Annotated in this window: 48 protein-coding genes and 1 tRNA gene (2 of these 49 running past the window's edge); 29 read left to right on the forward strand and 20 right to left on the reverse strand. The window is 68.4% G+C overall.

The window, feature by feature from the left end; translation table 11 throughout:
- From P2T65_RS06180 to gyrB, 7 genes are all read left to right on the forward strand, one after another.
- Positions 1–172, forward strand: partial view of a TSUP family transporter gene (locus P2T65_RS06180; protein ID WP_055460771.1) — the 3' portion only. 623 nt of this gene lie to the left of the window's left edge; only the last 172 of its 795 coding nucleotides appear in the window; the start codon falls outside the window, past its left edge; its stop codon occupies positions 170–172.
- Positions 173–356: 184 nt separating this feature from the next.
- The gene (gene rpsT, locus P2T65_RS06185) at positions 357–623 is read left to right on the forward strand and encodes a 30S ribosomal protein S20 (RefSeq protein ID WP_055460772.1); all 267 of its coding nucleotides are present in this window, start codon (positions 357–359) and stop codon (positions 621–623) included.
- A 945-nt stretch (positions 624–1,568) separates the two neighbouring features.
- Positions 1,569–3,110, forward strand: coding sequence for a chromosomal replication initiator protein DnaA (gene dnaA, locus P2T65_RS06190; RefSeq protein ID WP_245282655.1), 1,542 nt, complete (start codon positions 1,569–1,571; stop codon positions 3,108–3,110).
- A gap of 162 nt (positions 3,111–3,272) precedes the next feature.
- Positions 3,273–4,391 (forward strand): DNA polymerase III subunit beta, encoded by a 1,119-nt coding sequence (dnaN, locus tag P2T65_RS06195; RefSeq protein ID WP_055460773.1) that lies wholly within the window; start codon positions 3,273–3,275, stop codon positions 4,389–4,391.
- An 84-nt stretch (positions 4,392–4,475) separates the two neighbouring features.
- Positions 4,476–5,666: a DNA replication/repair protein RecF gene (gene recF, locus P2T65_RS06200; protein WP_276199419.1), complete on the forward strand. Its 1,191-nt coding sequence runs from the start codon at positions 4,476–4,478 to the stop codon at positions 5,664–5,666.
- Between the two features lie 429 nt (positions 5,667–6,095).
- A complete protein-coding gene (locus tag P2T65_RS06205) occupies positions 6,096–6,719 on the forward strand; it encodes a LysE family translocator (protein WP_071924340.1) in 624 nt (207 codons plus the stop codon).
- Positions 6,720–6,875: 156 nt separating this feature from the next.
- Positions 6,876–9,302: a DNA topoisomerase (ATP-hydrolyzing) subunit B gene (gene gyrB, locus P2T65_RS06210; protein WP_055460775.1), complete on the forward strand. Its 2,427-nt coding sequence runs from the start codon at positions 6,876–6,878 to the stop codon at positions 9,300–9,302.
- Positions 9,303–9,358: 56 nt separating this feature from the next.
- Here gyrB and P2T65_RS06215 read toward each other — a convergent pair whose 3' ends face one another.
- Complete coding sequence (locus tag P2T65_RS06215; protein WP_055460776.1) at positions 9,359–10,333, reverse strand: OmpA family protein; 975 nt, start codon at positions 10,331–10,333, stop codon at positions 9,359–9,361.
- A gap of 447 nt (positions 10,334–10,780) precedes the next feature.
- Here P2T65_RS06215 and P2T65_RS06220 point away from each other — a divergent pair, with 447 nt between their 5' ends.
- Complete coding sequence (locus tag P2T65_RS06220) at positions 10,781–12,586, forward strand: ABC transporter ATP-binding protein (RefSeq protein WP_063189673.1); 1,806 nt, start codon at positions 10,781–10,783, stop codon at positions 12,584–12,586.
- 241 nt (positions 12,587–12,827) lie between these two features.
- Complete coding sequence (locus P2T65_RS06225; protein ID WP_055460778.1) at positions 12,828–14,687, forward strand: ABC transporter ATP-binding protein; 1,860 nt, start codon at positions 12,828–12,830, stop codon at positions 14,685–14,687.
- A 20-nt stretch (positions 14,688–14,707) separates the two neighbouring features.
- Here the strand turns inward: P2T65_RS06225 and P2T65_RS06230 are convergent, their stop codons facing one another.
- Positions 14,708–15,277, reverse strand: coding sequence for an NUDIX hydrolase (locus P2T65_RS06230; protein WP_055460779.1), 570 nt, complete (start codon positions 15,275–15,277; stop codon positions 14,708–14,710).
- Positions 15,278–15,535: 258 nt separating this feature from the next.
- On the opposite strand from P2T65_RS06230, the gene P2T65_RS06235 reads away from it, so the two are divergent.
- On the forward strand, positions 15,536–17,089 hold the full coding sequence (locus tag P2T65_RS06235; protein ID WP_276199420.1) for an ATP-binding protein: 1,554 nt from the start codon (positions 15,536–15,538) through the stop codon (positions 17,087–17,089).
- Between the two features lie 117 nt (positions 17,090–17,206).
- Positions 17,207–18,556 carry an AmpG family muropeptide MFS transporter gene (locus tag P2T65_RS06240; protein ID WP_055460781.1) on the forward strand — a complete coding sequence of 450 codons (1,350 nt, stop codon included), beginning with the start codon at positions 17,207–17,209 and terminating at the stop codon, positions 18,554–18,556.
- Positions 18,557–18,562: 6 nt separating this feature from the next.
- On the opposite strand, the gene P2T65_RS06245 is transcribed toward P2T65_RS06240, so the two are convergent.
- The gene (locus tag P2T65_RS06245; protein ID WP_245282654.1) at positions 18,563–19,651 is read right to left on the reverse strand and encodes a putative sulfate exporter family transporter; all 1,089 of its coding nucleotides are present in this window, start codon (positions 19,649–19,651) and stop codon (positions 18,563–18,565) included.
- A 119-nt stretch (positions 19,652–19,770) separates the two neighbouring features.
- Positions 19,771–20,667 carry an SMP-30/gluconolactonase/LRE family protein gene (locus P2T65_RS06250; RefSeq protein WP_055460782.1) on the reverse strand — a complete coding sequence of 299 codons (897 nt, stop codon included), beginning with the start codon at positions 20,665–20,667 and terminating at the stop codon, positions 19,771–19,773.
- Positions 20,668–20,987: 320 nt separating this feature from the next.
- Here P2T65_RS06250 and exbB point away from each other — a divergent pair, with 320 nt between their 5' ends.
- From exbB to P2T65_RS06265, 3 genes are read left to right on the forward strand one after another with little or no spacing between them, the layout of a single operon-like run.
- A complete protein-coding gene (gene exbB / locus P2T65_RS06255; RefSeq protein WP_276199421.1) occupies positions 20,988–22,049 on the forward strand; it encodes a tonB-system energizer ExbB in 1,062 nt (353 codons plus the stop codon).
- A 12-nt stretch (positions 22,050–22,061) separates the two neighbouring features.
- Positions 22,062–22,508: a TonB system transport protein ExbD gene (gene exbD, locus P2T65_RS06260; protein ID WP_276199422.1), complete on the forward strand. Its 447-nt coding sequence runs from the start codon at positions 22,062–22,064 to the stop codon at positions 22,506–22,508.
- A 3-nt stretch (positions 22,509–22,511) separates the two neighbouring features.
- On the forward strand, positions 22,512–23,477 hold the full coding sequence (locus P2T65_RS06265) for a TonB family protein (RefSeq protein WP_276199423.1): 966 nt from the start codon (positions 22,512–22,514) through the stop codon (positions 23,475–23,477).
- Between the two features lie 12 nt (positions 23,478–23,489).
- Here the strand turns inward: P2T65_RS06265 and P2T65_RS06270 are convergent, their stop codons facing one another.
- The 3 genes from P2T65_RS06270 to P2T65_RS06280 all read right to left on the reverse strand — a co-directional run bounded on the left by P2T65_RS06270 (position 23,490) and on the right by P2T65_RS06280 (position 25,998).
- Positions 23,490–24,617, reverse strand: a complete 1,128-nt coding sequence (locus tag P2T65_RS06270) for an iron-containing alcohol dehydrogenase (RefSeq protein WP_071923008.1) — start codon at positions 24,615–24,617, stop codon at positions 23,490–23,492.
- A 47-nt stretch (positions 24,618–24,664) separates the two neighbouring features.
- Positions 24,665–25,021, reverse strand: coding sequence for a hypothetical protein (locus P2T65_RS06275; protein ID WP_055460786.1), 357 nt, complete (start codon positions 25,019–25,021; stop codon positions 24,665–24,667).
- A gap of 149 nt (positions 25,022–25,170) precedes the next feature.
- Positions 25,171–25,998 carry a GGDEF domain-containing protein gene (locus P2T65_RS06280; protein ID WP_063189658.1) on the reverse strand — a complete coding sequence of 276 codons (828 nt, stop codon included), beginning with the start codon at positions 25,996–25,998 and terminating at the stop codon, positions 25,171–25,173.
- 222 nt (positions 25,999–26,220) lie between these two features.
- Between P2T65_RS06280 and puuE the strand changes: the two genes are divergently transcribed.
- Complete coding sequence (gene puuE, locus P2T65_RS06285; protein WP_276199424.1) at positions 26,221–27,633, forward strand: allantoinase PuuE; 1,413 nt, start codon at positions 26,221–26,223, stop codon at positions 27,631–27,633.
- Positions 27,634–27,919: 286 nt separating this feature from the next.
- Complete coding sequence (locus P2T65_RS06290; RefSeq protein WP_055460788.1) at positions 27,920–28,567, forward strand: hypothetical protein; 648 nt, start codon at positions 27,920–27,922, stop codon at positions 28,565–28,567.
- 459 nt (positions 28,568–29,026) lie between these two features.
- Here P2T65_RS06290 and P2T65_RS06295 read toward each other — a convergent pair.
- Positions 29,027–29,111: transfer RNA gene (locus P2T65_RS06295), tRNA-Leu, on the reverse strand.
- 202 nt (positions 29,112–29,313) lie between these two features.
- On the opposite strand from P2T65_RS06295, the gene hrcA reads away from it, so the two are divergent.
- Complete coding sequence (gene hrcA, locus P2T65_RS06300) at positions 29,314–30,483, forward strand: heat-inducible transcriptional repressor HrcA (RefSeq protein WP_245280532.1); 1,170 nt, start codon at positions 29,314–29,316, stop codon at positions 30,481–30,483.
- 168 nt (positions 30,484–30,651) lie between these two features.
- Here the strand turns inward: hrcA and P2T65_RS06305 are convergent, their stop codons facing one another.
- Positions 30,652–31,662 (reverse strand): 1-aminocyclopropane-1-carboxylate deaminase, encoded by a 1,011-nt coding sequence (locus P2T65_RS06305; protein WP_276199425.1) that lies wholly within the window; start codon positions 31,660–31,662, stop codon positions 30,652–30,654.
- A gap of 145 nt (positions 31,663–31,807) precedes the next feature.
- Between P2T65_RS06305 and P2T65_RS06310 the strand changes: the two genes are divergently transcribed.
- The 3 genes from P2T65_RS06310 (at position 31,808) to P2T65_RS06320 (ending at position 35,394) form a co-directional block, all read left to right on the forward strand.
- Positions 31,808–32,284 carry an Lrp/AsnC ligand binding domain-containing protein gene (locus P2T65_RS06310; RefSeq protein ID WP_276199426.1) on the forward strand — a complete coding sequence of 159 codons (477 nt, stop codon included), beginning with the start codon at positions 31,808–31,810 and terminating at the stop codon, positions 32,282–32,284.
- Positions 32,285–32,459: 175 nt separating this feature from the next.
- Entirely contained in the window at positions 32,460–34,265 is a 1,806-nt protein-coding gene (gene lepA, locus P2T65_RS06315) for a translation elongation factor 4 (RefSeq protein ID WP_276199427.1), read from the forward strand.
- A gap of 124 nt (positions 34,266–34,389) precedes the next feature.
- Positions 34,390–35,394: a complex I NDUFA9 subunit family protein gene (locus P2T65_RS06320; protein WP_055459397.1), complete on the forward strand. Its 1,005-nt coding sequence runs from the start codon at positions 34,390–34,392 to the stop codon at positions 35,392–35,394.
- On the opposite strand, the gene P2T65_RS06325 is transcribed toward P2T65_RS06320, so the two are convergent.
- Both P2T65_RS06325 and P2T65_RS06330 read right to left on the reverse strand, forming a co-directional pair.
- A complete protein-coding gene (locus tag P2T65_RS06325; RefSeq protein WP_276199428.1) occupies positions 35,395–36,111 on the reverse strand; it encodes a sulfate transporter family protein in 717 nt (238 codons plus the stop codon). It lies immediately after the preceding gene.
- 26 nt (positions 36,112–36,137) lie between these two features.
- A complete protein-coding gene (locus P2T65_RS06330; protein ID WP_055459399.1) occupies positions 36,138–37,250 on the reverse strand; it encodes a TRAP transporter substrate-binding protein in 1,113 nt (370 codons plus the stop codon).
- Positions 37,251–37,478: 228 nt separating this feature from the next.
- Here P2T65_RS06330 and P2T65_RS06335 point away from each other — a divergent pair, with 228 nt between their 5' ends.
- Entirely contained in the window at positions 37,479–38,585 is a 1,107-nt protein-coding gene (locus P2T65_RS06335; RefSeq protein WP_072249489.1) for an OpgC domain-containing protein, read from the forward strand.
- Here P2T65_RS06335 and P2T65_RS06340 read toward each other — a convergent pair.
- On the reverse strand, positions 38,576–39,385 hold the full coding sequence (locus P2T65_RS06340; RefSeq protein ID WP_055459400.1) for a YiiX/YebB-like N1pC/P60 family cysteine hydrolase: 810 nt from the start codon (positions 39,383–39,385) through the stop codon (positions 38,576–38,578). The two genes, P2T65_RS06335 and P2T65_RS06340, sit on opposite strands and share 10 nt — an antisense overlap.
- Before the next feature lie 36 nt (positions 39,386–39,421).
- The gene (locus tag P2T65_RS06345; protein WP_055459401.1) at positions 39,422–40,414 is read right to left on the reverse strand and encodes a D-glycerate dehydrogenase; all 993 of its coding nucleotides are present in this window, start codon (positions 40,412–40,414) and stop codon (positions 39,422–39,424) included.
- A gap of 243 nt (positions 40,415–40,657) precedes the next feature.
- Here P2T65_RS06345 and P2T65_RS06350 point away from each other — a divergent pair, with 243 nt between their 5' ends.
- On the forward strand, positions 40,658–41,191 hold the full coding sequence (locus P2T65_RS06350) for an SH3 domain-containing protein (protein ID WP_055459402.1): 534 nt from the start codon (positions 40,658–40,660) through the stop codon (positions 41,189–41,191).
- 15 nt (positions 41,192–41,206) lie between these two features.
- Here P2T65_RS06350 and otsA read toward each other — a convergent pair whose 3' ends face one another.
- The 4 genes from otsA to irrA are packed head-to-tail and all read right to left on the reverse strand — an operon-like array spanning position 41,207 to position 45,714.
- Complete coding sequence (gene otsA, locus P2T65_RS06355; RefSeq protein ID WP_055459403.1) at positions 41,207–42,631, reverse strand: alpha,alpha-trehalose-phosphate synthase (UDP-forming); 1,425 nt, start codon at positions 42,629–42,631, stop codon at positions 41,207–41,209.
- Positions 42,628–44,412, reverse strand: coding sequence for a glycoside hydrolase family 15 protein (locus P2T65_RS06360; protein ID WP_276199429.1), 1,785 nt, complete (start codon positions 44,410–44,412; stop codon positions 42,628–42,630). Before P2T65_RS06360 ends, otsA begins: the two co-directional genes overlap by 4 nt.
- On the reverse strand, positions 44,409–45,176 hold the full coding sequence (gene otsB, locus P2T65_RS06365; RefSeq protein WP_063189643.1) for a trehalose-phosphatase: 768 nt from the start codon (positions 45,174–45,176) through the stop codon (positions 44,409–44,411). Before otsB ends, P2T65_RS06360 begins: the two co-directional genes overlap by 4 nt.
- A gap of 19 nt (positions 45,177–45,195) precedes the next feature.
- The gene (gene irrA, locus P2T65_RS06370) at positions 45,196–45,714 is read right to left on the reverse strand and encodes an iron response transcriptional regulator IrrA (protein WP_096335286.1); all 519 of its coding nucleotides are present in this window, start codon (positions 45,712–45,714) and stop codon (positions 45,196–45,198) included.
- A 226-nt stretch (positions 45,715–45,940) separates the two neighbouring features.
- Here irrA and fabA point away from each other — a divergent pair, with 226 nt between their 5' ends.
- The 4 genes from fabA (at position 45,941) to P2T65_RS06390 (ending at position 49,373) form a co-directional block, all read left to right on the forward strand.
- Positions 45,941–46,462, forward strand: coding sequence for a 3-hydroxyacyl-[acyl-carrier-protein] dehydratase FabA (gene fabA, locus P2T65_RS06375; RefSeq protein WP_276199430.1), 522 nt, complete (start codon positions 45,941–45,943; stop codon positions 46,460–46,462).
- Between the two features lie 87 nt (positions 46,463–46,549).
- Positions 46,550–47,767, forward strand: coding sequence for a beta-ketoacyl-ACP synthase I (fabB, locus tag P2T65_RS06380; protein WP_055459407.1), 1,218 nt, complete (start codon positions 46,550–46,552; stop codon positions 47,765–47,767).
- Positions 47,768–47,794: 27 nt separating this feature from the next.
- Entirely contained in the window at positions 47,795–48,640 is an 846-nt protein-coding gene (gene fabI / locus P2T65_RS06385; RefSeq protein ID WP_276199431.1) for an enoyl-ACP reductase FabI, read from the forward strand.
- A 73-nt stretch (positions 48,641–48,713) separates the two neighbouring features.
- Positions 48,714–49,373 (forward strand): DsbA family protein, encoded by a 660-nt coding sequence (locus tag P2T65_RS06390; protein WP_071923016.1) that lies wholly within the window; start codon positions 48,714–48,716, stop codon positions 49,371–49,373.
- A 6-nt stretch (positions 49,374–49,379) separates the two neighbouring features.
- Here P2T65_RS06390 and P2T65_RS06395 read toward each other — a convergent pair whose 3' ends face one another.
- From P2T65_RS06395 to P2T65_RS06405, 3 genes are all read right to left on the reverse strand, one after another.
- On the reverse strand, positions 49,380–50,018 hold the full coding sequence (locus tag P2T65_RS06395; RefSeq protein ID WP_055459410.1) for an outer membrane beta-barrel protein: 639 nt from the start codon (positions 50,016–50,018) through the stop codon (positions 49,380–49,382).
- A 202-nt stretch (positions 50,019–50,220) separates the two neighbouring features.
- Positions 50,221–51,567 (reverse strand): HAMP domain-containing sensor histidine kinase, encoded by a 1,347-nt coding sequence (locus P2T65_RS06400; RefSeq protein ID WP_141659681.1) that lies wholly within the window; start codon positions 51,565–51,567, stop codon positions 50,221–50,223.
- A complete protein-coding gene (locus tag P2T65_RS06405) occupies positions 51,564–52,235 on the reverse strand; it encodes a response regulator transcription factor (RefSeq protein ID WP_055459631.1) in 672 nt (223 codons plus the stop codon). Before P2T65_RS06405 ends, P2T65_RS06400 begins: the two co-directional genes overlap by 4 nt.
- 194 nt (positions 52,236–52,429) lie before the next feature.
- Here P2T65_RS06405 and P2T65_RS06410 point away from each other — a divergent pair, with 194 nt between their 5' ends.
- The 3 genes from P2T65_RS06410 to P2T65_RS06420 all read left to right on the forward strand — a co-directional run.
- Positions 52,430–53,668 carry an MFS transporter gene (locus tag P2T65_RS06410; RefSeq protein ID WP_276199432.1) on the forward strand — a complete coding sequence of 413 codons (1,239 nt, stop codon included), beginning with the start codon at positions 52,430–52,432 and terminating at the stop codon, positions 53,666–53,668.
- A 93-nt stretch (positions 53,669–53,761) separates the two neighbouring features.
- Complete coding sequence (gene ahcY / locus P2T65_RS06415) at positions 53,762–55,162, forward strand: adenosylhomocysteinase (RefSeq protein WP_055459412.1); 1,401 nt, start codon at positions 53,762–53,764, stop codon at positions 55,160–55,162.
- A 164-nt stretch (positions 55,163–55,326) separates the two neighbouring features.
- Positions 55,327–57,130: the 5' portion of a PAS domain-containing sensor histidine kinase gene (locus P2T65_RS06420; RefSeq protein ID WP_276199433.1), read on the forward strand. The gene runs 689 nt beyond the window's last position; only the first 1,804 of its 2,493 coding nucleotides appear in the window; its start codon is at positions 55,327–55,329; the stop codon falls past the right edge of the window.

A 57,130-nucleotide genomic window follows, 5' to 3' on the forward strand; every position in this document is an offset into this window, starting at 1 on the left:
CATGGCCGCGGGCCAGCTCGTCGGTGCCCGTCTCGGCGCCGGCATGGCCCTGCGCCACGGCGCGCGCCTCATCCGCCCGCTCATCGTCGCCGTCTGCTGCCTGATGGCGCTGCGCCTCCTGCTCGACGGCGCCAATCCGCTCGGTCAGTGGCTGCGGGGCCTGCTCCTCTGACAGCCCGCCGACGATTCCCGGCCGCCGAATGCGACAGGCCGTTGACGCTCGGGCTGCGAGAGACTATAAGCCCGCCCTCATGGACAGCGGCTTGATCGCTGTCATTTCCGTTCAACCGCCACCACCGATCCCGATCGCCCGGCCCTTTGCCGCGCGGCCAGATCGGGACGATACGAGGATCACCATGGCGAACACCCCGTCGGCCAAGAAGGCGACGCGCAAGATCGCCCGCCGCACCGCCGTGAACAAGGCGCGCCGCAGCCGCATGCGCACCTTCATCCGCAAGGTCGAGGAAGCGATCGCGACGGGCAACCAGCAGGCCGCGCTCGACGCCCTGAAGAACGCTCAGCCGGAGCTGATGCGCGCCGCCCAGAAGGGTGTGCTGCACAAGAACACCGCTTCGCGCAAGGTCGCGCGCCTGACGCATCGCATCAAGGCACTGCAGGCCTGAGGCCACAGAGGCGGCACCCACCATGCCGCCGAGCGGGCCTGCGAACGGGTCCAAAGGAGCCTGGCCTTGGCCGGGCTCTTTCCTTTTGGGGCGGCGACACGGACCGTTCTGGCGGCCTGACCGGGGCACCGGCCCGGCGACTCGGCACGGCGCAGAAACGGCGCCATCGCCGGCAGGTTTTCCGGCGTCGGACGGCTTGACAAAACGGCGTCTTGCCGGGGTGGTGCGACCGCAGCCTGGTCGCCGTGACCGCGCAGACAAAATGCCGTGCTGACAAAACTTTAGGGGGCAAAGGGCTGCACCCGGCCCGAATCCCTCCCGCCCGAGGCGGCCCGGACGCGTCCGTCGGCCGATCGAAACAATGCCTTCCAGGCGCCTCCGCGCTTTCGGTCGCGCCTTTAAACTCGCTGGATCCACAAGGAGTTGCACGCAATTGCCCCCGCCTCGCGAGAGCCCGCCGATCGATTTGCGCGCCCCGGTATGACAACACAACCGATAGTCGTGTTGCGTCGGATCGGCCCTTGGCGTAGGGTCATCTCACCTCGCCGCCACGGCTGAGGCTCTCAATAGCAAGTCAGAAGCATTAAGCCTCATTTCGGGGGAGGGGTTCGTGTTGTCTCGAAGACAAAGCGTCGTGCCACGCAGTTGCTTCAGCTCGAACCCATTGACTCATCCCCGTGGATTGCGGAAAAGCCTGTCGATACAGGCAAGGGATCGGACAAGCGGCATAAGAACGAACGAATAAGAACTTTTCCTACATAGCTGGTCCGGATTCGATTGCAGCGAGAGCACCGGGGTGTCGTTGCCGCGAGATGGCGACGGCAGACGGGGTTCTTTTTGCGGAACTCAATCGTCGGTAGCGAAAAGCGTCCAGCGGCGCTGCGGGGTGACCTGCATCGCACGGGTGCTTTCTGCACCAAACAAGAAGAACGAGGAGCTGGGGCGATGTACAAAGGCGAAGAGAGCGTGATCGAAACCAAGGGTGTGGCCGCTCCGCACGGACACGTGCCCTATATCGATGACGCTCGCGGCGCCGCCGGCGGCAGCGAGGACCTGTCAGACGCCTGGGGACGCGTGCGCCGCCGGCTGCGGGCCGAACTCGGCGAGGACGTGTTCTCGAGCTGGTTCGGCCGGCTGGAGTGCGACGGTCTTGCGGCCGGGACCGCCCGCCTGTCCGTGCCGACCCGCTTCCTCAAAAGCTGGATCGAGTCGCACTACGCCGATCGCGTTCTGGCGGTCTTCAAGGCCGAGCATGCAGCGGTCAGCCGCGTCGCCTTCTTCGTCCGCGGCGCGGTGACGCGCGAAATGCCCGTGGCCGCCCGCCCGAGCGAGCCGGCCACGGCCCCCGCGCGCGCGGCCGCCCCTGTCGTGGCGCGTCCTCGCGTCGCAGACGAGGCGCGCGAGAGCACGAGCGAGAAGGCCGCGGCCCCGGATCTTGCCGACGACAGCGCCGCCAATGCGCTCGACCCGCGCCTCACCTTCTCCACCTTCATCGTCGGCCGCTCGAACGCCCTCGCCCATGCCGCCGCCGACCGCATCGCCCGCCATGACGGCGGCGCGCCGCTCTACAATCCGCTCTATCTCCATGCCGGCGTCGGCCTCGGCAAGACGCATCTCATGCAGGCCATCGCCCATGAGGCGCAGGGCCGCGGCAAGCGCGTCATCTACCTGACGGCCGACCGTTTCATGTACGGTTTCGTGGCCTCGCTGAAGGCCCAGACGGCCCTTGCCTTCAAGGAGCGCCTGCGCGGCATCGACATGCTCGTCATTGACGACGTGCAATTCCTTCAGGGCAAGTCGATCCAGCAGGAATTCGGCCACACCATCAACGCCCTGCTCGATGCCGGGCGGCAGATCGTCGTGGCGGCGGACCGTCCGCCATCGGACCTCGAGGCCCTCGACGAGCGCGTGCGCTCGCGCCTCGCCGGTGGTCTCGTCGTCGAGATGTGCCCGCTCGACGAGGAACTGCGCTCCCGCATCCTGTCGATGCGCATCGCCGCGGTGCAGGCGCTGCATCCCGCCTTCGAGGTGCCCGAGGCCGTCGTCGCCTATGTGGCCCGGGTCATCGCCACCAACGGGCGAGACCTCGACGGCGCGGTCAACCGCCTGCTCGCCCACGCGACGCTGACCGGCTCGCCCCTCACCGTCGAGACCGCCGAGGCAGCCGTGCGCGACCTGGTGCGCACCCGCGACCCCAAGCGCGTCAAGATCGAGGACATCCAGAAGCTCGTTGCCGGCCGTTACAACGTGTCGCGCGCCGACCTCCTCTCCGAGCGCCGTACGGCGGCCGTCGTCAAGCCGCGACAGATCGCCATGTACCTCTCCAAGGTGCTGACCCTGCGTTCGCTGCCCGAGATCGGCCGGCGCTTCGGCGGGCGCGACCACACCACCGTGCTGCATGCCGTGCGCAAGATCGAGAAGGCGGTGGGCGACGACCCGGCGCTGAACGAGGAGGTCGAGCTGCTCAAGCGCATGCTGCAGGAGTGAGCGGCCGCAGCCCAAGCTGCCGCGCCCGCCACTGTTGACACACCCGTTGCCGCCCTTGCACAAGGGCCGACAAGACGGCATTGTGCGTGCCCCGGTGGGCTATCAGCCAGCCGGGCAAGCGAGCCTCATGCGCCTTCGGGCGCCAAAGGGAAACGGGCGGTCATGAAGGTCACGGTCGAGCGGGCGGCGCTCCTCAAGTCGCTCGGGCATGTGCATCGCGTCGTCGAGCGGCGCAACACCATTCCGATCCTGTCGAACGTGCTGCTGCGCGCCGAGAGCGGCATGCTGCATCTCAAGGCGACGGACCTCGATCTCGAAGTCACCGAGGCGCTCGCCGCCGATGTGGAGATGGCGGGCGCGACCACCGTGCCCGCGCACGTGCTCTACGACATCGTGCGCAAGTTGCCCGACGGCTCCCAGGTCTCGCTCGAGACGGGCGGCGACACGAGCCAGATGCTGATCCGCTCGGGCCGTTCGCGCTTCACGCTGCAGGCCCTGCCCGAGAGCGACTTCCCCGACATCGCGGCCGGCGAGATGCCGCACCGCTTCACCCTGCCGGCGGGCGAGCTGAAGCGCCTCATCGACAAGACGCAGTTCGCGATCTCGACCGAGGAGACGCGCTACTACCTCAATGGCATCTATCTCCACACCATCGAGAGCAACGGCATGCCGGTGCTGCGCGCCGTGGCCACCGACGGGCACCGGCTCGCCCGCGTCGAGACCACGGCTCCCGAAGGCTCGGCCGGCATGCCCGGCGTCATCGTGCCGCGCAAGGCCGTGGCCGAGGTGCAGAAGCTGCTGGAGGACGCCGAGGCGCAGGCAAACGTCGAACTGTCCCCGAGCAAGATCCGCCTGTCGATCGGCTCGGTCGTCCTCACCTCCAAGCTCATCGACGGCACCTTCCCTGACTACCAGCGGGTGATCCCGGCCGGCAACGACAAGCAACTCGTCGTCGAGCGGGCGAGCTTTGCCGCCGCCGTCGACCGTGTCTCGACCATCTCCTCCGAGCGTGGCCGGGCCGTAAAGCTCGCCCTCGCCGACGGCCGGCTGACGCTCTCGGTCACAAACCCCGATTCGGGTAGCGCAACAGAGGAAATCGAGGTCGATTACGAGGCCGAAGCGCTCGATATCGGCTTCAACGCCCGCTACCTCCTCGACATCACGGCCCAGCTCGACGGCGACACGGCGCTGTTCAAGCTCGCCGACCCCGGTTCGCCGACACTGATCCAGGACCGCGAGGGCGCAAGCGCCCTCTATGTCCTGATGCCGATGCGGGTGTAAGCATCCGGACGGAACGGCGCGCACGCCTCGCCGGTCTGCGGCAAGAGGCGCGGCGGCGGTGCCGCGCCGCTGCGTGACGAGGCGATGACCGAGCAACCGCCATCCGCTGCATTGCCGCCGACGGGCGCGGCCGGGCCCTGCCGCGTGACGCGCCTCGGCCTGCGCGACTTCCGCAGCTATCGTGCCCTCGACGTCGACGTCGATGCGCCGCTCGTCGCCCTCGTCGGCGAGAACGGCGCCGGCAAGACCAACGTGCTCGAGGCGCTGTCGCTGTTCACGGCGGGCCGCGGCCTGCGGCGTGCCGACCTCGCCGCCATGGCGGCGCACGACGGGCCCGGCACCTTCTCCGTCTCCGTCACGCTCGACACCCGCTGGGGCGGTGTCCGGCTCGGCACGGGAACGGAGCGCGCGCCGGACGGCGGCCTTGCGCGCCGCTGCCGCATCGACGGCGAGACGGCGGGCTCCCCGGCCGCCTTCGCCGAGTATGTGCGCGTCGTCTGGCTGACGCCGGCGCTCGACGGCCTCTTCACCGGCACGCCCGGCGACCGGCGGCGCTTTCTCGACCGGCTCGTCCTCGCCGTCGACCCCGCCCACGGCACGCGCGTCAATGCCTTCGAGCGCGCCCTGCGCAGCCGCAACCGCGTGCTCGAGGAGCATCCCCGCAACACAGCCTGGCTCGACGCCATCGAGACCGAGCTCGCCGAGCTCGCCGTCGCCGTCGCCGCCGCCCGGCGCGAGACCGTCACCCGTCTCGCCGCCCTCATCCTCGCGGCCCGCGACGACGCCTCGCCCTTTCCCTGGGGCGATCTCGCCATCGCGGGCGCGTTCGAGGACATGGCCGCCGACCGGCCGGCCGTCGAGGTGGAGGATCTTTACCGCGCCCACCTCGCCGAGAGCCGCATGCGCGACCGGGCCGCCGGGCGCACGCTCGCCGGCCCGCAGGCGAGCGACCTCACCGTGCGCCACGGGCCGAAGGACACGCCGGCCGCCGAATGCTCCACCGGCGAGCAGAAGGCCCTCCTCATCGGGCTCGTGCTCGCCCATGCCCGCCTCGTTGCCGCCATGAGCGGCCTAGCCCCGCTCGTGCTCCTCGACGAGATCGCCGCGCATCTCGACCCGCGGCGGCGCGCCGCGCTTTACGGCACGCTTGCCGCACTCGGCAGCCAGGTCTGGATGACCGGCGCCGACCCGGCCCTCTTCGCCGACCTGCCCACGGACGCCGTGCGCTTCGCCGTGACGCCGGGCCGGCTCGCACCGGTCGCGCCCGCCGCATGAAACGAGCGCTGGCGCCGATCATGCTCACCGGGCAGGTCTGAGGCCATCGGACTGACCGGTCCATCGTCACGACGGCCCGTCGCCGCGGCAATTCTCGTGCAGGTCGCCTCCATCCTGCTGAAGCTCGGTGAGCCGCAGGAAGCCGACATCATCCGCCCTAGCCATGTCCCGGCACGGGATTGACCATCTTCAAGACGCACGCCGGCAGCTGGCCGATCCCGCAGTGGCGCTGCGCATCGGCGGCGTGCCGCTCTTTGCCGGCTTCATGTGCGGGCGTCGGCAAGCTGCACGTCACCCTCGCCCATCCGCCGCCGGAATGGTTACGCCGGCGATGCCGGACTTCGCGGATGCCGGCATTTCTGCTAAGAACGGGGCGGTCGCCGGGGAGAAGCGCTGATCCGCCCGCGACGCATGGAGTTGCTGCTGTTCATGTCCGGTCTCGACCTCACGGGTCTTCTCGTCTTCGCCGGTACGCTCGCCGTGGCGGCCGCCTCACCCGGTCCCGGCATCGCCGCGATCGTCGCGCGTGTGCTCGGCCGCGGCACACAGGGAGCCGCCGCCTTCACGGCCGGCCTCGCCATCGGCGATGTCGTGTGGCTGACCTTCGCCGTGACGGGCCTCGCCGTCCTCGCCCAGACCTTCCATGGCGTCTTCCTCGTGGTGAAATACGCCGGCGCGGCCTATCTGCTCTATCTTGCCTGGAAGCTGTGGAGTGCCCCGGCCGAAGCGCGCGAGATCGAGGCGGACCGCCGGCGTGAGCACCCGGTGAAGCTGTTCTTCGCCGGGCTCGCCGTCACGCTCGGCAACCCCAAGGTCATCGTCTTCTATCTCGCGCTCGTGCCGAACATCGTCGACCTCGCCCGCCTCGATGCCGTGGGCTATGTCGAACTCGTCGTCGTGACGCTGAGTATTCTCGCCGCGGTCTTCTCGGCCTATATCGTCCTTGCCGCCCGCGCGCGCCGCCTCTTCACGAGCGCTCAGGCGGTGCGCCTCGTCAACCGCGCCACCGGGACGGTGATGGCCGGCGCGGCCGTTGCGGTAGCGAGCCGTTGACGGGACGCATCGGAGCCAGGGCAAGGCTGCAAATGAGGCCGCAAAAGCGGCCGCAATACGTGCAATCGCCCGGTTGAGACACTAAATTCAATAGTCGAATCAAGCCTGTCGCACGCTTCGCGTGCGGCTCAGGATCATTGACAGGATTATCGCCCCATGGCCGAACCCGCTCGCGACCTCAACCCCGACTCCTACGGCGCCGATTCCATCAAGGTGCTCAAGGGGCTCGATGCGGTGCGCAAGCGCCCGGGCATGTACATAGGCGACACCGACGACGGCTCGGGCCTGCATCACATGGTCTACGAGGTCGTCGACAACGCCATCGACGAGGCGCTGGCCGGCCACGCCACCGAGGTCACGGTGACGCTCAATGCCGATGGCTCCTGCACGGTGACTGACAACGGCCGCGGCATTCCGACTGACCTGCATGCCGAGGAGGGTATCTCGGCTGCCGAAGTCATCATGACCCAGCTGCACGCCGGTGGTAAGTTCGACCAGAATTCGTACAAGGTCTCCGGCGGCCTGCACGGCGTCGGCGTCTCCGTCGTCAATGCCCTGTCGAGCTGGCTGAAGCTGCGCATCTGGCGCGGCGGCAAGGAACATTTCGTCGAGTTCCACCACGGCGATGCCGTGGCCCCGCTCACGGTCGTCGGCGAGGCGGGCGACAAGCGCGGCACGGAGGTGACCTTCCTGCCGAGCCCTCAGACCTTCTCCATCACCGAATTCGACTATGCGACGCTGGAGCACCGACTGCGCGAGCTCGCCTTTCTGAATTCGGGTGTGCGCATCGTCCTCACCGACAACCGGCATGCCGAGCGCAAGCGCGAGGAGCTGTGCTACGAGGGTGGCGTCGAGGCCTTCGTGCGCTATCTCGATCGCACCAAGAGCCCGCTCATCACCAAGCCGGTGGTGCTACGCGGCGAGCGCGACGGCATCGGTGTCGAAATCGCCTTGTGGTGGAACGACAGCTACCACGAGACGGTGCTCGCCTTCACCAACAACATTCCGCAGCGTGACGGCGGCACGCATCTGGCGGGCTTCCGGGCCGCGCTGACGCGCCAGATCACGGGCTATGCCGAGGCGAGCGGTCTCACGAAGAAGGAGAAGGTCTCGCTCACCGGCGACGACTGCCGCGAAGGCCTCACCGCCATCATCTCGGTGAAGGTGCCCGATCCGAAGTTCTCCTCCCAGACCAAGGACAAGCTCGTCTCCTCGGAGGTGCGACCTGTGGTCGAGGGGATCATGAACGAGGCCCTGTCGACCTGGCTCGAGGAGAATCCCTCCGACGGCAAGACAGTGGTGAGCAAGGTCGTCGAGGCCGCCGCGGCTCGCGAGGCGGCGCGCAAGGCGCGCGAGCTGACGCGGCGCAAGGGCGCGCTCGACATCGCCTCCCTGCCCGGCAAGCTCGCCGACTGCCAGGAACGCGACCCGGCCAAAGCCGAACTCTTCATCGTGGAGGGCGATTCGGCCGGCGGCTCTGCCAAGCAGGGCCGCGCGCGCGAATATCAGGCCGTGCTGCCGCTGAGGGGGAAGATCCTCAATGTGGAGCGCGCGCGCTTCGACAAGATGCTGTCGAGCCAGGAGATCGGCACGCTGATCACCGCTCTCGGTACCGGCATCGGCCGCGAGGAATTCGCGCCCGACAAGCTGCGCTACCACAAGATCATCATCATGACGGACGCGGACGTGGACGGCTCCCACATCCGCACGCTGCTGCTCACCTTCTTCTTCCGCCAGATGCCGGAGCTGATCGAGCGCGGGCACCTCTACATCGCGCAGCCGCCGCTCTACAAGGTCACGCGCGGCAAGTCGCAGCAGTACCTGAAGGACGAGCGGGCGCTTGAGGACTATCTCATCGACGGCGGCCTCGAGGGCGCGCTCCTGCGGCTCGGCAACGGTGAGGAACGCGCCGGCGCCGACCTGCGCTCCCTCGTCGAGGAGGCGCGCTTCGTGCGCCAGATGCTGGGCAGCCTGCACACCCGCTACAACCGCACCGTGGTTGAGCAGGCGGCCATCGCCGGGGCGCTGCGCCCGCAGGTGGCGGAGGAGCCGGCCGAAGCTGAAGCGGCGGCCAGCTATATCGCCCGCCGCCTCGACGCCATCGCCGAGGAGACCGAGCGTGGCTGGGAAGGCCGGGCGGAAGCCGGCGGCTTCGTCTTCGCTCGCACGGTGCGCGGCGTGCGCCAGGCGGTGAGTCTCGACGCGGCGCTCCTCGCGTCCTCCGAGGCGCGCAAGCTCGATGAGCGCGCCGCGAGCCTGCAGGACGTCTATGCCAAGCCCGCCACCTTCGTGCGCCGCGGCGACGAGAGGACGATCGACGGGCCCGTCAGCCTCTTCGACGCCGTCATGGCCGCCGGCCGCAAGGGCATACAGTTGCAGCGCTACAAGGGCCTCGGCGAGATGAACCCGGACCAGCTCTGGGAGACGACACTCGACCGCGAGAACCGCTCGCTCCTGCAGGTGAAGATCCGCGAGGTCGACGAGGCCGACGACATCTTCGTCAAGCTGATGGGCGACATCGTCGAGCCGCGGCGCGAGTTCATCCAGGAAAACGCCCTGTCGGTGGCGAACCTCGACGTGTGACGGCGGCGGCAGATTGCCGGCGGCGCACGCCCGCAATCCGGCCCGCCTGCCCGCCGTCAGCGGGCGACTTCGACCAGCGGCCCGACGACGGCCGAGCCGCCGGCCCCAAGCTGGAAGTTCTTGCCGACATAGTCGAACGAGAACAGCTGAAGCTCCTTCCGGATCGGCACGCCCGAGGGCGAGTGCCGCCACACGTTCGGTGCCTCGATCGTGGTGTGGATCGCCGTCACGCCGCGCGGCCCGATGCCGCCGCCGATGGACGAGACCGTGCTCAGGCTGTCGCCCAGTTCCTCCCAGGTGATGGGCAGCGGCGACGTGAGCGGCTCGAAGTCCATGTTGGTTCCGGCCGGCGAGGTCAGGAGCGTCTGCACCGCCTGCTTCACCGGCCCGCCCTTCAGGCTCAGCGACTGGCCGAACCCGGCACTCGGCGCAATATAGGCCCGCTGCTCGCCGGTCGTCCTGTTGCGGAAGACGAAGACGTTGAAGCCGATCACGACACCCGGCAGGATGTTCGACACCGCGCCGCCCGGCGAGGCAACCGCCCAGTCCGAATAACGCTGCCCGCCCGGCAGCGGCGGCAGGGGCCGCGGCCGTGGCTTGATGTCGGGTGGAGGCGGCGGAGGCGGGATGTCGCCGATGAAGATGTGGACCTCCACCGCGCGCATGTCGGCCGAATTGTCGCTTTCGGCGGCGTTGTAGCCTTCCTCGCCGCGCGCTTCCCAGAGGTCGATGGCGCTGAGGGCGCGCTCGTCGAGGCCGCCGATGAACTTGAGGACCGCATTGGTCCGGTCGTTCGACAGGCGCTTGTTGTAGTTGGCGTCCCCGATCTTCGAGGCGAAGCCGATCAGCCACATGTGGAAGCCGGACTGGCTCTTCACATAGGCCATCTTCTCCGACAGCCATTGCTTGTGCTGTCCCTCGAGGGCCGCGCTGCCCGTATCGAAGTCGATCAAACGGCCCTTGATATAGGCGTTCGATCGTACATATGGGCCGACAACCTGTTCCCTGACCGGTGGCGTTTTCCTGGCCATGATGGTCCTCCCGTCCGGAGATGACCGAAAGCGGAAATAGCTTAGCATTGGCCGCGCCAGGCGACGTGATTTCCCGCACCGCCCGACGCGAACCGCCTGTGGCCTTGCGGCCACGCATGGCAGCGACATGCGCCGTCCTGCCGGACCGGACTTGCCCAAGAACTGATCGCGCAGTACAAGGAGTGCCCCTAACTCACCCCGCAGGAGGGCGGACATGACAGTTATCCGTCATACGCAGATGCCCTTTGCCATGCTGCGGGCGGGCGCCGGCATTTCTCCCGGCGGGCGCAAGCGCCGTTAGGTCGCGAGCGGCTTAGGCCGCCGACCCCACTTTCCACCTCCTATCCATTTCGGGACCGGGCCTTGGCCCGCGCGCCGTCGTGCGCGCGTCGCCGGCGCCAGTTTCCCTCATAAGGGCCGCCCGCGCCGCGCGGGCGTGATCGAACCGTGACCGCCGAACAGACCCGGCGCACGGGGGCTTTTCGCCCCGTGCTCGCCTTCCTCTGGCGCCGATGGCGATGCCATCCCGCGCTGCTCGCCGCCCTCATCGGCGGCCTCGTCGTCGCCACCGTCGCCGACGTGCTGGTGCCCGTCTTCGCCGGCCAGCTTGTCGACGCCATCGCCCGCAGCGGCGAGACCGGACGCGAGGAGGCGCTCGCAGCCGCGCTCGTCGCGCTCGGCCTGCTTGCGCTCATGGGGCTCCTGGTGCTCGCCGGCCGCATGACGGGCATCCTCGCCATCATCGAGCTGACGCTGAAGGTCATGAGCCGCACCGGCTCGGATGCCTTCGAGCGCGTGCAGCGCTTCTCGTCGGACTGGCACGCCAACAGCTTCGCCGGTTCGACGGTGCGCCGCATCAGCCGCGGCATGTGGGCCATCGACCTTGTCGGCGATACCATCTTCATCGCTCTCCTGCCCTCGGCCATGGTGCTCTTGGGTGCGACGCTGCTGCTCGGCTGGCGCTGGCCCCTCATGGGCCTCCTCGTCGCAGCCGGCGGCGTACTCTATGTCGTGCTGACGGTGCTCCTGTCGCTGCTCTGGGTGGCGCCCGCGGCCCGGCTGTCGAACAGCTGGGACACGAAGCTCGGCGGCGCCATGGCCGATGCCATCGGCGCTAATGCCGTGGTCAAGGCCTTCGGTGCGGAAGCCCGGGAGGACGCACGCCTCGCCGCCCTGATCGACAAGTGGCGTCGCCGCACGCGGCGCACCTGGCTGCGCAGCTCCGGCTCGGAGGCACTGCAGATCGTCACCCTCCTCGCCCTGCGCATCGGCATCGTCGCCGTCGCCCTGTGGCTGTGGTGGCGCGACGAGGCAAGCGCCGGCGACCTCGCCACGGTGCTCACCATGTTCTTCATGGTGCAGGGCTACCTGCGCGACGTTGGCTACCACATCTCCAACCTGCAGCGCGGCGTCAACGAGATGGAGGAACTCGTGGCCATGCACGACACGCCACTCGGCGTGGAGGACCTGGCGGATGCGCGGCCCCTGTCCGTCAAGCGGGGGGAGATCGTGTTCGAGCGTGTCGACTTCCGCTACGGCGGCCACCCGACGCCGCTCTACCGCGACCTCAACCTCACGATAGCGCCCGGCGAGAGCCTCGGCCTCGTCGGCCCGTCCGGCTCGGGCAAGACGACGCTCGTCAAGCTCATCCAGCGCCTGCACGACGTCACCGGCGGCCGCGTGCTGATCGACGGGCAGGACGTGCGCCATGCGACGCAGGCATCGCTGCGTGCCCAGATCGCCATCGTGCAGCAGGAGCCGGTGCTGTTCCACCGCTCGCTGGCCGAGAACATCGCCTATGCGAAGCCGGGGGCGACGATGGAGGAGATCCGGCGCGCAGCGGCGCTCGCCAATGCGGACGCCTTCATCAACCGCCTGCCCCGCGGCTATGCGACGCTCGTCGGCGAGCGCGGCGTCAAGCTCTCGGGCGGCGAACGCCAGCGCGTCGCCCTGGCGCGGGCCTTCCTCGCCGATGCGCCGATCCTCATCCTCGACGAGGCGACCTCGGCCCTCGATTCGGAGAGCGAGGCGGCGATCCAGCAGGCCATGGCGCGGCTCCTCAAGGGCCGCACGGCGCTCATCATCGCCCACCGTCTGTCGACGGTGCGTGCGGTCGACCGCATCCTCGTCTTCGACCACGGCGTCGTCGTCGAGGAGGGCAGCCACGAGGAACTCGTGGCCCGGCCCGGCGGCCTCTACCGCCGCCTGTTCGAGCGCCAGGCGCTGGAGCTGACGGACGGCTGGCGGCCATGAGGCCGCCGGCCCGCGGAGCGCGGCTTGATCTCAACCCTGGTCGAGGTTCTATAACGCCGCTCCGCCCTCGAGCCACCCGCCGGACCCGCGATCCGGCCGGGCGTGCAACGAAGCGAAGGAGCCACCATATGCCCCTGGCCATGCTCTTTCTGCCCGCCTGAGGAGGCGGCAAAGGTCTCGCTTTCCCGCTGCGGCGGCCCTCCCCGCCGGCCGCAGCTCCATCGATTTTCGTCTGGACGCCATGTTCCGCTTCTTCGAAACCCTCGTCGATCCGTTCCCCAGGGCCGAGGCCGTCGCGCCGCCGCGCCGGCTGGTGCCGTTCGTGATGCATTATTCGCGCCCGGTGCTGCCCTGGCTGATCGTCATGGCGGTGCTGACGGCGGTGATCTCGATCATCGAGATCAGCTTCGTCGGCTTCATGGGCTCATTGGTCGACTGGCTGGCCAAGGCGGACCGCGCCACCTTCTTCGAGACGCACGGCTGGCCGCTCATCGGCATGGCGCTGCTCGTCGTCGTCGGTTTTCCGCTCGCCGTCCTCGCGCAGTCGCTCGTCACCCACCAGACGATCTTCGGCAATTATCCGATGATCGCGCGCTGGCTGACGCACCGCTATATCCTCGACCAGAGCATGGCCTTCTTTCAGGACGAGTTCGCCGGCCGCGTCTCGCAGAAGGTGATGCAGACGGCGCTCGCCGTGCGTGAGACGGTGATGAAGCTCATGGACGTCGCAGTCTATGTCATCACCTACTTCCTCGGCGCGCTGGTCCTCCTCGCCAGCGCCGACCTGCTCCTGATGCTACCGCTCGTCCTCTGGCTCCTCGCCTATGCCGGGCTCATGATCTTCTTCGTCCCGCGGCTCAGGGCCATTTCCATGCAGCAGGCCGATGCCCGGGCCGAGATGACCGGACGGGTGGTCGACAGCTACACCAACATCCAGACCATCAAGCTCTTCGCCCACACTCGCCGTGAGCTCGACTACGCGCGCGATGCCATGGGCGGCTTCATGGACACCGTCTATCGGCAAATGCGGCTCGTGACGTGGCTCACGGTCGGGCTGCACACCACCAACGCCCTGCTGCTCGCCGGCGTCGCCGGCCTGTCGATCTACGCCTGGCACCAGTCGGCGCTGTCGATGGGCGCCATCGCCGTCGGCATCGCCATTGTGCTGCGCCTGCGCGGCATGTCGGACTGGTTCCTGTGGGAGGTCGCCGGGCTCTTCGAGCAGATCGGCACGGTGCAGGACGGCATGAACACCATCGCCCGGCCGACCGCCATCAAGGACCGGCCGGACGCGCGCGAGCTCGTCGTGTCCAGAGGCGAGATCCGCTTCGAGCACGTGCGCTTCAACTACGGGCGCGCGTCCGGCGTCATCGACGATCTGTCGCTCGTCGTGAGGCCCGGTGAGAAGGTCGGCCTCGTCGGCCGCTCGGGCGCCGGCAAGTCGACGCTCGTCAACCTGCTGCTGCGCTTTTACGATGCCGAAAGCGGGCGCATCCTCATCGACGGGCAGGATATCGCCGGCGTCACCCAGGCGTCGCTGCGCCGGCAGATCGGCATGGTGACGCAGGACACCTCGCTCCTGCACCGCTCCATCCGCGACAACATCGCCTACGGCCGGCCGGAAGCGAGCGAGGAGGAGATCCGGGCGGCCGCCCGGATGGCCCATGCCGACACGTTCATCGACGACCTCACCGATCCGGCGGGCCGCCACGGCTACGACGCCCATGTGGGCGAACGTGGCGTCAAGCTGTCCGGCGGCCAGCGCCAACGCATCGCCATCGCCCGCGCGCTCCTGAAGGACGCGCCGATCCTCGTGCTGGACGAGGCGACCTCCGCCCTCGATTCGGAGATCGAGGCGGCCATCCAGGAGCAGCTCTATGCCCTGATGGAGGGCAAGACGGTGATCGCCATCGCCCATCGCCTGTCGACCATCGCCGTGCTCGACCGGCTCGTCGTCATGGACGGCGGCCGCATCGTCGAGACCGGCACGCACGAGGAACTCCTGGCCCGCGGCGGCCTCTACGCCGCCCTGTGGCATCGCCAGTCCGGCGGCTTCCTCGGCATCGAGACGGACGAGGCGAGCGAGACGGCACCGGCCTGAGGCGTTACTGGCCCGCTGCGTCACCGGGGCGCGAACAGCTCCGGCCGCCGCAGGCGCAGCGTCTGCACGAGGGCGAAGGTCTTGAGGTCGGTCAGTCTGCCCCCGTCGGCCATAACGGCGAGCGTGGCGAGCGGCAGCTCGTGGACGGTGATGCGCTCGCCGTCCTCGTCGAGCCCGCCACCGTCCTCGACCCGGTCGGCCTCACGGTATTCGGCGAGGAAGAGCGAGCAGCGCTCGGTGGAGAGGCCCGGCATCGTCCAGGCGCGCACCACGTTGACGAGGCGATCGAGCCGCACGCCCGTCTCCTCCAGCACCTCGCGCCGGGCGCAGGCGGCGGATTCCTCTCCCTCCTCGAGCCCGGCCGGCACCTCGAGCACCCTGTCGCCGCCCTCGCGCAGGATGGGCGCACGGCACTGGCTGGTGAGCAGCGCCACGCCGCGCTCGGGGTCGAAGGCGAGCACTGCCACGGCCGTGCCATGATTCTCCACCTCGCGGTGGATGACGAAACCGTCCTCGAAACGGATCGTGGCGACCTCCACCGTCGTCCAGCCGTCATAGACGATGTGCGTTTCCTCGATACGAGCCGTCATGTCGCCTTCCTTGCGCCATCCTGCGACCGCCGCCCGGCCACGACGATCATCGTTCACCACGACTTTGACGCGAACGCGACAGGAATCGCGTCTCATTACGACATGTTGCGCCTGCCTCCCACCAGCTTCGGCCCTTTGGCAGGCGCTGCCGGTCTTGGCGCGCCTTGCCTCAGGCAGCTAATGATGGGCCGCGCGCTCGCGGGTGCGAATCGCACGGAACCGGTCGCCGGATGGCCGGGAGCCGAAACGAGGAGTGGGATGAAGGTCGGGATCGACATGGGGGTGACGCAGGCGGGCACATCCGCCCTGCTCGATCTTGAGGAACTGCTCGCGACGCGCCTGCTCGTGCAGGGCAATTCCGGCTCCGGCAAGTCGCACCTGCTGCGCCGCCTGCTGGAGCAGAGCACTCAGTGGGTGCAGCAGGCCGTGATCGACCCCGAGGGCGACTTCGTCACCCTGGCCGACCGCTTCGGCCATGTGGTCGTCGATGCAAGCCGCAGCGAGAACGACCTGACCCGCATCGCCGCACGTGTGCGCCAGCACCGCGTCTCCGTCGTCCTCAACCTCGAGGGCCTCGACTCCGAGATGCAGATGCGCTGCGCCGCCGCCTTCCTCGGCGGCCTCTTCGACGCCGAGCGCGACTATTGGTATCCGATGCTCGTCATCGTCGACGAGGCGCAGCTCTTCGCCCCGGCGGCGGCCGGCGAGGTGTCGGACGAGGCGCGCAAGGTCTCGCTCGGCGCCATGACCAACCTGATGTGCCGCGGCAGGAAGCGCGGTCTCGCCGGCGTCATCGCCACCCAGCGCCTCGCCAAGCTCGCCAAGAACGTGGCGGCGGAAGCCTCGAACTTCCTCATGGGGCGCACTTTCCTCGACATCGACATGGCGCGCGCCGCCGACCTCCTCGGCATGGAGCGCCGCCAGGCCGAGATGTTCCGCGACCTCGACCGGGGCCGCTTCGTCGCCCTCGGCCCGGCCCTGTCGCGCCGGCCGCTGCCGGTGACCATCGGCGCCGTCGAGACGAGCGCCCGCAGCGGCAGCCCGCGGCTCCTGCCCCTGCCCGAGCAGCCGCCCGAGGATGCGCACGAGCTGATCTTCACGCCCGCAGAGCCCGAGCCCGTGCGCCCGCCGCCGCGCCGGCCCGTCGCACCGCCGCCGCCCTCGACCAACGACATCCTCGCCCAGCTCGTGCGTGCAAGGCCCGAGCCGCCGGCGCCGAGCGAGCCAGCGGAGCCGCCGATGCCGCCCGCCGAACGCGACGCGCTGATCGACGCCGTGCTCGCGGAAGTGCTCGCCGACCCCGATTCGGCCTTCCGCTCCATCGCCGTGCTCTACCAGGACTTCCTCGTGCGCTGCCGCATCCGCCGGGTGCCGGGCGCACCGCCGGACCTGCCGGCCTTCCGCCGCCGCCTCGCCATGGCGCGCGCCGGCATCGATGCGCAGAGCGCCGCCGAGGAAGGTCCCTGGCATGCGGCGGTCTCGCTGGCGGCGACCTTGCCGGAGGACATGCACGGCGTCTTCCTGATGCTCGCCCGCGCCGCCCACGACGGCGCCCGCTGCCCTTCGGATGCCGCGGTTGCCCGCGCCTACGGCACGCATTCGGCCGGGCGAGCAAGGCGCCTCATCGCCTATATGGAAGAGCGCGGCGTCATCGTCTGCCGCAACGACTTCCGCAACAACCGCGTCATGGCCTTTCCCGATCTCGGCTGGGAGACGGCGCCGGGCGACCCGAACGGGCCCGATGCCGCATTCGGCAGCGAGACGGGCGTGGAGGCCGGCCCTGAAGAAACCTCCACCGCCGGCGCCGCATAGTTAACGGAAAGTCAACGGGATCGGGCACACCCTGGCCATCATTGCTGCTATGCTGGCCGTGGCCGGCGGTCGCCGCTGTCCGGCGGACAGCGAGCGACGAGACACCGGAATGATGCCGTGACGAAGACCGAGCGCCCCCGCCTCAGCCTCGCCGCCCTCCTCTCGGATGGGCGCCTCGCCATCATGCTGGCCCTCGGCTTCAGCGCCGGCCTGCCCTTCCTCCTCGTCTTCAGCACCCTGTCGGCCTGGCTGCGCGAGGCCGGCATCTCGCGCACCGATATCGGGCTCCTGAGCTACGTCGCTCTTGCCTACAGCTTCAAGTTCGTCTGGGCACCGGTGATCGATCGTCTCGACGTGCCGGTGCTGTCGGGCCTCGTCGGCCGGCGCCGCGCCTGGATGCTGACGGCGCAGGGCGGCATTGCGCTCGGCCTCGTCGGCATCGCCCTGAGCGATCCAGGAACGAGCCTCGGCGTCACGGTGGTCTGCGCGCTCGTCGTCGCCTTCTTCTCGGCGACGCAGGATGTCGTCATCGACGGCTGGCGCATCGACGCCGCCCCCACCGAGCGGCAGGGCATGATGTCGGCCGCCTACCAGCTCGGCTATCGCCTCGCTCTCATCTGCGCCGGCGCGGGCGCGCTCTATATCGCCGATTTCGTCGACTGGCGCAGCGCCTATCTCGCCATGGCCGCCGTCATGGCGGTCGGCGTCGGCGCGAGCCTGCTCGCCCCCAATCTCGACATCGGCCGCGAGCGCGCCGCGCCGCGGGGCACCTCCTTGCTGGCACGCGCCCAGGAAATGGTGGTCGAGCCCTTCGCCGACCTCGCCCGCCGCAAGGGCCCCTTGATCGTCGCCATCCTCGCCCTCGTCGCGCTCTTCCGCCTGCCGGATTTCGTCGCCGGCGTGATGGCCAATCCCCTCTACATCGACCTCAGCTTCTCCAAGTCCGAGATCGCCAGCGTCTCCAAGCTCTACGGCGTGTGGATCGGCATTCTCGGCGCCTTTGCCGGCGGCATCGCGGCGACGCGCCTCGGCCTGTGGACCACCCTGCTCATCGGCGCCGTCAGCGCCGCCGCCTCGAACCTGATGTTCGCCTGGCTGGCGCTCGAGGGGCACAACCTCAATCTCCTGATGCTCAGCATCAGCCTCGACAACTTCGCCGGCGGCTTCGCCGGAACGGCGCTGATCGCCTACATGTCGAGCCTGACCTCGCCCGCTTTCGCGGCGACTCAATACGCACTCCTCAGCTCGCTCTACGCCCTGCCCGGCAAGGTCGTCGGCGGCCTCTCCGGCTACATGGTGGACAGCTTCGGCTATCCGACCTTCTTCATCCTCACCGCCGCCATCGGCATCCCGACGACGCTCCTGTGCATCGCCCTCAGGGGCAGCATGGCGGAGAAGAAGGAGGATGAGGAGGCGACCGCCGTGCCGGCCGGTGCCCCAGCCCCCACGCCCGCGGCGCGTGGCTGAGGCCCGTCAGCCGAGAAGGGCGAGCCCGGCGACCGAGATGGCGAGGATGACGAGCGTCACGCCGGTGGCGATGACGACATGTCGCCAGCCAAGACTTGCCAGCGCCCGCGGCGACGTGCCGAGGCCGAGCGCGGCGATGGCGAGCAGCAGCCCGGTGCGCGAGGCCTCGTTGAGCACTCCCGTGACCGGGCCGGGCAGCAGGGCGTAGCTGTTGACGAGGACGAGTGCTAGGAAGACGAGCGCGAAGACCGGCACGGGCACGCGCGCCCGCGCCGTGCTGCCGCCCTGGCTCGCGAAATAGAAGGCGACGGCGAGGACGACCGGCAGCAGCAGGAAAACGCGGAAGAGCTTGACCACCACCGCCGTATTGCCCGCCACCTCCGACACCGCGTAGCCCGCGCCGGCAACCTGGGCGACATCGTGGATCGCCGCCCCGAGGAGGGCGCCGGTCATGCGCTCGTCGAAGCCGACGAAGGCCGCGAGCGGCGGGTAGAGCAGCATGGCGAGCGTCGCCAGGGCGTTCACCGCCACGACGACGAAGGCAACGTCGGCTTCCCTTTCCTTGTAGTCCGGCAGCACGCTGACCGTGGCAAGGGCCGCCGAGGCGCCGCAGACGGCTGTGGCACTGCCGACGAGCGCGCCATACGCATCGCTACGGCCGAAAAGGCGCGCCAGGCACACGCCCGAGACGAGCGTCGCCGCCATGCCGGCGACGACCACGACCATGACCTGCCAGCCAAGGCCGAGGACGTCACCGACGGCGATTTTCAGTCCGAGCAGCGCGACGGCCCAGCGCAGCACCTTCTTGACGCAGAAGGTGAGCCCCGGCCTGAAGACCAGCCGTTGTGCCACCGGATTGAGCAGGATGCCGATGACGAGCGCCAGCACCATCGCCGGCAGGCCAGCGGTGGCACCGAAGAGGGCAGCGGCAAGGCGCGCCGCGGTGGGCTCGAGCAGCGTCGCGACGACGCCGACCGCCGCCGCGAGCAGGACCCCTGGCACGACATCGCCAAGGCCGCCCATGCGCCCGTTCAGGCGCCCGCGCGCCGCGGGCGACGAAGCTTCGGCGGTCGATCCGGGGGTGGAGGCGGTCATGGGCGAGGCACCGGCTGCAATCCGCCCCTCTCTATCCCCGCTCGCCGCAACCGGGAATGGCGGAAGGCGGGCAACGCCCATGCGCCAGCCGCGTACCATGCGCCAGCCGCGTAGCGCGCTCAGCGCACCGGCCGGCGGAATAGCGGCTCCGGCAGACCGGGCACCGGCGCGCGCATGGAGAAGATGCCGCCGGACTGCGGCAGGCGCGCAAGTTCCTCCTCCGGCCGCCCGTCCCGCGCCGAGGTGACGAAGATCGTCTGCAGGTCCGCCCCGCCGAAGGCGATCATGGTCGGGCACCGGGCGGGCACCGGATATTCGGCGAGGAGCTCGCCCTGCGGCGAATAGCGCTGGATGCGGCCGCCCTCGAAGAGGGCCGTCCAGTAGCATCCCTCAATGTCCACCGCCGCACCGTCGGGCCGACCCCGGTCGGCTTCCGTCGGCGTCAGGCGCACCCATTCCTCGCGGTCGGCGAATTCTCCGGTCTCGATGTCGTAGCGCTGGCGATAGACAGTGAAGGCCGGCGTATCGGAATGATAGAGCCAGGTGCCGTCCGGGCTGAAGGCGAGGCCATTGGACGTGAGCAGACCGCCGATGAGAGGTGCCAGGCCGCCCTCGTCGAAGCGGTAGAGATGCGCCTTGCCGCCGGCCTTGGGCTCGTCGATGGTACCGACGAGGAAACGCCCCGCCGGGTCCGTGCGCCCGTCGTTGAACCGGCTCACGGCATGGTCCTCGGGATTGGCAGCGAGGCGCTCGCGCACCGTGCCGTCCGCCTCGACGAAGAAGAGACCCGTGCGCAGCGCCGCGATGAAGCCGCCGCCCTCGACGAGCACCACCGAGCCGATGTCCTCTGGCATCGCCATGGCCTCGTCCACGCCCGTCGCGGGGTCGAAGCGATGCAGGGCCCGGCCTTTGATGTCCACCCAGTAAAGAGCCTGCTCCGCCACAGACCAGACCGGGCTTTCGCCGAGGCGGGCGCGTGCGTCGAGCACGCAGGTGAAGGGTGACCCCTCGCTCATGTGGCTTCGCTCCGTGTTGTTGATCTTCTCAATAGGGCAGTCGCCGCCCCCGCGCACCGTTTTTCGTCGCGCTTTCCACTTTGCGCATACCAGCGGCGCATTCAGCGCCGAGCGAAGCCGCCTGCTGCAGAATGGCGCCCGAAAATAATAAATGCTCCGTAATTCATCGCGCCTCTGCCCTCTTTGGAATTATTTCAATTTAGATTTTTCGATTTTTACTTGCCAACTACCGTGTATCTATTGCAGCAAAGCACATATGCCTGCCTGCCGCAGGGCGACCGCGACAGGTGAAAACAGACCGACAGCGAACGAGGCCGGACATGATTGCAACTCAGCCGCCTGCCGGGCGCGAGGCACGGCGATGGATCGCCTTGCACATCGCTGGCGCCGCGATAGGCCGCCTCGCGATCGTTCTTGTTTTCGGCGCGCTCTCGATCGCCGCCGTCGAGGCGCAGCAGGACACGGCGCAGCCCGGCGCTGCTGCCCCCGCGCAACAGGAAACCGCGCCGCAGGCCGCGCCGGCAGCGGATCAGCCTGTCGCGACCGAAGGAGCGGAGCCTGCGACAGCAATGCCGGCGCCCCCGCCCGCCGGGGAGCATGCTGCTCTGAACGACGCCGCGCCCCCGGGGGTGACAGCCCTGCTGCCGCACGACCTGTCGCCCTGGGGCATGTTCATGGCGGCCGACTGGGTCGTCAAAGCGGTCATGATCGGCCTTGCCTTCGCCTCTGTCGTCACCTGGACCCTGTGGCTCGCCAAGACGCTCGAACTTGCGGCCGCGCGGCGCGCCGCCCGGCGGGTCAATGCCGCGCTCGCCCGGGCCGCGACGCTGGACGACGCCCTCGAGGCGATCTTCGACCGCGACCGCGTTGCAGCGCGCAGCCCGGCGGCGAACCTGTCGCGAGCGGCGCAGGGCGAGGTGGAGCGCTCCGGCGCCATGCCGGCCGACGGCATCAAGGAGCGTGTCGCCATCTCCATCGCCCGCATCGAGGCGAATGCCGCCCGGCGCATGACGCGCGGCACCGGCCTCCTCGCCACCATCGGCGCCACGGCTCCCTTCGTCGGCCTCTTCGGCACCGTCTGGGGCATCATGAACTCCTTCATCGGCATCTCACAGGCGCAGACGACCAACCTCGCCGTGGTGGCGCCGGGCATTGCCGAGGCGCTCCTCGCCACGGCCATCGGCCTCGTCGCGGCCATCCCCGCGGTCATCATCTACAATGCCTTTACGCGCTCCATCGGCGGCTACAAGGCACTCCTCGCCGATGCCGGCAGCGAGGTGATGCGCCTCCTCTCGCGCGATCTCGACCGTCGCGACCTTGCCGCCCAGGGACGGCGCACGAACCTGCGCGCCATCTCCGGCCTGCCTGCCGCGGCGGAATGAACAGGCAGCACCATGGCCGTCCAGCTCGACCACCGGGATGACGATCTCGCCGAAACGCACGAGATCAACGTCACGCCGTTCATCGACGTCATCCTCGTGCTGCTCATCATCTTCATGGTGGCCGCGCCGCTCGCCACCGTTGACGTGCCGGTGGACCTGCCCGTGTCGAACGCCGCCCAGCAGCCGCGGCCCGACCGGCCGCTCTACCTCACCATCAGGGCAGACCTCGGCCTCACCCTCGGCGAGGAGACGGTGACCCGCGAGGGTCTTGCCGCCGCGCTCGATGCAGCGACGAAGCGCAACCGCGAAGAACGCATCTTCTTGCGCGCCGACCAGGCCGTGGCCTATGGCGATGTCATGCAGGTAATGAACGCGCTGCGCGCCGCCGGCTATCTCAAGGTGGCGCTCGTCGGGCTGGAGCAGGCGGCGGTCGCTGCGGCGCCCACGACGAGCCCCTGACGGATGCATCATCCCGGCTTCACCCCTGCGGAACATCCCGGCCGGCTGGCGTTGCGCTGGACGCTCGCCGGCTCCGTGGTGCTAGCCGTGCACGGCCTCGTCGCCATCGGCCTGCTGCGCTCGGCCACGCCGATCCAGGACCCCGGCGAGCCGCCGGCGGCCGTGATGGTCGACCTTGCGCCGCTTGCCGCCGCCCCACCGAGCGAGGCGAGCGACGAGGACACGACACCGGGCGAGGACGCCGACACACAGCCGGCGCCGACCGAGCAGCAGCCGCCCGAGCCGGCACCCGTGCCGGCAGAGCCCCGGCCGGAAGAGGCGACCAGACAGCCGCCGCCGGAGCCCCTGCCTGATCCCGTCGTCGAGCTGCCGGAGCCGGCGCCGACGCCCGATTTTGCCGAACTCGTGACGCCCGCGCAGGTGGCGGCGCTCGACATGCTGCCGCCGCCGCCCGACGTGCCGACGCCGGAGGTGATGCTGCCGGCCCCGACGCCGCCGCAGCGCCCGCCGGAGCTGACGCCACCCGAGAAGCCGAAGACCGCGGCCGTCCAGCCCAGGATGGAGCGCCGCCCTCCGCCACCACAACAGCGGCGCACGCGCGGCAGCCTCGCACCGCAGGAGAACGAGGCTGCCGCGCCGGCGGCGCCGCGCGAGGGCTCGGCCCCCGTGTCGGGTCAGACGAAGATGGAATGGGCCGGCAAGGTCGTGGCACACCTGCGCCGTCACATCCGCTATCCCGACCGCGCCCGCGCCGGCACCGTGACAGGTTCCGCACAGCTGTTGCTGCGGCTCGATGCGGCGGGCAACGTGCTCGCTGTGCGCATCGCGGCGAGCAGCGGCTCGCCCATCCTCGACGCCGCCATCATCGACGGCGCCAGGCAAGCGAGCCCCGTGCCCTCCCCCCCACCAGCCGTGATGCAGCAGGCGACGCTCAACGTTCGCGTGCCGGTCAACTTCACCCTGCGCTGACCGGTCCCCCGATCACACCATCACCGCGCGCAACAGCGCCATGTAGTCGTCGCCGGTCGCCGCACGCGGATTGGTGGCATTGCTGTGGTCGGCGAGGGCCTTCTCGACAACGCTCGGCAGCATGGCCTCGGTGACGCCGAGCGTCCTGATGCCCGCCGGGATGTTCAGGCGCCGGTTGAGCGCGTCGAGTTCGGCGGCGAGGTCCACCTCAGCCGGCAGGCCGAGCGCCGCCTTGATGCGCGCAAGCTTGTCGCCGACATGGCCGGCGTTGAAGCGCACCACCGGCGGCATCAGGATGGCGTTGAGCGTACCGTGATGCAGCGACGGCTCCTTGAGACTGCCGAGCGCATGGCTCAGCGCATGCACGGCCCCGAGCCCCTTCTGGAAGGTGAGGCCGCCCTCGAGCGCGCCCATCATCAGTTCGGTGCGCGCCGCGAGGTCGGAGCCGTCGGCAACGGCCCGCTCCAGGTTGCGCCAGATGCGGCCGGCGCCGTCGAGGGCGATGGCCTCGGCCGGCGGATTGTCGCGCGGCGACAGGAAGGTCTCGATGCAATGCGACAACGCATCAAGCCCCGTCGCCGCCGTCAGACCCGGCGGCAGGCCGAGCGTCAGCTCCGGATCGCACAGGGCGAGCCGCGGGATGAGATGCTGGCTGATGATGCCCACCTTGCGCCCGTCGGCCAGCGTCATCAGGCTGGCGCGCCCCACCTCCGCGCCGGTGCCGGCCGTCGTCGGTATGGCGACGAGCGGCGCGACCGCTGCCGTGATATGGACCATGCCGCCGTCGATGGCGGCATAGCGCGCGAGCGGCGCCGGATGCGTGGCGAGCAGCCCCACCGCCTTGGCGAGGTCGATGGGCGAGCCGCCGCCGAGCGCCACGAGCCCGTCGCAGCCCTCCGCCTTGTAGAGCGCGAGCGCGGCGAGCGCCGCCTCCTCGGTCGGGTTCGTCGGCACGTCGAGGAAGACCGGCGTGCCCTCCGGGCAGAGCGCCCTGACGCGCTCGACGAGCGGCGTCGCGGCAAGGCCGCGGTCACTGACGAGGAGCGGGCGCCGGATGCCGAGGCCCGTGAGGCTCTCAGGCAGCTTGGCGAGACTGCCCGGCCCGAACTCCGTCGTCGTCAGGTAAGAGATGATGCCCACTGCTTCCCCCTATTCCGCCTTTGTATCTTTCCGCGCGGCCCCGCCGGTCAGTCCGGATCAGCCGCAGCATCGGCCGCGAGGTCGAGCCGCCCCTCGACGACGGCCCGCCCCCTGATGGTGGCGCCCGGCTCGAGCCCGGCGCACAGGAACCAGAACGCATGGTCGCCGGCCGGCACGGCAAGATCGAGGTCGATCCGCAGCCGGTCGCTAACCACCGCGGCGGCATGCACCACCCGGTCGTCGTTCCAGACGATGGCATAGCCGATCTGCCGGCGCGGCATCGGCTCGTCGAGCTCCAGCGTCAGCCGCTCGTAACGCAGGGGCAGCAAGGAATAGTCGACACATTCGTGCGCAATGCGCCCGTATTCGTCGACCTCGACGGAAAACGACGCCTCGAAACGCATACCGACACCACGACCCGACTGAACGCCACATGACGCAACTTGCACTTCTACCAGCGAAACATGATTCGTGCCGCTGGCGCAGGGCCGCCGCTGCATGGCAGCCATGGCTTCATGTCTCTCAACAGGAATGTCGCGCAGCGTGCCGCCGTTCAGCCCGCCGGCGCATCGGCAGGCGTTGCCGCAAAGCGGATCGCCGCACCGCCCGCGGCCTTGGCCGCATAGAGCGCAGCATCAGCCTCGCGCATCAGATCATCGACGACGGCGCCGACGAGCGGGCGGAGGGCAACGCCGACGGCAGCGGAAACGGCATGGCGCCGACCGTCGATCACGATCGGCTCCCCGATGACCTCAACGAGCCGCTGGGCGACGGCCGCGGCATCCTCTCGGCCGGTAATGTTGGGACAGAGAACCGCAAACTCGTCCCCGCCGAGCCGGCTCAAGGTAGCCTCCCGCGGCAGCGCGCCGCCGAGGCGCTGCGCCACGACGACGAGCAGCCGGTCGCCGACCGGGTGGCCGTGCCGGTCGTTGACCGCCTTGAAGCCGTTGAGGTCGATCAGCATGAAGGCGAGGGTGGCACCGGCACGCTCCGGCCGTGCGCGCATCTCCTCGAAGGCCCGACTCAGCACGCGCCTGTTGGGCAGGCCCGTCAGCGGGTCGAGCATGGCAAGCTGCTCGGCCTCTTCGGCCCGCTCTTCTGCGGCGACCCGCCGCGCCTCTTCGCGGCGCTGCTCGGAGAGCCGGCGCAGCGAGAACAGGAAGAGCACGATGCCGAGGATGAGGCCGAGCAGCAAGGCCTCGTCGATCTCGATCTTCTTCTCCGGCGGATCGGTGACATAGCCGCTCGTGAAGATATCGTACTGCCAGGCGACGAGCACCGCGAGCGCCATGGCCGACACGAGCAGGAAGAGATCCTGCAGCGTGCTGCGCAAATGCCAGTCGGATGGCCTGATGGCGCCGTGGATCGCGGGCGTGCTCACGGGGGTCCTACCTCATCCGGCGGGACGGTTGTCCCAGACGTTGTCACTACAACAGTGCATACCGCTTGCCAAAGAGGCGAAGATGCAAAAACGGGCGGCCGCGACAGCCGGCCGCGCCGGCACCCCCCCCCCCGTTGATTTCCGCCGCGGCCCGATGCTTGCTTGGTGCCGGGCGCGGCCTCCCGGCCGCCCCTCCAGCCGCTGCCTCCGGAGCCCTTCGCCATGACGAGCCCCTATCCCCGCGACATGATCGGCTACGGACGCCACGCGCCCGATCCCCTCTGGCCGAACGGGGCGGCGATCGCGGTGCAGTTCGTCCTCAACTACGAGGAGGGCGGCGAGAACAACATCCTGCACGGCGACGCCGCCTCGGAGGCCTTCCTGTCCGAGATCGTCGGCGCCCAGCCCTGGCCGGGGCAGCGCCACATGAACATGGAGTCGATCTACGAATACGGCTCCCGCGCCGGCTTCTGGCGCCTGTGGCGCATGTTCACCCGCCGCGGCCTGCCGGTGACGGTTTATGGCGTCGCCACCGCGCTCGCCCGCAACCCGGAGGCCGTCGCTGCCATGCAGGAGGCGGATTGGGAGATCGCCAGCCACGGCCTCAAGTGGATCGAATACAAGGATTTTTCCAAGGAGGAGGAGCGCGCTCACCTTCTGCAGGCGCTCGAGCTGCACGAAGAGGTGACGGGCGCGCGCCCGCTCGGCTGGTACACCGGCCGCTGCTCGGCCTTCACCACCGACCTCGTCATGGAGGAGGGCGGCTTCCTCTATTCCTCCGATTCCTACGCCGACGACCTGCCCTATTGGGTCGAGGGGCCGCACGGGCCGCACCTCGTCATCCCCTACACGCTCGATGCCAACGACATGCGCTTTGCCGCCGTGCAGGGCTTCAATTCCGGCGACCAGTTCTTCGCCTATCTCAAGGACAGCTTCGACACCCTCTATGCCGAGGGCCTCGAAGGCGCGCCGAAGATGCTCAACATCGGCCTGCACTGCCGCCTCGTCGGCCGGCCGGGCCGCGCCGCCGCGCTCGCCCGCTTCCTCGACTATGTCGCCGCGCATCCGTGCGTGTGGGTGCCGCGCCGCATCGACATCGCCCGCCACTGGTACGTTCACCACCGCCCGGCCGGCCTCGTGCCGAGCCGCCTCTCCGCCCCGCGCTTCATCGCCCTCTACGGCGACGTCTTCGAACATTCCCCCTGGATCGCCGAGGAGACGCACCGGCGCGGCCTCACCGCCGCCCAGGACAGCGCCGAGGGCCTGCACGCGGCCATGTGCACCGTCCTGGCGCATGCCCCGCGTGAGAAAAAGCTCGCCCTCATCAAGGCCCACCCGGACCTCGCCGGCCGCCTGAAAACCGCCGAGCTCGCCCCCGATTCCCGCCGCGAACAGGCCGGCGCCGGCCTCGACCGCCTGACGGCCGAGGAGAAGACGACCTTCCTCGCCCTCAACGACGCCTACAAGGCCCGCTTCGGCTTCCCCTTCATCATGGCCGTGAAGGGCAGGACCAAGGAGGAGATCCTGGAGGCTTTTCAGGCGCGGCTCGCGAACACGCCGGAAGCGGAGTTCTCGACGGCGATGGCGGAGATCGAGCGGATCGCGTTGTTGAGGCTGAGGGAGAGGGTGGGGTGAATATTCGAATATGCCGGCATGGCGCCTATAAAAGGCGGAAGCATCCATCGAACCGGAGCGCCCTTGGATTTCTGATTCAGTTTGAGGCGGCTTACCTTCCTCCGTTCGCAGATCGCGGGCTCTTGCGCTTTGGCTGCCGTTACACGCCTGCCTCCGATAGCCGGCGCTACTCCCCGTCCGAAGCCGCCGCATTTGTTCCGAATATCTTCCAGAAAGATTACGGAACAAATTGACACGTCGCCACACCGACGGCATCATCCGCATGCCGTTTTGAAAGGACTGCGGAATGACAAATGTTTTCGGAAAGCCGGGAAAGATTGCAAGCCGTCGTAAGCTTTTTGAGTTGGGCCAGCGCGCGCTTGAGCAAGCGGGCTGGCGCATCGAGCGTATCCAAGGAATCGGCAAGTCCAGCGTTCGCAGAATCGTGAGGGGAGCCGAACGGCACACCGTTTCCATTCGCACGACGCAGGACACGTGGATTGCCTTTCCGCGGAACGAGGACGACAGCGGATGGGTCACGCTGGACGACGTCGACTACGTCGCGGCTGTCACCGTCGATGACAAGGACAACCCGAAGCGTGGCCTGGTCTACATGGTGGACGGCGACGAAATGCGAGAGCGTTTCGATCGTGCTTACCGTGCAAGACTGGATGCGGGGCACAGCATCCCCATCGGGCGCGGCGTTTGGGTTTCAATGTTCCTTCCCGAAGACCCAGAGACACCGTCATCGATCGGTGGCGGCATCGCTCTCGGCAAGCAACCTCTTCTTACCGCGAAGCTGGATGGCGCGGACGACGGAGCGGCAGCCGAACTCGTAGTTCAAGCGCCCATGCCGCACCAGGAGGCGCCCTTGACCATCGCGGAGGCGAAGCGGCGTTTGGCACAATCGCTTGGAGTCGATCCTGAGAAAGTCAAGATTGTGATTGAAGCGTAAGATGCGGCAATAAGCCAGCAACGGCCTGTTTTTCACCAGTATTCACAAACTCAATGGAAGCAATTTGGGACTTTGGAGGGTGGATTATTGCTATCTCGATTCTGATGATACTTGTAATATATTTGTATTGCTGTGGATTTTTGCTAGCGTCTCGCAGGACTTCTTAGCTATATGAGGCGGTTCACTTCAAATAAGAGTTTGAAAGAATGCTTAGTGACTTTAGATATACTGTATACCGAGTTCCTGGAGTTTTTATCCATTCAACGTGAATTCAGGAGGATCAGAACAGGTGACGGCTGACAAATCGTAGGGGAGAGGCGCCGGACAGCTCGCAGCGGCCATACGCCAAAAAACCGCACTGGCGTTGGATGCCCTTTACCTTGGCCGAGCCATCAAACGAACTCCGTGAGCCCTTCACCGGGGTCCGCGCTGACGCGAGGGCGCAACGTAGGGGAGCGATGGTGCCCAGGAGAGGACTCGAACCTCCACGGCTTTCACCACTGGTACCTGAAACCAGCGCGTCTACCAATTCCGCCACCTGGGCCCATGTCAGGGCAGGCGTCTGTCTAAGCATGCGCCCCGGGCTTGTCAACGGCGCTTTTGCGCGGGCGCCCGCCGGCGCGGTGGACAATCGGCCGCAGCGGGGCGGGGGGTGCGGGCGCGCGGCCGCAGGGATCCACTGCGAGGCGCTGGCCGTTGCTTGAAAAGCGGCCGATCGGGCCCATAATCCCAAGGACGACAGGAGCATGACGGCCATGAACGTGACGCCACGCGGTGCCTTGCCTCCCGGCGGCGCGTCGCCGGGCGCGAGCGCGCATTCCGGCGCGGCTGCCGGCACCACCGCCGGTACGGTGGCGGAAGGGTCGCGCCCGCTCGTCGAGCTCAACGAGCGCTCGCGCGAAATCTTCCGCCAGATCGTCGAGAGCTATCTCGCCACGGGCGAGCCGGTGGGCTCGCGCAATCTCTCGCGCATGCTGCCGCTGCAGCTCTCGCCCGCCTCGATCCGCAACGTGATGGCCGATCTCGAGCAGACCGGCCTCATCTACGCGCCCCACACCAGCGCCGGGCGCCTGCCGACGGAGCTCGGCCTGCGCTTCTTCGTCGATGCACTGCTCGAGATCGGCGACCTCACGGCGGCCGACCGGGCCAATATCGAGAGCCAGGTGCGCGCCGGCACCGGCAGCGCCTCGCTCGACGGCGTGCTCGCCCAGGCGACGACGCTCTTGTCCGGCCTGTCGCGCGGGGCCGGCGTCGTCGTCACCACCAAGCAGAACCTGCGCCTCAAGCACATCGAGTTCGTGCGGCTCGACCCCGGCCGCGCCCTCGTCGTGCTCGTGGCCGAGGACGGCTCGGTGGAGAACCGCCTGCTCGACCTGCCGCAGGGCCTGCCCGCCTCGGCGCTGACCGAGGCGACGAACTTCCTCAACGCCTGCATCCGCGGCCGCACCCTGAGCGAGGTGCGCGAGGAGATCGCCCGCCGGCGCGAGGAGATCGCCCGCGAGCTCGACGCACTGACGGCACGGCTCGTCGAGGCCGGCGTCGCCATGAGCGTCGGCCCGGCCGAGGAGCGTCAGCTCATCGTGCGCGGCCAGGCGAACCTGCTCGAAGACCTCCGGGCCGCCGAGGACCTCGAGCGCATCCGCCTGCTCTTCGCCGACCTCGAGACCCAGAAGGACGTGATCGACCTCCTCTCCCGCGCCGAGGAGGGCGAGGGCGTGCGCATCTACATCGGCTCGGAGAACAAGCTGTTCTCCATGTCCGGCTCGTCGATGATCGCCGCCCCCTTCCGCGACGGCACCCAGCACATCGTCGGCGTCGTCGGCGTCATCGGCCCGACGCGGCTCAACTATGCCCGCATCGTGCCGATGGTGGACTATACGGCGCGCGTGGTGTCGCGGCTGCTGGAGGGGCGGTAGGCGCCCCCCTCACGGGAACAGCATCATCGTCGCCTCGGCTCCGGACACCTCGTCGAGGGCGATGAGCTCTGCCGCCGGCAGCGTCGCGAAACGCATGGCGACGACCTCCTCCGGCCAGGCGGCGGCGGTCGCCGGCCGCCCGATGAAGAGGAGGCCGCCATGGTGCGGTCAGCCGTTGCGGAAGGTGTAACTGTAGCCGTTGATCGCCGGCACGCCGCCGAGATGCGCGTAGAGCACCTTCGACCCGGCCGGAAAGAAGCCGCGCGCGACGAGGTCGATCATGCCCTGCATGGATTTTCCCTCGTAGACCGGGTCGGTCATCATGCCCTCGAGGCGCGCCGAGAGGCGAATGGCGGCGAGCGTCTCTTTCGAGGGCACGCCATAGGCCGGATAGGCGTAGTCCTCCTTCAGCACGATGTCTTCCTCGGTGATGTCCTTGCCGCCGACGAGGGCTGAGGTCTTCTGGGCGATATCGAGCACCTGGGCGCGCGTCTTTTCCGGCGTGCCCGAGCCGTCGATGCCGATGACACGGCGCTGGCGCTCGTCCTTGGCGAAGCCCACCACCATGCCGGCGTGGGTGGAGCCGGTGACGGTGCACACCACGATGAAGTCGAAGGAGAAGCCGAGCGCCGCCTCCTGCGCCCTCACCTCCTCGGCGAAGCCCACATAGCCGAGGCCGCCGTATTTGTGCACGGAGGCGCCGGCCGGGATGGGATAGGGCTTGCCGCCCCGGGCGCGGACGTCTTCGAGCGCCCGCTCCCAGCTCTCGCGGATGCCGATGTCGAAGCCCTCATCGACGAGTTCGACCTCCGCCCCCATGACGCGCGAGAGAAGGATATTGCCGACCCGGTCGTAGACCGCATCGTCGTGCGGCACCCAGCTCTCCTGCACGAGGCGACACTTCATGCCGATCTTGGCTGCCGTCGCCGCCACCATGCGCGTGTGGTTGGACTGCACGCCGCCGATGGAGACGAGCGTGTCGGCACCGCTCCTGATCGCGTCCGGCACGATATATTCGAGCTTGCGCAGCTTGTTGCCGCCGAAGGCGAGGCCCGAGTTGCAGTCCTCGCGCTTGGCATAGAGCTCCACCTTGCCGCCGAGGTGTTTGCTGAGACGCTCCAGCTTCTCGATCGGCGTCGGGCCGAAGGTAAGCGGATAGCGGTCGAATTTTTCGAGCATGGCGCGGTCTTCCCCTTGGAAATGGATTGGGAAAGCCTAGCAACAGTAGCTATGAAAGGTCCTTCCGAAGTAAGCGTCATTTGTGATTTGCTGTTTCGGTTGATCCGCCCAGTGTCTCCCGAATGCTTCATTAACAGGCCATTCAATGAAAGAATCCGTCACACACGAACTCGACCGCACCGACCTGCGCATCCTCAGGCTGCTGCAGGCCGACGGGCGCATGGGCAATGCCGAGATCGCCAAGCGCGTCAACACCAGCACGGCGACCTGCCACCGGCGCATCCAGCGCCTCCTCGCCGAGGGCTATGTGTCGGGCGTGCGGGCGCTCGTGGCGCCCGGGCGGGTCGAACGCGGCACACTCGTCTTCGTCGGCGTGGTGCTGGACCGTTCGACGCCCGAGAGCTTCGCCGCCTTCGAGGAGGCGGTGCGCGCCATGCCGGTGGTGCTCGACTGTCACGTCGTCGCCGGCGACTTCGACTATTTCCTGAAGATCCGCGTGCGCGACATGGTCGATTTCAACCGCCTGCACGGGGAAAAGCTCATCGCCCTGCCCGGTGTGCGCCAGACGCGGACCTTCTTCGTCCTCAAGGAGGTGGTCGACAACGCACCACTCGCCTTCTGAAGCGCCGCCCCGCGCGAGGGACTTTGCCGGCCCCTTAGCGGCGCACCTCTTGGCGGATGGCCCGCACGCTGCTATTCCCGCGGCTTGACGATCACGGCCGCGCTCCCGCCCCCGCCTGCGCAGGAAGGCCATCACAGCCGCGGGGACAGGCGGGCGAGCGAAACGACGTTCCGACATGACAACGAAGCCCATCGAGACCATCCGCAACTTCTCCATCGTCGCGCATATCGACCATGGCAAGTCGACGCTCGCCGACAGGCTCATCCAGAAGACGGGCGCGCTGTCCGACCGCGAGATGCAGGAGCAGGTGCTCGATTCCATGGATATCGAGCGCGAGCGCGGCATCACCATCAAGGCGCAGACCGTGCGCCTCGAATATCCGGCCAAGGACGGCAAGACCTACGTCCTCAACCTGATGGACACGCCCGGGCACGTCGACTTCGCCTACGAGGTCTCGCGCTCGCTCGCGGCCTGCGAGGGCTCGCTGCTGGTCGTCGACGCCTCCCAGGGCGTCGAGGCGCAGACGCTCGCCAACGTCTACCAGGCGCTCGACGCTAACCACGAGATCGTGCCCGTCCTCAACAAGATCGATCTGCCGGCCGCCGAGCCCGACCGCGTCAAGGAGCAGATCGAGGAGGTAATCGGCCTCGACGCCTCCGACGCCGTGCCGATCTCGGCCAAGACCGGCCTCGGCATCGAGGACGTGCTGGAGGCCATCGTCACCCGCCTGCCGCCGCCCAGGGGCGACGCGGAGGCGCCACTGAAGGCGATGCTCGTCGACAGCTGGTACGATGCCTATCTCGGCGTCGTCGTCCTCGTGCGCATCATCGACGGGACGCTGAGGAAGGGCACGACCATCCGCATGATGCGCACCGGCGCGACCTATCCGGTGGACCGCGTCGGCGTCTTCCGGCCCAAGATGACCAATGTGGACTCGCTCGGCCCCGGCGAGGTCGGCTTCCTCACCGCCTCGATCAAGGAGGTGGCGGACACCGCCGTCGGCGACACCATCACCGACGACAAGAAGCCCTGCGCCGAGCCACTGCCCGGGTTCAAGCCCGTGCAGCCCGTCGTCTTCTGCGGCCTCTTCCCGGTCGATGCCGCAGATTTCGAGGACCTGCGCGCGGCCATGGGCAAGCTCAGACTGAACGACGCCAGCTTCTCCTACGAGATGGAGACCTCGGCGGCGCTCGGCTTCGGCTTCCGCTGCGGCTTCCTCGGTCTTCTCCACCTCGAGATCATCCAGGAGCGGCTGGAGCGCGAGTTCAACCTCGACCTCATCTCCACCGCCCCCTCGGTGGTCTACCGCCTCAAGATGAGCGACGGCAGCGAGCGCGAATTGCACAATCCGGCCGACATGCCGGAGGTGATGAAGGTCGCCGAGATCGCCGAGCCGTGGATCCGCGCCACCATCATGACGCCGGACGACTATCTCGGCGCCATCCTCAAGCTGTGCCAGGACCGGCGGGGCGAGCAGGTGGACCTCAACTACGTCGGCAAGCGCGCCATGGTCGTCTACGACCTGCCGCTCAACGAGGTGGTGTTCGACTTCTACGACCGGCTGAAGTCGATCTCGAAGGGCTATGCCTCCTTCGACTACCAGATCACCGACTATCGCCCCGGCGACCTCGTCAAGATGTCGATCCTCGTCAACGGCGAGCCGGTCGATGCGCTCTCCATGCTCGTGCACCGCACCCGCGCCGAGATGCGCGGCCGCGCCATGTGCGAGAAGCTGAAGGACCTCATCCCACAGCACCTCTTCCAGATCCCGATCCAGGCCGCGATCGGCGCCAAGATCATCGCCCGTGAGACCATCCGCGCCCTGCGCAAGGACGTGACGGCGAAGTGCTATGGCGGCGACGTCTCGCGCAAGCGCAAGCTCCTCGAGAAGCAGAAGGAGGGCAAGAAGCGCATGCGCCAGTTCGGCAAGGTGGAGATCCCGCAGGAAGCCTTCATCGCCGCGCTGAAGATGGACAGTTGAGGCGTCCGGCCTCAGCCCCGCCGCCTTTCGTCGCGGCGGATTCCACTTCCCTCAAAAATGCTCTAAGGAAGCCGCGACCCTTCCGGCGGCCGGCAACGTCGGATCAGCACTCGTGGAGACAACCATGGCGGCGCAAGCGCTCGATCCCCTCTCCAAGCTCGTCACGGTCTTCGGCGGCTCGGGCTTCCTCGGCCGCCACGTGGTGCGGGCCCTCGCCCGCCGCGGCTATCGCATCCGCGTCGCCGTGCGCCGGCCCGATCTTGCCGGGCACCTGCAGCCCCTCGGTCGCGTCGGCCAGATCCACGCCGTCCAGGCCAACCTGCGCTTCAAGAACTCGGTCGAGGCCGCCGTGCAGGGGGCCGATGCCGTTATCAACCTCGTCGGCATCATGCAAGAGACCGGGCGCCAGCGCTTCGACGCCGTGCAGGCCTTCGGCGCGCGCGCCGTCGCCCAGGCGACGGCCGGTGCCGGCGCTTCGCTCGTGCACGTTTCCGCGCTGGGGGCGGACCCCAAGTCCGCCTCGCTCTACGCCCGCACGAAGGCGGCAGGCGAGGAGGCGGTCTTCACCACGGTCCCCGAGGCGATCGTCTTCCGTCCCTCCGTCGTCTTCGGCCCGGAGGACGCCTTCTTCAACCGCTTCGCGGCGCTTGCCCGCATGCTGCCCGTCATCCCGCTCGTCGGCGCCGACACGCGTTTCCAGCCGGTCTTCGCCGGTGACGTCGCCGAGGCCATCGCCCGCGCCGTCGACGGCACAGTGGCCGACGGGCGCGTCTACGAGCTCGGCGGTCCGCAGGTGCGGAGCCTGCGCGAGATCCTCGACTACATCCTCAAGGTCACGGGCCGAAGCCGGCTGGTGCTGCCGCTGTCCTTCGGACTCGGCCGGGCCCAGGCGGCGGTGCTCGAGACGCTCGACAAGCTCACCTTCGGCCTCATGCCCGACGAATTTGTGTTGACCCGCGACCAGGTGACGCTGCTGAGGACCGACAACGTGGTGTCCGATGTCGCCATCGCCGAAGGTCGCACGCTCGAGGGCCTCGGCATCCAGCCGGAAGCCGTCGAGGCCATCGTGCCGACCTATCTCTGGCGCTTCCGCGAACGCGGCCAGTTCGAGCAGACGCACCTCGCCTGATCAGCCGCCCCGCACCGTGGCAGTCGCCATCGCCCGCGCCTCGCGGGCGGCCAGCTTCTTGTGCACGTGCACCATGTAGGCCACGCCGAAGAGCGGCGTCATCAGGTTGATGACGGGAATGGCGACGAAACCGGCGATGACGAGGCCGGCGAGCAGCACCGTGCCGCGGTTGCGGTGGCGCATGGCCGCAGCCTCGGGCATCGGCTGAAAACGTCCGGCGGCGAGCTCGAAATATTCCCGGCCCAGCAGATAGGCGTTCGCTCCGAAGAAGGCGATGAGATTGACGCCCGGCACGAAGAGCAGCACCAGCGCGATGGCATTGACCATCAGCGACAGGCCGGCAAAGCGCAGCCCGTAGAGGATGGACCGGCCGAAGGAGAGTGGCCGGCCCGGCGGATCTGCCGGATAGTGGGCCCCTTCCACCATCTCCGCCGCGTCGTCGAGGAAATAGCCGGCGACGAGCGCGGAGATCGGCGGGACGAGGAAGGCGAGCGCGATGAAGATGCCGATGCCGGCGAAGATGAGCGCGAAACTGTCGATCAGTGGATAGTCCACCAGCAGCGCATAGCGGTCCATCAGCATCGCGACGCCGCGCGTCAGCGCCAGCCAGACGAGCACGATCAGCGCCAGCGTCAGGGCCAGCGCGCGCCACAGGATGCGGCGGAACGGCGGCGAGACGATCTGCCGCCACGCCTTCAGGATGGCATCGGGATACATGGCTCTCCCAGGAAAGGATCGGGGGCTTATGCCCCCAGCCCCGTCTCGCGCATGGAATAGATGGCCCCGTCCATCACCTTGCCGTAGGTCATCGCCTTGGCACGGAAGGCGGTGAATGAGGCATAGACCTCGCCCGCGAGCGGCGAGGTCTTGGAGAGATCCGACAGGACCGCCTCGGACTGGCGGCCGAGCGCCTTGACGATATCGTCGTTGAAGGCACGCACTTCCACCCCCTTCTCAAGAAGCGGCTGATAGCTCTCGATATTGTGGAAGGTGAAATCGGCAAGCGTCTCGTAAGAGATGGCCTGCGCCGCGCGGCGCACGATCTCCCGCAGGTCGTCGGGCAGCGCCTCGTAGGCTTGTCTGTTGACCAGCATCTCGAGCGCCGGGCCGAACTCGTGGAAGGCCGGCAGGTAGTAGTACTTGGCCACCCGGTAGAGGCCGAAGGCGAGGTCGTTCCACGGGCCGACCCACTCCGCGGCATCGATGGTGCCGGCCTGCATGGCCTGGAAGATCTCGCCCGGCGGCGTCAGCAGCGTGTTGACGCCGAGCCGGCGCAGCACCTCCGCCCCGAGCCCGGCGATGCGCATCTTGAGGCCCTTGAGGTCGTCGAGGCTGTTGATCTCCTTGCGGAACCAGCCGCCAGCCTGGGCGCCGGAGGAGCCCGTGTAGAAGGGCAGCACGCCGAAGGGCTCGTAGGCCTTCTCCCACAGGGCCTGGCCGCCGCCGAAGGCGATCCAGCCCGCGTGCTCGTTGGCCGACAGCCCGAAGGGCACGCCGGTGAAGAAATGGAAGGCCGGGCTCTTGCCCTGCCAGTAATAGGGTGTGGCATGGCCGCATTCGACGGCGCCGGAGGAGACCGCGTCGAAGACCTCGAAGGGCGGCACCAGTTCGCCTGCGGCGAAGAGCTGCACCTTGAGCCGCCCGCCGGACATGGCCGTGATCATGTCGGCCAGGCGCTGGGCATTGACGCCGACGCCGGGCGTGTTCTTCGGCCAGGAGGTCGCCATGCGCCAGGAAACGGCGCCCTGGGCCCGCGCCACATGCGGGGCGGCGAGCCCCACCGCGCCCGCCGCCAGCGCCCCGATGACGCCGCGGCGCGCCACTGTCGATCGTCCTGCCTCGTATTCCCTGGTCATGGCGTTCCTCATCCCCATGCGGCCTGCGCCGCGATCGGTCGCGGACTTTAGAGCATGATCGAAGCCGGGTGAAACCGGCTTTTGCGGCTGGGCCGCAAGCGGCCTGCACACACGCCTCGCCCTTTCGTGAAGGGAACAATCGATCTTTTCCCCGCGTTTCGAGGCTGGTGCCTCATTTCGACCACAGGCAGCGCAAGAATTTCGGCGGACAGACGAATCGGGCTGACGATGGCTAAGTCCACTTCGAATCAGAGAATAAATTCGATCGATTTCTGGCGCGGAATCGTGCTTGTTTCGATCTTTATCAACCACGTTCCTGGCAACGTGTTTGAATACATGACCCACAAGAACATCGGACTTTCCGATGCAGCCGAAGCATTCGTCTTCCTGTCCGGCGTTTCTGTGGCGCTCGCCTATGGCCGACGCTTTCTCAGCGGCGAACCGGGTACGCCGACCCGCGCCCTGGGGCGCCGCGCGCTCACCATCTACGGCGTCCAGGTGGCGCTGTCGCTCATCGCCGTCGCCCTCTTCGTCACCGCCGCCATCGTATTCGACGACGAAGGGCTTCTGGCAGAGCACGGACGCGACATCGTGGTGACGGATCCCGTCCGGGCGCTGCTCGCCATCGTCGGGCTCAGCCACCAGCTCGGCTATTTCAACATCCTGCCGCTCTACATCGTGCTCCTGCTCGCGACCCCCGCGATCCTGGCGCTCGCTCGCATCAACAGCTTCCTGATGCTGATCGTGTCGGCGCTCGTCTATGTCGGCGCCCGCACGGCTGGCCTCAACCTGCCGACGTGGCCGGTCGAGGGCGAGTGGTTCTTCAACCCCTTCGCCTGGCAGTTCCTGTTCTGCATCGGCCTGTTCATCGGCCTTCACCTGCGCGACGTGATGGTGACGCGCGACAATCTGCTGTTCGCCGTCTGCCTGGTCATTCTTGCCGCCTCGTTCTTCGTGGTGACCAACGGCTTCCATCTCGTGCCCGGCCTGTGGGACGGGTTGCGCGAAACGCTCGACATCAGCAAGACCAACCTCGGTCTTGCGCGGCTGCTGCATTTCCTCGCGCTTGCCTATGTCATCAGCCATCTCGGCCTGTCGAAGCTCCTCGCGCGCACGCCGGTCCACGCTCCGCTCTGCCTCATCGGCCGCCATAGCCTGCCGGTCTTTGCTGCCGGCTCGCTCCTGAGCGCGCTCGGCCAGATCATCCAGCACGTGCGCCCGCCAGCATTCCTCGACGAAGCGGCCCTCGTGGGCATCGGCATCGTCCTGCACTATCTGGTGGCACGCGCCTTCGCGGAGCGCACAGCCCGCCGGGCCCAGCCCCGTCAGGCCTGAGGCGTGCCTGCCGGCGGGTGCAGTTCGACCGGCCGGTCCTCGCCCCACAGGAAGCGCTTGTAGTCGAAGCCGGTCTCGATGGTCGGCTTCACAATGGCAAAATAGGGCGAGATGTCGAAGTCCCGCGGCGTGTAGAGCGAGTGATGGCGGATGTGGAGCACCTCTGCCCGCCCGTAGGCCGACTTGACCCGCCGGTCATCGTCCCAGTGCTTGACGCGCGGCAGGATCGGATAGCGCACGCTCTGGAAAGCCTGGGCGATCAGCGTCGAGCAGATCGTGCGCGTCGGCTCGCCAGAACCGAGCGCCAGCATACGGCGGCGCAGGCGCACCGGCACCGGCGGCGTTGGCAGGAGGTAGCGTGCGAGGTCGACGATGTTGCGCACGTCGTAGCCGTATCCGATGCGCTCGACCATGAAGCGGATGACCGCCTCCCGGTCTGCCGGCGTCAGCGCGACCGGCCGGCACAGGCGCACGTGCATGTCACGGTACTTGGTGAGCGGGGCTGTCGTCACGCCGGCCTCAGCGGTAGCCTCCACGAGCACATGCGGCTCGCCGTCCGCCTCGCGGACGCCGAGCCTGTCGCCGACGCACAGCGCGGCGTGCGACCATGTGGACTGTGTCAGGTACTTGATGGCAACAGCGATGCGCGTGTTGCCCTCGACAAGGAGCACGTCGCCCGGCTGGATGACTCGCGACAGGGCATCGAGATCCGGCGGGAAGGCCGGCGCATAGCCCTTTATGGGCCGCGTCAGGAAGCCGACGAGCCCGCGGCCGATGCCGGCAAGAATGCTCGAGACCATGGCCCTCTCCTCCCCGCGCGGCGACCGCTCGCGGCCTCAGAGCATGGACGGCAGCACTCTGTCCGGCGGGCGATGGCCGTCGAGGAAGGTCTTGATGTTGACGATAACCTTCTCGCCCATGTCGACGCGCCCCTCGATGGTGGCCGAGCCCATGTGCGGCAGCAGCACCACCCGGTTCTGCCGCGCGAGCTTCAGCAGGCGCGGGTTCACCGACGGCTCGTGCTCGAAGACGTCGAGTCCCGCCCCGGCGAGGTCCCCCGCCTCGAGCATGCGGGCCAGCGCCACCTCGTCGACGATCTCGCCGCGCGCCGTGTTGACGAGCACGGCCTCGCGCTTCATCAGTTTGAGTCGCCGGGCCGACAGCAGGTGGTAGGTCGCGGGCGTGTGCGGGCAGTGGATGGAGACGATGTCCATGCGCGCCAGCATCTGGTCGAGCGAATCCCAGTAGGTCGCCTCGAGTTCCTCCTCCACGGCGGCGCTGACCCGTCGGCGGTTGTGATAGTGGATCGACAGGCCGAAGGCCTTGGCGCGGCGTGCCAGCGCCTGGCCGATGCGCCCCATGCCGACGATGCCGAGGCGCTTGCCGGTGATGCGCCGGCCCAGCATCCAGGTGGGCGACCAGCCCGGCCAGTCGCCGTCCGTCATCATGCGAGCGCCCTCGGGCAGGCGCCGGGCGACCGCGAGCAGCAGTGCCATCGTCATGTCGGCGGTGTCCTGCGTCAGCACCCCGGGCGTATTGGTCACGGTGATACCCCGCGACAGGGCCGTCTCAACGTCGATATGGTCGAAGCCGTTGCCAAAATTGGCGATGAGCTTGAGGCTCTCCCCCGCCTGGGCAAGCAGGGCCGCGTCGATCCTGTCGGTGATGGTCGGCACCAGCACATCCGCGGTGCGCACCGCCTCGACGAGTTGCTGCGCCGTCATGGGTGTGTCGTCGACATTGAGGCGCGCGTCGAACAATTCGCGCATGCGCGTCTCGATGATGTCCGGCAGGCGACGTGTGACGACGACGAGCGGCTTCTTTTTCATGAGGGAGGCCTCGCATCCGGGGCGACGTGTTCACCCCACGTTAAGCACAATCGGCAAGACATTGAGTTGAACACGGGTTGCGCTCAGCCCCCTGCAGCCGGCCCTTCATTCCACTTCTACACGTCGCCTCTGTAGCAAAGGAAGTCTGAAAGACAACCGGTAGAGAAGTCTAAGGTCGCTCCGGCCGTCCCCGACGCCTTCGGCCGACGTTCCCATCCGCCGAGCCCCCCGCAAAGTACAGCGATGCCCCACCTTGCCCGCCTCGTCCTCGCCCTTTTCGTCGTCGCCGTCGCTCCGTGTGGGAGGGTCGCGGCGCAGGCCGCAGACGCGCCAGTGGCGCGCGGCACGGTGAGCGGGCTACCGCTGCCGCGCTACGTCAGCCTGAAGTCGGATCGCGTCAATCTGCGCGAGGGGCCGTCGAAGGATCACCGCGTCACCTGGGTCTTTACACGCGCCGGCCTGCCGGTGGAGATCATCGCCGAGTTCGAGACGTGGCGGCGTATCCGGGATTCGGAGGGCAGCGACGGCTGGGTGCTGCACAGCCTGCTGTCCGGCCGGCGTACGGCGCTCGTCTCCCCCTGGAGCAAGGGCCAGATCTTCACGATGCGCGAGCGCGCCTCCGAGGAAGCCGCGGTGGTGGCGCGTCTCGAAGCGGGCGTCGTCGTGGACGTGCGCCGCTGCACCGGCACCTGGTGCGAAGTCGCCGTCTCCAACCGCCGCGGCTTCGTGGCGCAGGACAAGCTCTGGGGCGTCTATCCCAACGAGCGCATCGAGTGATCCAGGCCCGCCCCATCAGGCGGTCACGGTGCCGTTGCCGTGCGGGAAGCCGCGGTAGGGCAGGTCGCGGTCGACATCCTCGAGGTCGGACAGGAAGCGATCGGCCCAGCCGCCGATATCCGTATTGGCGAGCCCCTGCCACATGCGCCGCCAGCGCGCACGACGCTCGTCGAGAGGCATCATCAGCGCCTTCACATAGGCCGCCGCCGTGCCGTCGATGTCGTAGGGATTGACGATGAGCGCCCCGTCGAGGACCGAAGCGGCGCCGGCAAAGCGCGAGATGACGAGCACGCCCGGATCGTCCGGATCCTGCGAAGCGACATATTCCTTGGCGACGAGGTTCATGCCGTCGCGCAGGGGGGTGACCACGCCGACGCGGGCGAGCCGGTAGAGCCCGGCGAGCTCGCTGCGGTTGTAGGAGCGGTTGATATAGCGGATCGGCGTCCAGCTCACCTCGCCGTACTGGCCGTTGATGCGCCCGGCCGCCTCGCCCAACGCACGCTGCATGGCCGCATATTCGGGAATGTCGGCCCGGCTCTTGGGGGTGATCTGCAGGAAGGTGACGTGGGTGCGCCAGTCAGGCGCCGTCTGCAGCATACGCTCGAAGGCGTCGAGGCGCTGCGTCAGGCCCTTGGAATAGTCGAGCCGGTCGACGCCGATCATCATCGTGCGGCCGCCGAGGCTCTCACCCACCTCCTGGATGAAACGCGAGCGCGCCGCGCGCGCCGCCGTGCGGGCAAAGCCGAGGCGGTCGATCCCGACGGGATAGACCCCCGTGCGCAGCGCCCGCCCACCGACGGCGAACAGGCGCTTGCCGCTCGCGAAGGCGCCGGCCTCCTCGACGAGGTAGGAGCCGAAATTGTCGGCATCCTTGCGCGTCTGGAAGCCGACGAGGTCGCAGGCGGTCAAGGCGCGACCGATCTCCGCATGGTTCGGCAAGGCAAGGAAGATGTCGAGCGAAGGCCAGGGGATGTGCTGGAAATAGCCGATGCGGTTGTTGACGCCGCGCTCCCGCAGCGCCTCCGCGAGCGGAATGAGATGGTAATCGTGGATCCAGATGAGATCGTCCGGCGCGACATGCTCGACCAGCAGATCCGCGAAATAGCTATTGACACTGCGGTAGCCGGCAAGGTCCTTGCGGGCGAACTCGGTCAGGTCGAGCCGGTAGTGCAACAGGGGCCACAGGGCCCGGTTGGCGAAGCCATTGTAATATTCCTGGTGGTCCTCCTGCGACAGGTCGCAGACGGCATAGGTCACGTTCCCATGCGCAACGAGGGTCGCGGTCTTCTGGCGCTCGCCGATGCGCCCGCTCCACCCGAACCACAGGCCGCCCCGCTGGGCAAGGACATCGTTGAGGGCGACGGCGAGTCCGCCGGCGGTGGCCCCGCCCTTGCGCGAGGGCACCGCGACACGGTTTGAAACGACGATGAGCCTGCTCAAAACGCGTCCTCCCAGGATGCTGACAGCGAGAGGGCCGCGTGGATGAGGCCCACCATCGAATAAGTCTGCGGGAAATTGCCCCACAGCTCGCCGCTTTCGACGTGGATGCCTTCCGACAGGAGGCCGAGACTGTTGCGCCGCCCGAGCACGTCCTCGAACAGGACGCGCGCCTCCTCGCGCCGGCCAACCTTGGCGAGCGCCTCGATGTACCAGAGCGTGCAGATGGTGAAGGCCGTCTCCGGCTCGCCGAAGTCGTCCTCTCCGGCATAGCGGAAGAGGTGCGCTCCATGCCGTAGCCGCTGTCCGATGAAGTCGACCGTCGAGATGAAGCGGGGATCCTCCGCGTCGACGAGGCCGATGTCGGCGAGCAGCAGGAGGCTGGCGTCGACGTCGTCGCCGCCAAAGCGGCTCACGAAAGTGCCAAGCTCCGCGTTCCAGCCACGGGCGAAGATGCCTTCGCGGATGACGTCGGCCTGCTCGCGCCAGTAGACCGCCCGGTCGGGCAGGCCGAGCCGCCCGGCGATACGCGCCAGCCTGTCGCAGGCTGCCCAGCACATGGCGGAGGAGTGGGTGTGGACGTTGGCGAGCGTGCGGTATTCCCACAGGCCCGCATCGGGCTCCGCCCACAGCCGGGCGGCGTGCTCGCCGAGACCCTCGAGCCGCTCGAACAGCGCCACGTCGCCCTTGCGGATCAGCCGCTCGTCGAAGAAGCACTGGGAAATGGCGAGGACAACAGAGCCGTAGCCATCGTTCTGGCGCTGGCGGAAGGCGTCGTTGCCCCGCCGGACTGGGCCGAAGCCGCGATAGCCCGGCAGCGCCGGCACGATCTCCTCGTGCAGTTGCGCCTCGAACTGCAGGCCGAACAGCGGCTGCAGCTCCCGGTCACCGTTGCGCGCAACCACGTTGGAGACGTAGCTGATGTAGTCCTCCATGGTACGGGTCGCTCCGAGCCGGTTGAGGGCCCGCACAGTGAAGAAGGAATCGCGCAGCCAGCAGTAGCGGTAGTCCCACGTGCGTCCGCTGGCGCCGTATTCCGGCACCGAGGTCGTCAGGGCCGCGACGATGCCGCCCGTCTCCTCGTAGGCGCAGAGCTTGAGCGTGATGGCGGCGCGGATGACGACGTCCTGCCACTCGAAGGGAATGGCGAGATAGCGCACCCACTCGCGCCAGTAGTCCTCCGTGTTCTCGCAGAACTTGCCGAACAGCGTGGCCGGCGCCTCGGGCAGGGTTTCGTCGGGACCGAGGATCAGCGTCAAAGGCCGCTCGAGGATGAACGGCACCTCGTCCCGGATGAGGCCCGGCGAGCCATCGGTCGTCAGGCGCAGCACCTGCTCGCCGAGGTGGTAGCGGATGGTGTTGGAGCCGCGTGTCGTCTCGGCGCGCTCGCGGCCGTAGTCATGGGATGGCCTGATACGCACCCTGATCATGGGGGAGCCGACGAGGGGCTCGACCGAACGCATGAGCATCGCCGGGCGGAAGAGCCGGCCGTACATCTTGAAGCGCGGAACGAGGTCGACGATGCGCACCTTGGAGCCGTCCTCGGCTTCGAGGACGGTTTCGAGGATGGCGGTGTTGGGCCAATAGCGCCGCTCGCTGCGCGTGAAGCCCTGGAGGTCGATTTCGAAGACGCCTTCGTCGCCCTGCGCGGAGGCGCCGAGCAGGCTATGGAAGACGGGGTCGCCGTCGAGCCGCGGGAAGCAGGACCACACGATCCGTCCTCGCCGGTCGATCAGCGCAGCGATGGCGCTGTTGCCGACGACGCCGAGATCGAGATCGCTCATGCCCTGCCCCCCTGCCTCCCGCCCGCGGCCGCATCTGCCAGGAAGGCGCGCACAGCGGGCGGATCATCCAGATACAAATCTGCTCCGACCGCTTCGGGTTCCCGGCCTACCGCGACGGCAATGCCGTTGAGGGCCCGTGCCGCGGCGAAAGCATCCTCGTCCGTCCGATCGTCGCCGAAGAAGACGGGCCGCCGGCCGAGGAAGGGCTCCTCCAACATGAAGGCGTCGAGCGCCGAGCCCTTGTGCGCCCCGGTGGTGCGCAGTTCCACCACGCACTTGCCGGGCAGTGCGGCGAGGGTGCCGCCGCTCTCGCGCGCGAGATCTTCCGCAAGGGACCTGACGGCCTCGAAGGCCTCGGGCGCCGCGCGGTAGTGCACGGCGATCGACAGGCCCTTGTCTTCGATGATGATGCCCGGCACTGCGGCGAAGGCGGTGCAGATGGCCTGTCGCGCGGCGGCGAGGGTGGGAGGCGCGGGAAAGCGCTGGCACACGCCGCCCGCGCTGCGCCGCTCCAGCCCGTGCAGCGCGCCGACGGCGGCGACGGCATCGCCGAAGCGCGTGTCGATCCAGGCGAGCGAGCGCCCGCTCAAAAGCGCCAGCGCCCCGTCGTAGCGCAGCCGCGCCCGGACGAGGTCTCGGCACAGCGCGTCCGACACGACGACGTCGTCCGGTCGGGCCGCCATGTCGACGAGCGTCCCGTCGATGTCGAAGAAGAGGGCGAAAGCGTCGGCGCGGGCGATGATCTCTTCGAATGCGTGCATCATGGGCGCGAGCGCGCGGCGCTCAGTCCTTGCGCCGCAGACGGACCACGACATCGACGCGGGCGATCTCCATGCCCTCCGGCGGCGTCGGCAGGTCTCCCACCGTGATGGCGGGGCCGGGAATGTCCATCATCTTGTCCTCGCCCTCGACGAAGAAGTGATGGTGGTCCGAGAGGTTGGTGTCGAAATAGGTCTTGGAACCGTCCACCGCGAGCTCGCGCAGGAGGCCAGCCTGCGTGAACTGGTGCAGCGTGTTGTAGACGGTGGCGAGGGAGACTGGCACGCGCGCCCGCGTCGCCTCCTCGTAGAGCATCTCAGCCGAGACGTGCCGATCCCCCTTGGCGAAGAGGAGCCAGCCGAGCGAGACGCGCTGGCGGGTGGGCCTTAACCCGACCCGGCGCAGCTTCTCGCGCAGTTCGTGGAACGGGCACCCCCGACGCTCACCGTGGACGGTCGCAGGCGCCTGCGACGGGGCTCGAGAGCCCTCCTGCAGGCGTGCGGGAACGTCCGTCTCCCGGCGGGAATGCACTTGCTCGCTCATGTCTGCCAATGGCCCGGAAATTGCTATCTGTTCGCATTATCATATGGATTGGCTCGCGCGATCGCAACCCGCGGGAGGTGATGCCCAGGGCGTCGCCTCCGCTCGGTGGGCGCAAAAGCGCCGTTCCCCGCTTTCGGCCTCGCGGTCACTATGTTAGGAGAGCCCGGTGCATCGGGCTCATAGCGCCTGGTTCGTGACAATCGAATGAAGGGATCGTCCGAGGATTATGGAGCGGCAGTCGAACTTCAGCTACGAGGAACTTCTCGCCTGCGGCCGCGGCGAGTTGTTCGGCGCCGGCAATGCCCAACTGCCGCTGCCCCCCATGCTCATGTTCGACCGGATCACCGCGATCGCCGAGGAGGGTGGCGCCAACGGCAAGGGCTTGGTGCGTGCCGAGCTCGACGTGCGCTCGGACCTCTGGTTCTTCGGCTGCCATTTCAAGGGCGATCCGGTCATGCCGGGCTGCCTCGGCCTCGACGCCCTGTGGCAGATGGTCGGCTTCTTCCTCGGATGGCTCGGCTCCCCGGGACGCGGGCGGGCGCTCGGCGTCGGCGAGGTCAAGTTCGTCGACCAGGTGCTGCCGACCGTCAAGCAGGTGGTCTACGGCGTCGATCTGAAGCGCGTCTTCCGGTCCAAGCTCGTGCTCGGCATCGCCGACGGCTGGGTGGAGGCCGACGGCAAGCGCATTTACGAGGCCAGGGACCTCAGGGTCGGCCTGTTCCAGGCCGAGGCCGGCAGCGCGGCCTGATTGCACGGCAGGTAGACAGCCCCGTTCGGGCCCCCCACATAGGGCACTGAGCCCGTTTGGTTGATCTGAGGAAAGGATACGGCTGCCATGAGGCGCGTCGTCGTCACCGGGATGGGCATCGTCTCGTCCATCGGCAACAACACGCAGGAGGTACTCGCCTCCCTGCGCGAAGCGCGGTCGGGCATCGTCTTCGCCGACGACTATGCCAAGCTCGGTTTCCGCTGCCAGGTCCATGGCGCGCCGGCGCTGAACCCTGAGGAGGTTGTCGACCGGCGCGCCATGCGCTTCCTCGGCACCGGGGCAGCGTGGAACCACGTCGCCATGGAGCAGGCAATCCAGGACGCCGGGCTCGAGGCCGGCGAGGTCAGCCACGAGCGCACCGGCATCATCATGGGCTCGGGTGGTCCCTCCACCCGCACGCTTGTCGAGGCCGCCGACATCGCCCGCACCAAGGGGCCGAAGCGCATCGGCCCCTTCGCCGTGCCGAAGGCCATGTCCTCCACCGCTTCCGCGACGCTCGCCACCTGGTTCAAGATCAAGGGCGTCAACTATTCGATCTCCTCGGCCTGCGCGACGTCCAATCATTGCATCGGCAATGCCTACGAGACGATCCAGTACGGCAAGCAGGACGTGATCTTCGCCGGCGGCTGCGAAGAACTGGACTGGACGTTGTCCATGCTCTTCGACGCCATGGGCGCCATGTCCACCAAATACAACGAGCAGCCGCGCACGGCGTCGCGCGCCTATGACAGGAACCGCGACGGCTTCGTTATCGCCGGCGGCGCGGGCGTGCTCGTCCTCGAAGAACTGGAGCACGCCAAGGCGCGCGGCGCCAAGATCTACGGCGAGATCGTCGGCTACGGCGCCACCTCCGACGGCTATGACATGGTCGCCCCCTCCGGTGAGGGCGCCGTGCGCTGCATGCGCATGGCCCTCGAGAGCGTGAAGGTGCCGGTCGACTACATCAACCCGCACGCCACCTCGACGCCAGTGGGCGACGAGAAGGAGATCGAGGCCATCCGCGAGGTCTTCGGCGGTAAGTGCCCGCCGATCTCGGCGACCAAGTCGCTGACCGGCCACTCGCTCGGCGCCACCGGCGTGCAGGAGGCGATCTATTCGCTGCTCATGATGAACAACGGCTTCATCTGCGAGAGCGCCAATATCGAGGAGCTCGATCCCATCTTCGCCGACATGCCCATCGTGCGCGAGCGCATCGACAACGCCAAGCTCGGCTGCGTGCTGTCCAATTCCTTCGGCTTTGGCGGCACAAACGCAACCATCGTCATGAAGCAGCTCGACGCGTAAGCGGCGGGCCATACCGGGAGTGCCTCCTTGACAGGGCTCATGCACGGAAAGCGCGGCCTCATCATGGGCGTCGCGAACGATCACTCGATTGCCTGGGGCATTGCCAAGACACTTCGCCAGCACGGCGCCGAGCTCGCCTTCACCTACCAGGGCGAAGCGCTGAAGAAGCGCGTGGCGCCGCTGGCCGAATCGCTCGATTCGACGCTTATCATGCCCTGCGACGTGGAGGATATCGCCACCGTCGACGCGGTCTGCGACGAATTGAAAGACGCCTGGGGCAGCCTCGATTTCGTCGTCCACGCCATCGGCTTCTCGGACAAGAACGAACTCAAGGGCCGCTACGCCGACACGACCCGCGCCAATTTCTCGCGCACCATGGTCATCTCCTGCTTCTCCTTCACGGAGATCGCCAAGCGCGCCGCGGCGCTGATGCCGAACGGCGGCTCCCTGCTCACGCTGACCTATGGCGGCTCGACGCGGGTGATGCCGAACTACAATGTCATGGGCGTCGCCAAGGCCGCGCTCGAGGCGAGCGTGCGCTATCTCGCCGCCGATTTCGGCGCCGAGGGCATCCGCGTCAATGCCATCTCGGCGGGACCCGTGCGCACGCTGGCCGGCGCCGGCGTCGCCGACGCGCGCCTCATGTTCAACTACCAGAAGGCCCATGCGCCCCTGCGTCGCACAGTGACCATCGAGGAGGTCGGCGGCTCCGCCCTCTACCTCCTGTCCGACCTGTCGAGCGGGGTGACGGGCGAGATCCACTACGTCGATTCCGGCTATAATATCATCTCGATGCCGCGGCCGGACGTGCTCAAGGCCCAGGAGAAGGCGGAAGCCGCGAGCGAGCGGCTCGCCGATCCGGCAACGGCCTGAACGGACGGGCGTTCACCGTCTCGTGAGACCGCAGCGATTGACGCGGCCCGCGAGCCGGTGCACCCACAGGCCCATGGTCCAGCCTTCACGCCGCACGATCATCCAGGGCCTCGCCGGCGCACTCGTCGCCGGCGGCTCGGCACAGGCGCTCGCCGCCGCCATCACGGCACCGCACAACCGCGTGCCCAGCGAGCTCGTCAACGAGATCGCGCTCCTGCCCATCCGCATCGCGGTGGGCAGCGCCCAGCCCGACATCACGATCGTCGAGTTCTTCGACTACAACTGCCCTTGGTGCCGGCAGTCGTGCCGGGACGCGGCCGCCCTTCTCAAGAGCGAGCAGGACCTCGCCTATGTTCTCGTCAACTATCCGATCCTGAGCGAGCAATCGGTCGAGGCGGCGCGCATCGCCCTCGCCTTTGCCGAGATGCGGCCGGCGGCGGATTATTTCGAGCTGCACCAGCGCATCTTCGGCCTCAAGGGCCGCATCGATGCGCAGCGCACCTTCGACATCGCCGCCACCTTCCCGCTCGACAAGCACGAGCTCCTGAAGCGGGCCGATTCGGAGGCGGTGACGAACGCCCTGGGCCAGGCCGTGACGCTCGGCTCCGACCTCGGCTTCAACGCCACCCCCTCCTATACGGTGATGACGGAGGCCTTCCACGGCTTCGTTCCCCTCGCCGACAAGCGCGCCGTCATCGCCAACCTGCGCGCCTGCGAGGCCGTCACCTGCTGAGCGGCGTCAGAACCGGTAGCTGACGCCCGCCCGGACGAGATGGTTGGTCAGGTCCCCCTTCACCCGGGCGCCGTCGCCGAGCACAATCTTCTGGCCGCCATAGCGCACGAAGTCGTATTCCGCCCGCAGGGCCAGGCGATCGGTCATCGCATATTCGACGCCGCCGCCGAGGAGATAGCCGCCACGCCAGCCATCGCGCGTATGGCCGTCCTTGACGTCGATGTTGGACCGGGCATAGCCGGCGGTGGTGAAGACGAGGAGCCGGCCGACGGCAACACCCGCACGGAGCTTGGCCGCGAGCATCCAGCTCTGGTCGATGCGTGCGCCGCCGAGCGCCGGGCCCGAGCCGCTCTTGCCGCCGAGATAGGCGGCCTCGAGCTCGCCGCCGAGCGCGAACAAGCCGAGCTGCGTGAGATAACCGGCATGCGCGCCGCCGGTGAAGCCACCCTCGGACCTGGCGCCGCGGCCGAAGCTCGCCCGCCGGTAGCCACCATTGACGCCGATGTAGGCGCCGCTCCATGTGAAGGTGGGCGGCGCAGCATAGGACGACGTCGTGTCGTAGAGGCGCGGGGCGGGGTCCGCGGCGAGAGCCCCGGCGGTGCCGGCGAGGACGAGGGCCGGGACGGCGAATATACGCAGATGCATGAAAAGTTGCTCCAAGTGGGAGGAATGCGGCGGCCATGGCCTGCCGCTGCGCCGTCCCGTGCAGGACGCGCCGCAGCCGGCCATTGCGTTGCGGGCGGCGGCAGGGATGGGGGCCCTGCGCGCCGCGCCGGCTGCGGCGCGCATCAGACCGTCGGGACGGCACTGACGAATGCTTCTCTCGCCGCCGGGCATTGCCGCTCCATTACGGAACGGATGCTTCCTTCGGAAAAAGCAGCGAGACCCGTGCGCCGCCCTCCTCGGCCTCGCCGATGGTGACGGTGCCCCCATGCAACGCCATGACCTGCGCGACGATGGCGAGGCCAAGCCCGGCGCCGGCGCCCGCCCCGGCGCGCGCGAAGGGTTTCATCACTTCCGCCCTGAGGGCCTCGGGCACACCCGCTCCGCGGTCCGTGACAGCAATCTCACCATGGGCCACGCTGACGGTGACCAGCCCGCCGCCGTGACGAACGGCATTTTCGACAAGGTTGGTCAGGGCCAGTCTCAGCGCCATCTCGCTGCCGGTGACGATAACCGGCCGCGGCGCCTCGAGCGCCAGCTCCGTGTCCGCGGCGAGCGCCGCCGGCGCCTGCTCCGCCACGACCATGCGCGCCAGCGCCACGAGGTCCACGCGCGCCCGCGCCAGGGGCTGGCCGGACAGGCGCGCCAGATGCAGCAATGTCGCCACGATGCCCGACAGGCGCTGCACGTCCGCGATCAGCTCGGCCCGCAGGCCGACGTCCCGCACGCGCTCGAGGCGCATCCGCATCCTCGTCAGCGGCGTGCGCAACTCGTGAGCGGCGTTCGACAGAAAGGTCCGCTGCGCCTGCGCGGCGGCGTCGATCCGCTCGAGCGCTCGGTTAAAGGCGCCGGCGAGCGGCCTGAGCTCCGCCGGGGCCTGCGCCGCCGGCAGCCGTCGGCCGGCCGGCAGCCCGTCGATGGCTTCGGCCGCGCCGGCCATGGCGTGGACCGGCCGGGCGATCAGCCGCGGGATGGCCCAGACGGCGGCGATCATGACGAGCAGGAGGAAAACGCCATAGGCGACGATCAGCGGCGTATTGTGGCCAAAGCCGAACAGCAGTTCCTCGACCAGCGAGAAGGTGACGCCGCCGAGCTCGATCATCACCGGGCCGGCGCGTGTCTCCTCGCTCGCGGCATAGCCGAGCAGGCGCCTCTCGCCGACGACATACTCGAACTGCGCATGGTCGATCCGCCCGGCCCAGCCCTGCAGCCAGGCTCCGGCCGGTGGCTGCGCCGGTCCGCCGGAGACGGCCTCGTCGCCCGCGCGCACAACGTACCAGAAGAACGGCCGGTCCGCTTCCAGCGCGGCGAGCGCCTTGCTCGCTTTCAGGATGAGGCGGCCGTCCGCGTCCCGGTCAACGGCGTCGCGCAGGATACGCGCGGCATATTTTGAGCCTTCGGGCGACTTGTCGGGATCGCCGATGGTGACGAGCACCGAGATGAGCAGGACAGTGACGCCCACGAGGAGTACGGCCGTGAGGCATGCCACGGCCACGCTCGCGCGGAAGGTGATGGAGCGGGGCAACCTCACGACGCGCTCAGCATGTAGCCGACACCCCGCACCGATCGGATGACGACCTCGCAATCGGCCTCACGCAGCCGGCGGCGCAGCCGCGAGACGTGCGAGTCGAGCGCGTTCGACTGGATATCGTCGTCGAAGCAATAGACGGCGCCCTCCAGCGCCTCGCGCAGGACGACGCGGCCCGCCCGGCGCGCGAGCAGTTCGAGCAGCGCAAGTTCGCGCCGCGGCAGTACGATCGGCGTATCGTCGCGGTGCACCGAACGCTGCACGCTGTCGAAGCGCAGGTTGCCGACGCGGATGACGGTGTCGCGCGCCGCCGAGAGGCGCCGCAGGACGGCTCGCATGCGGGCAATGAGCTCCGCCGGCTCGAAGGGCTTGCCGACATAGTCGTCGGCACCGCCGTCGAGGGCGTTCGCGATCTCCTCGGGGTCGTCGAGGGCGGTGAGGAGGATGGTGCCCGGCTGGGGGCGGAGCACCCGCAGTTCCGCCAGGAGGCTCATCCCCTCACCATCCGGCAGTTGCCGGTCGATGACGACGAGATCGAAGGCGGCGACGGCGATCGCCGCCCGCGCGTCCTCGAGCGAGGTCACGAGGTCGCACGGCCCGAGCGCCTGCGTCAGCGTGGCGCGCAGCCACGCCCCGAGTTCGGGATCGTCTTCGATGACGAGTACACGCATGATCAGCCCCTTGATCCGCCGCTCCCGCATTGGCGGCGCAACATTACGCCAGCATGACCGGCCACCCGCCGCGCGCGCCGGGCAGTGCAGCCCTGCGCGGGCGGACTGGCCATCCGCGGCCGTTCGTCCTATTGGCTGGATGCACAAAAAAACGGCTTTCCGATACGGTGCGCCGCAACGGAAGCGGAGGAAACATGACGCAGCAGGCGAGCGCCCTGCCGCAGCGCGACGTCCGCATCATCGGCCTCGTCGGCGCGGCCCATTTTGCGAGCCACTTCTTCCAGCTGGTGCTGCCGCCACTATTCCCCTTCATCCGTGACGGGCTCGGGGTCAGCTATACGCAGCTCGGCGTTGCGATGGCGGTGTTCTATGCCGTCTCCGGCATTGGCCAGGTGGCCGCCGGCTTTCTCGTCGACCGCTACGGCCCGCAGCGAATCTTGCCCGCGGGCATCGCGCTCTTCGGCCTCGCGACGATCCTCGCCGGCCTCGCACCAGCCTACTGGATGCTGATCGTCGTCGCGATCGTCGCCGGCCTCGGCAACTGCGTCTTCCATCCGGCCGACTTCTCGGTGATGACGGCGCGCGTGACACCCTCGCGCCTTGCCCGCGCCTACAGCATCCACACGGTCTCCGGCACGCTTGGCTGGGCGGCGGCGCCGGTGACGCTGCTTCTCCTCAACGACCTCCTCGACTGGCGCATGGCGCTCATCGTCACCGGCGCGGCCGGCATCGTCTTCGCGCTCTATGTCGCCACGCAGCACCTGTTCCTGCGCGTCGCGCCCCATGAGCCTCATGCCGCCGACTCGGCAAGGCCGCCACAGGGCTCCCCCAGTACGGCGCAACTGCTCTTCGCCGCGCCGGTCGTGCTGTGCTTCGTCTATTTCACTTTGCTGTCGATCGCGCAGACCGGCATGCAGAGCTTCCTGCCGAGCCTGATGCCGCACGTGCAGGCGATCACCTTCGCCCTCGCCACCACCGCGACGACAGTCTATCTCGTCGCCAGCGCCACCGGCTCGCTCATCGGCGGCTTCCTCGCCGACCGGACGAGCAACCACGAGCGCATCGTCGGCGGCGGCCTCGTCGGCGCCGGCGTGCTCACGCTCGCGCTCGGCTATATCCCGCTGGCGCTCGCCACCGCCTTCGCGACGGTGGCCGTGGCGGGCTTCCTCACCGGCATCACCATTCCCTCGCGCGACATGCTGGTGCGCTCGGCGACGCCGGCCGGCTCGACCGGCAAGATCTTCGGCTTCGTCTATTCCGGCCTCGACCTCGGGGCGATGCTGGCCCCGGTCGCGATCGGCCTTTTCCTCGATGGAGGGCAGGCGCATCTTGCCTTCGCCTTCATGGCGGCGGCGCTGATCGGCACCATCACCGCGGCCTTCCTCGTCAAGTGGGGCACGCGCCGGGCCGCCGTGCGGGCGACGAACATATAAAGACTTCTTTATGTCTTTATTGCCTGCAGGCGGCGCGGCTGCTATAGGTCGCGCCGAACCTAACGCCGTACTGAAATCACGGATCGTCCCGCCATGACCCAGGACTATATCGTCAAGGACATTTCGCTGGCCGAGTGGGGCCGCAAGGAGATCGCCATCGCCGAAAGCGAGATGCCCGGCCTCATGGCCGTGCGCGAGGAGTTCGGCCCGAGCCAGCCGCTCAAGGGCGCCCGCATCGCCGGCTCCCTGCACATGACCATCCAGACCGCCGTGCTGATCGAGACGCTGAAGGCGCTCGGCGCCGACATCCGCTGGGTGTCGTGCAACATCTATTCGACGCAGGACCATGCCGCCGCGGCCATCGCCGCCGCCGGCATCCCCGTCTTCGCCGTCAAGGGCGAGACGCTGAAGGACTACTGGGACTACACCGCCAGGCTGTTCGACTGGCACGGCGGCGGCGTGCCCAACATGATCCTCGATGATGGCGGCGACGCCACCATGTTTGTCCATGCCGGCGTGCGCGCCGAGGCGGGCGACACCGCCTTCCTCGACAAGCCCGGCTCCGAGGAGGAGGAGATCTTCTTCGCCCTCATCAAGCGCATGCTCGTCGAGAAGCCGAAGGGCTGGTTCGGCGAGGTCGCCCGCTCCATCAAAGGCGTGTCCGAGGAGACGACGACGGGCGTGCACCGCCTCTACATGCTGGCCAAGGAGGGCAAGCTCCTCTTCCCCGCCATCAACGTCAACGACTCCGTGACGAAGTCGAAGTTCGACAATCTCTACGGCTGCCGCGAGTCGCTCGTCGACGGCATCCGCCGCGGTACGGACGTGATGATGGCCGGCAAGGTGGCCATGGTCGCCGGCTTCGGCGACGTGGGCAAGGGCTCGGCCGCCTCGCTGCGCAACGCCGGCTGCCGCGTCATGGTGTCGGAGGTCGACCCCATCTGCGCCCTGCAGGCGGCGATGGAGGGCTACGAGGTGACGACGATGGAGGACGCCGCCCCGCGCGCCGACATCTTCGTGACGGCCACCGGCAACAAGGACGTCATCACCGTCGACCACATGCGCGCCATGAAGGATCGCGCCATCGTCTGCAACATCGGCCACTTCGACAACGAGATCCAGGTCGCCGGCCTCAAGAACTTCAAGTGGCACAACGTCAAGCCGCAGGTGGACGAGATCGAGTTCCCCGACGGCAAGCGCATCATCCTCCTGTCGGAGGGCCGCCTCGTGAACCTCGGCAACGCCACGGGCCACCCCTCCTTCGTGATGAGTGCCTCCTTCACCAACCAGACGCTGGCGCAGATCGAGCTCTTCACCAAGCAGGGCAAGTACGAGAAGACCGTCTATACGCTGCCCAAGCATCTCGACGAGAAGGTCGCGATGCTGCACCTCGCCAAGATCGGCGTGAAGCTGTCGAAGCTCTCGGACGAGCAGGCGGCCTATATCGGCGTCACGCCGCAGGGCCCGTTCAAGCCCGAGCACTACCGCTACTGACACCGGCGTTCTCCACACGCATCCACATGGATCGCCCGGTGGCCGCCACCGGGCGATTTGCCTTTTGTTAACCACTTCCTGCAGAAGTCGTTGAAACGCTACAGTGGCTCGATTCGCGGCCTGGGCGAGCGCGTGCGCGCGGCGGCGGAAGCGAGGATCGGACGATGCAGGGAGCAACGAGGGCTGGCGAACGGCGGGGGGTGCATTCCTCCCGCGCGATCCCCGCGCTCTCGTCCATGGGCCTCGCCATGAGCCTCGCCGGCCTCCCTGCGCCCGCCGCGGCTCAAGGGCTCGCGCCGCTCATCAGCCGCGCCGCGCCGCAGGATTTCGCCGGCCTAGCCCTCGTGCTTGGCCTGATCGCCTTCGCCACCACCACTGCCCTCGTACATCTCAGGGAGCGCCGCCGCTGGGCGCGACAGGAGGCGCTGCTCGCCGGGGAGAACGAGGAGCTACGCGCTCGAGCCGACCGTGTCGCCATGCTGGTCGCCACCGAGCCGCAGCTGCTCGTGAGCTGGCACGGGCGCGACGCCGAGCCGCAGATAGAAGGCGACGTCGGCATCCTCGGTGAAGGCGCCTCGGGCCGTCGGGTGCTCGCCTTCGGCTCCTGGCTGCCCGCGGCCGGGGCGCAGGCGCTGGAACGGGCGCTGGAGCGCCTGAAGGAGCGCGGCGAGCGCTTCCAGATGAATCTGAGGGCCACCAGCGGCGCTTATTACGAGGCCGAGGGCCGGGCCATTGGCGGCCGTGCCGTGCTCCGTCTGCGTGAGGTCACAGGCGACCGTCTCGACCTGCTGCGCCATCGCGACGCCCTCGCCGAAGCTCAGGCGGAAAGGCGCGCGCTCGCCGGCGTGCTCGATGGCCTGCCCGAGCCTGCTTGGCGTCGGGATGCCGAAGGCAGGCTCATCTGGGTCAATCGCGCCTATGCCAAGGCCGTCGAGGCGGCCGATCCTGCCGAGGCGGTGAGCCGCGGCCTCGAATTGCTTGATGCGCCGACACGCAAAGCCATGGAACGCCAACGTGCGGCGGGCGCAACCTATCGCGACCGCGTCACCGCTGTCGTGGCCGGGGCGCGGCGGGTGCTGGACGTGACCGAGACGCCGAGCGTCGACGGCACCGCCGGCATCGCCATCGACGTGTCCGAGCTCGAAGCCGTCCGCTCCGATCTCGAGCGGCAGATGGCGGCGCATGTGCGGACGCTCGACCAGTTGCCGACTGCCGTCGCCATCTTCGATGCCGGCCAGCGTCTCACCTTCTGCAACGCCGCCTATCGCGAACTGTGGCAGCTCGACGCCACCTTCCTCGAGGCCGGCCCGACGGACAGCGAGGTGCTCGATGAATTGCGCGCTCGCCGTCGGCTGCCCGAACAGGCTGACTTTCGCGCATGGAAGGCCGACGTTCTCGCCGCGCACCGCTCGGTCGAGCCGCAGGAGCACTGGTGGTACCTGCCGGACGGGCGCACCCTGCGCGTCCTCGCCAACCCCAATCCGAAGGGCGGCGTCACGTACCTGTTCGACGACGTGAGCGAGCGCTTCAATCTCGAATCGCGCTTCAACGCCCTGCTCAGCGCCCAGGGCGAGACCCTGAACTCCCTGCGCGAGGGCGTCGCTGTCTTCGGCTCGAACGGCCATCTCAAACTCTGCAACCCGGCCTTCGGCCACCTGTGGCAGCTCTCGGAAGACGTGCTGGCCGACCTGCCGCACATCGACGACGTGATCCGTCTGTGCGGCCTACTGGCCCCGCGGCAGGAGGCCTGGGACGTCATCCGCGGCGCCGTCGCCGGCGTGCACGACACGCGCACCGGCTTCGCTGCGCGCATGGACCGGCGCGACGGAACGGTCATCGATTGCGTCACCGCGCCATTGCCGGATGGCTCGACCCTCCTCACCTTCACCGACGTGACGGCGAGTGTAGAGGTGGAGCGGGCGCTGAAGGAAAGGAACCAGGCGCTCGAACAGGCCTCGCGCCTGCGCG

Origin of the sequence: Chelatococcus sp. XZ-Ab1, assembly GCF_029309855.1 — a bacterium.
GTDB lineage: Bacteria > Pseudomonadota > Alphaproteobacteria > Rhizobiales > Beijerinckiaceae > Chelatococcus_A > Chelatococcus_A sambhunathii.

What these genes read in the sequence shown, in the direction of transcription:
- rpsT (WP_055460772.1), top strand. Translation starts at nt 357, where the DNA reads ATGGCGAACACCCCGTCGGCCAAGAAGGCGACGCGCAAGATCGCCCGC.
- dnaA (WP_245282655.1), top strand. Translation starts at nt 1,569, where the DNA reads ATGTACAAAGGCGAAGAGAGCGTGATCGAAACCAAGGGTGTGGCCGCT.
- dnaN (WP_055460773.1), top strand. Translation starts at nt 3,273, where the DNA reads ATGAAGGTCACGGTCGAGCGGGCGGCGCTCCTCAAGTCGCTCGGGCAT.
- recF (WP_276199419.1), top strand. Translation starts at nt 4,476, where the DNA reads ATGACCGAGCAACCGCCATCCGCTGCATTGCCGCCGACGGGCGCGGCC.
- P2T65_RS06205 (WP_071924340.1), top strand. Translation starts at nt 6,096, where the DNA reads ATGTCCGGTCTCGACCTCACGGGTCTTCTCGTCTTCGCCGGTACGCTC.
- gyrB (WP_055460775.1), top strand. Translation starts at nt 6,876, where the DNA reads ATGGCCGAACCCGCTCGCGACCTCAACCCCGACTCCTACGGCGCCGAT.
- P2T65_RS06215 (WP_055460776.1), bottom strand. Translation starts at nt 10,333, where the DNA reads ATGGCCAGGAAAACGCCACCGGTCAGGGAACAGGTTGTCGGCCCATAT.
- P2T65_RS06225 (WP_055460778.1), top strand. Translation starts at nt 12,828, where the DNA reads ATGTTCCGCTTCTTCGAAACCCTCGTCGATCCGTTCCCCAGGGCCGAG.
- P2T65_RS06230 (WP_055460779.1), bottom strand. Translation starts at nt 15,277, where the DNA reads ATGACGGCTCGTATCGAGGAAACGCACATCGTCTATGACGGCTGGACG.
- P2T65_RS06235 (WP_276199420.1), top strand. Translation starts at nt 15,536, where the DNA reads ATGAAGGTCGGGATCGACATGGGGGTGACGCAGGCGGGCACATCCGCC.
- P2T65_RS06245 (WP_245282654.1), bottom strand. Translation starts at nt 19,651, where the DNA reads ATGACCGCCTCCACCCCCGGATCGACCGCCGAAGCTTCGTCGCCCGCG.
- P2T65_RS06250 (WP_055460782.1), bottom strand. Translation starts at nt 20,667, where the DNA reads ATGAGCGAGGGGTCACCCTTCACCTGCGTGCTCGACGCACGCGCCCGC.
- exbB (WP_276199421.1), top strand. Translation starts at nt 20,988, where the DNA reads ATGATTGCAACTCAGCCGCCTGCCGGGCGCGAGGCACGGCGATGGATC.
- exbD (WP_276199422.1), top strand. Translation starts at nt 22,062, where the DNA reads ATGGCCGTCCAGCTCGACCACCGGGATGACGATCTCGCCGAAACGCAC.
- P2T65_RS06265 (WP_276199423.1), top strand. Translation starts at nt 22,512, where the DNA reads ATGCATCATCCCGGCTTCACCCCTGCGGAACATCCCGGCCGGCTGGCG.
- P2T65_RS06275 (WP_055460786.1), bottom strand. Translation starts at nt 25,021, where the DNA reads ATGCGTTTCGAGGCGTCGTTTTCCGTCGAGGTCGACGAATACGGGCGC.
- puuE (WP_276199424.1), top strand. Translation starts at nt 26,221, where the DNA reads ATGACGAGCCCCTATCCCCGCGACATGATCGGCTACGGACGCCACGCG.
- P2T65_RS06290 (WP_055460788.1), top strand. Translation starts at nt 27,920, where the DNA reads ATGACAAATGTTTTCGGAAAGCCGGGAAAGATTGCAAGCCGTCGTAAG.
- hrcA (WP_245280532.1), top strand. Translation starts at nt 29,314, where the DNA reads ATGACGGCCATGAACGTGACGCCACGCGGTGCCTTGCCTCCCGGCGGC.
- P2T65_RS06305 (WP_276199425.1), bottom strand. Translation starts at nt 31,662, where the DNA reads ATGCTCGAAAAATTCGACCGCTATCCGCTTACCTTCGGCCCGACGCCG.
- P2T65_RS06310 (WP_276199426.1), top strand. Translation starts at nt 31,808, where the DNA reads ATGAAAGAATCCGTCACACACGAACTCGACCGCACCGACCTGCGCATC.
- lepA (WP_276199427.1), top strand. Translation starts at nt 32,460, where the DNA reads ATGACAACGAAGCCCATCGAGACCATCCGCAACTTCTCCATCGTCGCG.
- P2T65_RS06320 (WP_055459397.1), top strand. Translation starts at nt 34,390, where the DNA reads ATGGCGGCGCAAGCGCTCGATCCCCTCTCCAAGCTCGTCACGGTCTTC.
- P2T65_RS06325 (WP_276199428.1), bottom strand. Translation starts at nt 36,111, where the DNA reads ATGTATCCCGATGCCATCCTGAAGGCGTGGCGGCAGATCGTCTCGCCG.
- P2T65_RS06330 (WP_055459399.1), bottom strand. Translation starts at nt 37,250, where the DNA reads ATGACCAGGGAATACGAGGCAGGACGATCGACAGTGGCGCGCCGCGGC.
- P2T65_RS06335 (WP_072249489.1), top strand. Translation starts at nt 37,479, where the DNA reads ATGGCTAAGTCCACTTCGAATCAGAGAATAAATTCGATCGATTTCTGG.
- P2T65_RS06340 (WP_055459400.1), bottom strand. Translation starts at nt 39,385, where the DNA reads ATGGTCTCGAGCATTCTTGCCGGCATCGGCCGCGGGCTCGTCGGCTTC.
- P2T65_RS06345 (WP_055459401.1), bottom strand. Translation starts at nt 40,414, where the DNA reads ATGAAAAAGAAGCCGCTCGTCGTCGTCACACGTCGCCTGCCGGACATC.
- P2T65_RS06350 (WP_055459402.1), top strand. Translation starts at nt 40,658, where the DNA reads ATGCCCCACCTTGCCCGCCTCGTCCTCGCCCTTTTCGTCGTCGCCGTC.
- P2T65_RS06360 (WP_276199429.1), bottom strand. Translation starts at nt 44,412, where the DNA reads ATGAGCGATCTCGATCTCGGCGTCGTCGGCAACAGCGCCATCGCTGCG.
- otsB (WP_063189643.1), bottom strand. Translation starts at nt 45,176, where the DNA reads ATGATGCACGCATTCGAAGAGATCATCGCCCGCGCCGACGCTTTCGCC.
- irrA (WP_096335286.1), bottom strand. Translation starts at nt 45,714, where the DNA reads ATGAGCGAGCAAGTGCATTCCCGCCGGGAGACGGACGTTCCCGCACGC.
- fabA (WP_276199430.1), top strand. Translation starts at nt 45,941, where the DNA reads ATGGAGCGGCAGTCGAACTTCAGCTACGAGGAACTTCTCGCCTGCGGC.
- fabB (WP_055459407.1), top strand. Translation starts at nt 46,550, where the DNA reads ATGAGGCGCGTCGTCGTCACCGGGATGGGCATCGTCTCGTCCATCGGC.
- P2T65_RS06390 (WP_071923016.1), top strand. Translation starts at nt 48,714, where the DNA reads ATGGTCCAGCCTTCACGCCGCACGATCATCCAGGGCCTCGCCGGCGCA.
- P2T65_RS06395 (WP_055459410.1), bottom strand. Translation starts at nt 50,018, where the DNA reads ATGCATCTGCGTATATTCGCCGTCCCGGCCCTCGTCCTCGCCGGCACC.
- P2T65_RS06405 (WP_055459631.1), bottom strand. Translation starts at nt 52,235, where the DNA reads ATGCGTGTACTCGTCATCGAAGACGATCCCGAACTCGGGGCGTGGCTG.
- P2T65_RS06410 (WP_276199432.1), top strand. Translation starts at nt 52,430, where the DNA reads ATGACGCAGCAGGCGAGCGCCCTGCCGCAGCGCGACGTCCGCATCATC.
- ahcY (WP_055459412.1), top strand. Translation starts at nt 53,762, where the DNA reads ATGACCCAGGACTATATCGTCAAGGACATTTCGCTGGCCGAGTGGGGC.